Source organism: Candidatus Methylobacter favarea, from assembly GCF_902806695.1.
GTDB classification, from domain to species: Bacteria; Pseudomonadota; Gammaproteobacteria; order Methylococcales; family Methylomonadaceae; genus Methylobacter_B; species Methylobacter_B favarea.
The window spans coordinates 1-57,652 of record NZ_CADCXN010000048.1 but is presented as its reverse complement, the minus strand read 5'-3'; the positions used below and the strand labels follow the sequence as shown (position 1 = coordinate 57,652).

The 57,652-nt window shown below is 46.4% G+C and carries 49 protein-coding genes; 27 read left to right on the top strand and 22 right to left on the bottom strand.

The window, feature by feature from the left end; translation table 11 throughout:
* The first annotated feature begins 163 nt into the window (after nt 1–163).
* The 6 genes from HUX64_RS05875 to HUX64_RS05850 all read left to right on the top strand — a co-directional run bounded on the left by HUX64_RS05875 (nt 164) and on the right by HUX64_RS05850 (nt 6,453).
* On the top strand, nt 164–856 hold the full coding sequence (locus HUX64_RS05875; RefSeq protein WP_217426445.1) for a hypothetical protein: 693 nt from the start codon (nt 164–166) through the stop codon (nt 854–856).
* 14 nt (nt 857–870) lie between these two features.
* A complete protein-coding gene (locus HUX64_RS05870; protein ID WP_174625308.1) occupies nt 871–2,997 on the top strand; it encodes a 3'-5' exonuclease in 2,127 nt (708 codons plus the stop codon).
* Nucleotides 2,998–3,384: 387 nt separating this feature from the next.
* Nucleotides 3,385–3,528 (top strand): hypothetical protein, encoded by a 144-nt coding sequence (locus HUX64_RS05865; protein WP_174625307.1) that lies wholly within the window; start codon nt 3,385–3,387, stop codon nt 3,526–3,528.
* 9 nt (nt 3,529–3,537) lie between these two features.
* A complete protein-coding gene (locus HUX64_RS05860; protein ID WP_174625306.1) occupies nt 3,538–4,161 on the top strand; it encodes a cupredoxin domain-containing protein in 624 nt (207 codons plus the stop codon).
* Nucleotides 4,154–5,779 (top strand): b(o/a)3-type cytochrome-c oxidase subunit 1, encoded by a 1,626-nt coding sequence (locus HUX64_RS05855; RefSeq protein ID WP_174625305.1) that lies wholly within the window; start codon nt 4,154–4,156, stop codon nt 5,777–5,779. Before HUX64_RS05860 ends, HUX64_RS05855 begins: the two co-directional genes overlap by 8 nt.
* Nucleotides 5,779–6,453, top strand: a complete 675-nt coding sequence (locus HUX64_RS05850; protein ID WP_343034380.1) for a c-type cytochrome — start codon at nt 5,779–5,781, stop codon at nt 6,451–6,453. Before HUX64_RS05855 ends, HUX64_RS05850 begins: the two co-directional genes overlap by 1 nt.
* Before the next feature lie 33 nt (nt 6,454–6,486).
* Here HUX64_RS05850 and HUX64_RS19165 read toward each other — a convergent pair whose 3' ends face one another.
* Nucleotides 6,487–6,639: a hypothetical protein gene (locus tag HUX64_RS19165; RefSeq protein WP_217426444.1), complete on the bottom strand. Its 153-nt coding sequence runs from the start codon at nt 6,637–6,639 to the stop codon at nt 6,487–6,489.
* Nucleotides 6,640–6,790: 151 nt separating this feature from the next.
* Here HUX64_RS19165 and HUX64_RS05845 point away from each other — a divergent pair, with 151 nt between their 5' ends.
* The 5 genes from HUX64_RS05845 to HUX64_RS19155 all read left to right on the top strand — a co-directional run bounded on the left by HUX64_RS05845 (nt 6,791) and on the right by HUX64_RS19155 (nt 13,020).
* Nucleotides 6,791–9,214 carry a DUF6242 domain-containing protein gene (locus HUX64_RS05845; protein ID WP_174625304.1) on the top strand — a complete coding sequence of 808 codons (2,424 nt, stop codon included), beginning with the start codon at nt 6,791–6,793 and terminating at the stop codon, nt 9,212–9,214.
* Nucleotides 9,215–9,224: 10 nt separating this feature from the next.
* The gene (locus HUX64_RS05840; RefSeq protein ID WP_174625303.1) at nt 9,225–9,863 is read left to right on the top strand and encodes a PEP-CTERM sorting domain-containing protein; all 639 of its coding nucleotides are present in this window, start codon (nt 9,225–9,227) and stop codon (nt 9,861–9,863) included.
* Between the two features lie 343 nt (nt 9,864–10,206).
* Complete coding sequence (locus HUX64_RS05835) at nt 10,207–11,184, top strand: malate dehydrogenase (protein ID WP_174625302.1); 978 nt, start codon at nt 10,207–10,209, stop codon at nt 11,182–11,184.
* Between the two features lie 1,188 nt (nt 11,185–12,372).
* Entirely contained in the window at nt 12,373–12,612 is a 240-nt protein-coding gene (locus HUX64_RS19160) for a hypothetical protein (protein WP_217426443.1), read from the top strand.
* Nucleotides 12,613–12,684: 72 nt separating this feature from the next.
* Nucleotides 12,685–13,020: a hypothetical protein gene (locus tag HUX64_RS19155; protein WP_217426442.1), complete on the top strand. Its 336-nt coding sequence runs from the start codon at nt 12,685–12,687 to the stop codon at nt 13,018–13,020.
* Between the two features lie 1,037 nt (nt 13,021–14,057).
* Here HUX64_RS19155 and HUX64_RS05825 read toward each other — a convergent pair.
* Nucleotides 14,058–15,029 (bottom strand): 2-hydroxyacid dehydrogenase, encoded by a 972-nt coding sequence (locus HUX64_RS05825; RefSeq protein ID WP_174625301.1) that lies wholly within the window; start codon nt 15,027–15,029, stop codon nt 14,058–14,060.
* Between the two features lie 64 nt (nt 15,030–15,093).
* A complete protein-coding gene (locus tag HUX64_RS05820; protein WP_174625300.1) occupies nt 15,094–16,260 on the bottom strand; it encodes an aminotransferase class V-fold PLP-dependent enzyme in 1,167 nt (388 codons plus the stop codon).
* Between the two features lie 264 nt (nt 16,261–16,524).
* Between HUX64_RS05820 and HUX64_RS05815 the strand changes: the two genes are divergently transcribed.
* From HUX64_RS05815 to HUX64_RS05785, 7 genes are all read left to right on the top strand, one after another.
* Nucleotides 16,525–17,475: an HpcH/HpaI aldolase/citrate lyase family protein gene (locus HUX64_RS05815; protein WP_174625299.1), complete on the top strand. Its 951-nt coding sequence runs from the start codon at nt 16,525–16,527 to the stop codon at nt 17,473–17,475.
* 53 nt (nt 17,476–17,528) lie between these two features.
* Nucleotides 17,529–18,722 carry a malate--CoA ligase subunit beta gene (locus HUX64_RS05810; protein ID WP_174625298.1) on the top strand — a complete coding sequence of 398 codons (1,194 nt, stop codon included), beginning with the start codon at nt 17,529–17,531 and terminating at the stop codon, nt 18,720–18,722.
* Between the two features lie 2 nt (nt 18,723–18,724).
* Nucleotides 18,725–19,612: a succinate--CoA ligase subunit alpha gene (sucD, locus tag HUX64_RS05805; RefSeq protein WP_174625297.1), complete on the top strand. Its 888-nt coding sequence runs from the start codon at nt 18,725–18,727 to the stop codon at nt 19,610–19,612.
* Between the two features lie 312 nt (nt 19,613–19,924).
* Nucleotides 19,925–21,223 (top strand): M18 family aminopeptidase, encoded by a 1,299-nt coding sequence (locus HUX64_RS05800; RefSeq protein WP_174625296.1) that lies wholly within the window; start codon nt 19,925–19,927, stop codon nt 21,221–21,223.
* Between the two features lie 112 nt (nt 21,224–21,335).
* Complete coding sequence (locus tag HUX64_RS05795) at nt 21,336–21,929, top strand: YfiR family protein (RefSeq protein WP_174625295.1); 594 nt, start codon at nt 21,336–21,338, stop codon at nt 21,927–21,929.
* Nucleotides 21,922–24,330, top strand: coding sequence for a sensor histidine kinase, YfiR-like protein-associated (locus HUX64_RS05790; RefSeq protein ID WP_174625294.1), 2,409 nt, complete (start codon nt 21,922–21,924; stop codon nt 24,328–24,330). Before HUX64_RS05795 ends, HUX64_RS05790 begins: the two co-directional genes overlap by 8 nt.
* On the top strand, nt 24,327–26,462 hold the full coding sequence (locus HUX64_RS05785; RefSeq protein ID WP_174625293.1) for a TonB-dependent receptor plug domain-containing protein: 2,136 nt from the start codon (nt 24,327–24,329) through the stop codon (nt 26,460–26,462). Before HUX64_RS05790 ends, HUX64_RS05785 begins: the two co-directional genes overlap by 4 nt.
* A gap of 153 nt (nt 26,463–26,615) precedes the next feature.
* Here HUX64_RS05785 and HUX64_RS05780 read toward each other — a convergent pair whose 3' ends face one another.
* Nucleotides 26,616–27,383, bottom strand: coding sequence for a PEP-CTERM/exosortase system-associated acyltransferase (locus tag HUX64_RS05780; protein ID WP_174625292.1), 768 nt, complete (start codon nt 27,381–27,383; stop codon nt 26,616–26,618).
* Nucleotides 27,384–28,140: 757 nt separating this feature from the next.
* On the opposite strand from HUX64_RS05780, the gene HUX64_RS05775 reads away from it, so the two are divergent.
* On the top strand, nt 28,141–28,923 hold the full coding sequence (locus tag HUX64_RS05775) for a methyltransferase domain-containing protein (protein ID WP_174625291.1): 783 nt from the start codon (nt 28,141–28,143) through the stop codon (nt 28,921–28,923).
* Between the two features lie 261 nt (nt 28,924–29,184).
* On the opposite strand, the gene purD is transcribed toward HUX64_RS05775, so the two are convergent.
* From purD to cutA, 14 genes are all read right to left on the bottom strand, one after another.
* Nucleotides 29,185–30,486 (bottom strand): phosphoribosylamine--glycine ligase, encoded by a 1,302-nt coding sequence (purD, locus tag HUX64_RS05770; protein ID WP_174625290.1) that lies wholly within the window; start codon nt 30,484–30,486, stop codon nt 29,185–29,187.
* A gap of 123 nt (nt 30,487–30,609) precedes the next feature.
* Nucleotides 30,610–32,169 (bottom strand): bifunctional phosphoribosylaminoimidazolecarboxamide formyltransferase/IMP cyclohydrolase, encoded by a 1,560-nt coding sequence (gene purH, locus HUX64_RS05765; protein WP_174625289.1) that lies wholly within the window; start codon nt 32,167–32,169, stop codon nt 30,610–30,612.
* A gap of 29 nt (nt 32,170–32,198) precedes the next feature.
* Nucleotides 32,199–32,534, bottom strand: coding sequence for a helix-turn-helix domain-containing protein (locus HUX64_RS05760; RefSeq protein ID WP_174625288.1), 336 nt, complete (start codon nt 32,532–32,534; stop codon nt 32,199–32,201).
* 482 nt (nt 32,535–33,016) lie between these two features.
* Complete coding sequence (locus tag HUX64_RS05755; protein ID WP_174625287.1) at nt 33,017–33,550, bottom strand: hypothetical protein; 534 nt, start codon at nt 33,548–33,550, stop codon at nt 33,017–33,019.
* 13 nt (nt 33,551–33,563) lie between these two features.
* Nucleotides 33,564–33,755: a heavy metal translocating P-type ATPase metal-binding domain-containing protein gene (locus tag HUX64_RS20370; RefSeq protein ID WP_425484245.1), complete on the bottom strand. Its 192-nt coding sequence runs from the start codon at nt 33,753–33,755 to the stop codon at nt 33,564–33,566.
* 17 nt (nt 33,756–33,772) lie between these two features.
* Nucleotides 33,773–34,969: a class I SAM-dependent rRNA methyltransferase gene (locus HUX64_RS05750; RefSeq protein ID WP_174625286.1), complete on the bottom strand. Its 1,197-nt coding sequence runs from the start codon at nt 34,967–34,969 to the stop codon at nt 33,773–33,775.
* Between the two features lie 4 nt (nt 34,970–34,973).
* Nucleotides 34,974–35,549 carry a DUF3426 domain-containing protein gene (locus tag HUX64_RS05745; protein ID WP_174625285.1) on the bottom strand — a complete coding sequence of 192 codons (576 nt, stop codon included), beginning with the start codon at nt 35,547–35,549 and terminating at the stop codon, nt 34,974–34,976.
* Nucleotides 35,550–35,630: 81 nt separating this feature from the next.
* Complete coding sequence (gene prmA, locus HUX64_RS05740; RefSeq protein WP_174625284.1) at nt 35,631–36,509, bottom strand: 50S ribosomal protein L11 methyltransferase; 879 nt, start codon at nt 36,507–36,509, stop codon at nt 35,631–35,633.
* An 82-nt stretch (nt 36,510–36,591) separates the two neighbouring features.
* On the bottom strand, nt 36,592–37,935 hold the full coding sequence (gene accC / locus HUX64_RS05735) for an acetyl-CoA carboxylase biotin carboxylase subunit (protein ID WP_174625283.1): 1,344 nt from the start codon (nt 37,933–37,935) through the stop codon (nt 36,592–36,594).
* A 19-nt stretch (nt 37,936–37,954) separates the two neighbouring features.
* Nucleotides 37,955–38,383, bottom strand: coding sequence for an acetyl-CoA carboxylase biotin carboxyl carrier protein (accB, locus tag HUX64_RS05730; RefSeq protein ID WP_174625282.1), 429 nt, complete (start codon nt 38,381–38,383; stop codon nt 37,955–37,957).
* 3 nt (nt 38,384–38,386) lie between these two features.
* Complete coding sequence (aroQ, locus tag HUX64_RS05725; protein WP_174625281.1) at nt 38,387–38,833, bottom strand: type II 3-dehydroquinate dehydratase; 447 nt, start codon at nt 38,831–38,833, stop codon at nt 38,387–38,389.
* A gap of 187 nt (nt 38,834–39,020) precedes the next feature.
* Nucleotides 39,021–39,536: a TlpA family protein disulfide reductase gene (locus HUX64_RS05720; protein WP_174625280.1), complete on the bottom strand. Its 516-nt coding sequence runs from the start codon at nt 39,534–39,536 to the stop codon at nt 39,021–39,023.
* Entirely contained in the window at nt 39,533–41,767 is a 2,235-nt protein-coding gene (locus HUX64_RS05715; RefSeq protein ID WP_174625279.1) for a protein-disulfide reductase DsbD, read from the bottom strand. The genes HUX64_RS05720 and HUX64_RS05715 overlap by 4 nt, the downstream gene beginning before the upstream one ends.
* On the bottom strand, nt 41,749–42,075 hold the full coding sequence (gene cutA, locus HUX64_RS05710; RefSeq protein WP_174625278.1) for a divalent-cation tolerance protein CutA: 327 nt from the start codon (nt 42,073–42,075) through the stop codon (nt 41,749–41,751). Before cutA ends, HUX64_RS05715 begins: the two co-directional genes overlap by 19 nt.
* 101 nt (nt 42,076–42,176) lie before the next feature.
* Between cutA and HUX64_RS05705 the strand changes: the two genes are divergently transcribed.
* Nucleotides 42,177–42,614: an FxsA family protein gene (locus HUX64_RS05705; protein WP_174625277.1), complete on the top strand. Its 438-nt coding sequence runs from the start codon at nt 42,177–42,179 to the stop codon at nt 42,612–42,614.
* Nucleotides 42,615–42,672: 58 nt separating this feature from the next.
* Here the strand turns inward: HUX64_RS05705 and HUX64_RS05700 are convergent, their stop codons facing one another.
* A complete protein-coding gene (locus tag HUX64_RS05700; protein ID WP_174625276.1) occupies nt 42,673–42,909 on the bottom strand; it encodes a YgaP family membrane protein in 237 nt (78 codons plus the stop codon).
* A gap of 112 nt (nt 42,910–43,021) precedes the next feature.
* On the opposite strand from HUX64_RS05700, the gene uvrD reads away from it, so the two are divergent.
* Nucleotides 43,022–45,193, top strand: coding sequence for a DNA helicase II (gene uvrD / locus HUX64_RS05695; protein WP_174625275.1), 2,172 nt, complete (start codon nt 43,022–43,024; stop codon nt 45,191–45,193).
* Between the two features lie 72 nt (nt 45,194–45,265).
* Nucleotides 45,266–46,171: a LysR family transcriptional regulator gene (locus HUX64_RS05690; RefSeq protein WP_174625274.1), complete on the top strand. Its 906-nt coding sequence runs from the start codon at nt 45,266–45,268 to the stop codon at nt 46,169–46,171.
* Between the two features lie 54 nt (nt 46,172–46,225).
* Here the strand turns inward: HUX64_RS05690 and pyk are convergent, their stop codons facing one another.
* From pyk to HUX64_RS05675, 3 genes are all read right to left on the bottom strand, one after another.
* Complete coding sequence (gene pyk / locus HUX64_RS05685; protein WP_174625273.1) at nt 46,226–47,671, bottom strand: pyruvate kinase; 1,446 nt, start codon at nt 47,669–47,671, stop codon at nt 46,226–46,228.
* 16 nt (nt 47,672–47,687) lie between these two features.
* A complete protein-coding gene (gene gap / locus HUX64_RS05680) occupies nt 47,688–48,701 on the bottom strand; it encodes a type I glyceraldehyde-3-phosphate dehydrogenase (RefSeq protein WP_174625272.1) in 1,014 nt (337 codons plus the stop codon).
* Nucleotides 48,702–48,776: 75 nt separating this feature from the next.
* Nucleotides 48,777–49,169 (bottom strand): PilZ domain-containing protein, encoded by a 393-nt coding sequence (locus HUX64_RS05675; protein WP_174625271.1) that lies wholly within the window; start codon nt 49,167–49,169, stop codon nt 48,777–48,779.
* Between the two features lie 431 nt (nt 49,170–49,600).
* Between HUX64_RS05675 and HUX64_RS05670 the strand changes: the two genes are divergently transcribed.
* The 5 genes from HUX64_RS05670 to HUX64_RS05650 all read left to right on the top strand — a co-directional run bounded on the left by HUX64_RS05670 (nt 49,601) and on the right by HUX64_RS05650 (nt 56,763).
* Nucleotides 49,601–50,821: an ABC transporter ATP-binding protein gene (locus HUX64_RS05670; protein ID WP_174625270.1), complete on the top strand. Its 1,221-nt coding sequence runs from the start codon at nt 49,601–49,603 to the stop codon at nt 50,819–50,821.
* Nucleotides 50,818–51,843 (top strand): GNAT family protein, encoded by a 1,026-nt coding sequence (locus HUX64_RS05665; protein WP_174625269.1) that lies wholly within the window; start codon nt 50,818–50,820, stop codon nt 51,841–51,843. The genes HUX64_RS05670 and HUX64_RS05665 overlap by 4 nt, the downstream gene beginning before the upstream one ends.
* A 74-nt stretch (nt 51,844–51,917) precedes the next feature.
* The gene (locus HUX64_RS05660; protein WP_174625268.1) at nt 51,918–53,105 is read left to right on the top strand and encodes a glycosyltransferase family 4 protein; all 1,188 of its coding nucleotides are present in this window, start codon (nt 51,918–51,920) and stop codon (nt 53,103–53,105) included.
* On the top strand, nt 53,086–53,865 hold the full coding sequence (locus tag HUX64_RS05655) for a PIG-L deacetylase family protein (RefSeq protein ID WP_174625267.1): 780 nt from the start codon (nt 53,086–53,088) through the stop codon (nt 53,863–53,865). The genes HUX64_RS05660 and HUX64_RS05655 overlap by 20 nt, the downstream gene beginning before the upstream one ends.
* Before the next feature lie 72 nt (nt 53,866–53,937).
* The gene (locus tag HUX64_RS05650) at nt 53,938–56,763 is read left to right on the top strand and encodes a glycosyltransferase family 2 protein (RefSeq protein ID WP_217426440.1); all 2,826 of its coding nucleotides are present in this window, start codon (nt 53,938–53,940) and stop codon (nt 56,761–56,763) included.
* Nucleotides 56,764–57,652 lie beyond the last annotated feature (889 nt).

Genomic DNA, 57,652 nt, shown 5'->3' with positions numbered 1-57,652 from the left:
CGCCATGCCCCCTCACTCAAATTACTCGGGTAACGTTTTTTCCGTTTTTTGTGCTCATACTATTTATTTCATAATCAAAATTGATACCTTATGGGCGAAAAGATGAATTTCCAAACAGCTTCTAAATGCTGCCGATCAGTCGGTATGGGAAAGCTATGCGGCCATGACCTGTTTTATCTGGTTTATGAAAATGGGGGCAGATACAACTGTATCAGAATTAATGCTGCCGGCTTATGCTCAGCATAAACCGGCCTGTCTGGGCAAGGCTGCGATAACAAGGACAGACCTATCGGGCAGTTTATTCGGCAATGCTTATCAACGTTTTTATCTTTCCTTGAGTATCGATAAGTCGGCTCTTCAACAGGGCAGACTGAATCAGTCACGCGCCCTTATCGTGTTCAATGACGAGTCTGCGCTCGAAGAGTCCGATCTTAAACAATGGCAAGCCTTGTTAAGATTTATGAATCTTTTTCAGTTTCAGCCTTACAGTAGTTTTCTTACGGTTAAAGGTATGGCTGAACAGGTTTATGCCGATTTAACAGTGAGCCATCCTCCGCCGGTAATGGCGTCTTCTCAGTGGGACCTGTTATTAGCCGATGCGATCGGAGACGAATCTGCCATTATTACCAGGCTTAGCGGTTTAGCTTTACCGATACCGCAATGTGGTTTTGAACTTAACAATGAGCTGGGAGAAATTGTTGCAGAAGCTTTTTTGGCCTGGCCTGATCTTAAAATTGTGATTATTTTTGATGAGTTTGAAGATGATAGTGCAACATTTACCCAGGCAGGCTGGAACGTTTTTTTGAATAGCGGGCTGGAAAAGGATATTCAATCCCTGCTTAACGCCTTTGCATAGAATCAGGAGTTTTCATGCACCCCAAAGTTGCCATTTCTTCCGAATTTTTTAGCAGCGTTTTGAAGCTGCCGAAGGCGCAGCAGGAAAAAGCCGTCAAGTTTATCGAGTTGTTTCGGCAAGACCCGACATCGCCGGGAATTAATTATGAATCAATTCAGTCAGCCAGAGACAGGAATTTGCGTTCGGTCAGGATTGATCAAGCTTACAGGGCGATTGTTTTGGCGCCGGAACGAGGGGATGTTTATATTTTGCTGTGGGCGGATAAGCACGATGATGCCTATGAATGGGCCGGTAATAAAGTTTTAAGGATCAATCCTGAAAATGGCGTGCTTCAGATTCTGGAAGCGCAATATATTGATGAAGCGCAGCAGCTTCAGCAGCTAACTGGTCAGAAAACAAAACCGGGATTATTTGATGCCATCAAGGACCGCTATCTGGTGAGACTCGGAGTACCGGAAGAGCTTATGCCCTTAGTGCGGCATGTTGAAATTCCGGTTGACGTGGATGATTTAAAAGCCAAGCTGCCGGATGAGGCTTATGAGGCATTAGCCATGTTAGCCGATGGCGTCAGTCTCGAAGAGGCGTTGTCAGTTTATGATGTCAGCTTGCAGGATGAACCCGCTCAAATCGATACCCATGACTTTGCCGGCGCATTGGATAATCCGGATAGCAAAAGACGGTTTTTGCTGGCTTCCGATGATGAAGCCTTACAAACGATGCTGGATGCGCCCTTAGAAAAATGGCGAGTGTTTTTGCATCCTCTGCAGCGAAAACTAGTTTTCAGGGACTGGAATGGCCCGGTTCGTGTCTTGGGCGGGGCCGGTACCGGAAAAACCGTAGTCGCGATGCACCGCGCCAAGTGGTTGGCTGAACGAGCATTGACGGATCGTGAAACGAGGATTTTGTTTACCACCTATACCAAAAACCTGGCTATTGATATTGAACAAAATTTAAAACACATTTGTGCGCCGGAGGCGTTGCGTAAAATTGAAGTGATTAATCTGGATGCCTGGGTCAAACGTTTCATGGATAAGCAAGGCTACCCGACCAATTTTGCCTTTGACAAACGTCAAAAAAAGCAGCTTTGGGATAATGCCTTGGTGCTAAAGCCTGATGCGCTGGATTTGCCGGACTCCTTTTTTCATGAAGAATGGGAAAAAGTAATTCAGCCGCAGAATGTTAATTCGCTGGAGAATTATTTCAAGGCAAGACGTTTGGGGCGCGGAGTTCAATTAAATAGAACGTTGAAAAAAGCGGTTTGGCCGGTATTTGAAAATTATCGATCGGGGCTTGATGATGCCGGTCTAAAAGAAACGGAAGATGCCTATCGCGATGCGCTTGCCCTGATTCAAACCAAATCGATTCAATTACCCTATACCGGCATTATTGTCGATGAGGGGCAGGATTTTGGTTTGAACGCCTTCCGGTTAATTCGGCAGCTGGCCCCGGAACAGCAAAACGATCTGTTTATTGTCGGCGATGCGCACCAACGCATTTATGGCAGTAAGGTGGTGTTGGGTCAATGCGGCATTAAAATCATTGGCCGTAGCCGGAAGCTGCGCATTAATTATCGAACAACCGAGCAAATCAGACATTGGGCAGTCTCATTATTGAACGGAATTGCATTTGATGATCTGGATAATGGCGTCGATGAGCAAACGGGTTATCGCTCCTTGATGAGCGGTACAGAACCCATAATTCAATGTTTTGCTAATGCCCAAATGGAAGCCGAATTTATTGTGAATTCATTAAAAGAATTAACGGATCAGGGGTTGGCAAAAGCCTGTATTGCTGTCAGAAGGCATGCCGATATGGAACGTTACCGGCTAGCCCTAACCGAATCCGGCATTCCCTTTTATCAAATTGATCAGAATGCACTCGATAACACCGCCCAACCCGGCGTCAGGCTGGCGACCGTGCATCGTGTCAAGGGCCTTGAGTTTGACGCTATGTATGTTGCCGGCATCAACGAAGGCATTGTGCCTTTGGCTATTCTGGATTCAGATGATCCGACGATTATCAGAGAGCGTCAACAGCGGGAAAGATCCTTGCTTTATGTAGCTATTACACGTGCTAAAGGGTTCTGTTCAATTTCTGGATTTGGCAAGCTTTCTCAGTTTATATCGAGTAAGCCTGCGTAACATCAGTTAATACTTATCGATAATCTTGGCTCATCTGGCGACTGCTTTGGCCGTTGCTAAGCCCCCTGTTTACGATTTGGCTAAAAATCATTTATAGCCCTATTGCCGCGCAGGGTCCGGGTTCAAGGCATTTTGGCAATGCAGGGCCACTCGGAAGTGGGCCTGGTTAAAACCAGCTTAGCTTTTTATGTTCAACTGGTTATGTTCAACTGGATGGCGGTCCGCGAGATGTCTTTTGCATTGGAGGGAGAACGGTAATCGCGTTGCCAAGCTGAATAATCTATACTTTATCAAAAATCAATTTAAGACCGCACATTCCTATTACACAGCAAGAACTCGAAGATTTACAATTCATTATTTATTAATAGCATAGCTAGAGAGGGTTAAATGGATAAAATGAGTGAAGAAGACCGCAAGCGCATTATCGAAAGCCCCCCGGTCGGCACTTTTGCGCTGATGGCAATGGTAATTGGGGGCATGGTAGTCGCTTGGGCTTTTCTTTATTACGGCGTGTTTCTGCCGCGAGGCTAGGGATTCAGGATGCAAACAGAGTCAGTTAAACAAAAATGTGAACATTTCCTGCGAGATTTGAATACGCAGCTTCATGAATTTTATATACAATTTCGAGCTATTCATATCGATCCCCTGGAACGAAAATGGATCGCCGTTTCACTGCTAGTGGTGGGTCTTTTGGTCAGCATTATCGTTATTGATGCGTTTTTCCACGGCATTAATCCGCCCGGTAAAGTTGAAACCGTTGACTCCGACAGTCTGCATTTAAATAAGGAATTTGCTGAAGACAATCTGGGCGTACAAGTTGACGGCAAGGGCGCTATCATCATTAGAATGGTCGCCGGACGTTATTCCTTTTTCCCAAAGCACATCGATGTTCCGAGTGAGACGCCATTAACGTTCCGCTGGGTCAGTATGGACGTTTTACACGGCGTTCATATCCCGATGACCAACATGAGCACGATGATTGTGCCGGGTTATGTGGCTGAAATAACCACGACCTTTCCGAAACCGGGCGAATACCCGATGCTCTGCAATGAATATTGCGGGCTGGGTCATAATCATATGTGGAGCAATATTTCCGTCATCGCCAAAGAAGACTGGACTGCTCCGGTAAAGTCACTCGCTAAAGGAGGATCAAACAATGAATGATGCAGCGACAAGAAAACTGGCGTTAAGCCATCTATGGGTGGCATTTATCGCCTTTATCCTGGCTTGTTTCATGGGTGTATATCAGGTACTGGAGCGCAGCGGCTTTATCTCTGCTCTGGACTCCCCCAGTGTTTATTTTGCTTCGGTCAGCACCCACGGGGTATTGATGGCGTTTGTACTGACAATCTTTTTTATTATGGGCTTTGGTTATACCATTGCCGCTTCCAGCTTGAAGCAGCCGGTATGGAATATGCCTCTGGCATGGGGCGGATTCTGGCTTGCATTAACCGGCGTAATAATGGCCGCCATTCCTTTGCTGGCCGGTAAGGCATCGGTGCTTTATACGTTTTACCCGCCCATCGTCGCGCCTGCTGCATTTTATATCGGCGCTACCTTGCTGGTTGTCGGCTCCTGGGTCTGGTGCGTCATCATGCTGGTGATGTTTAGCCAGTGGAAACAAGCCAATCCGGGGCAAGCTGTGCCTTTAGCCATGTTTGCAACGGCAATGAATGTTTTGTTATGGCTTTGGACCAGCGCCGGCGTCGCCCTGGAGGTGCTCTTCCAATTGATTCCGTTGTCCCTGGGCTGGATTGATACGGTTGATGCGGGTCTGTCCAGAACCTTATTCGCCTGGACTTTGCACCCCATCGTTTATTTCTGGCTGATTCCTGCCTACACCGCTTTTTATGTCTTTGTACCCAAACAGGCGGGCAGCTTTGTGTTCAGTGATGAAATGGCCAGACTTGCATTTATCGTATTGGCAGTATTCTCGCTGCCGATAGGCTTTCATCATCTGTATATGGATCCGGAACAGGCTAAGGGCTGGAAATTATTACACGGCATCGGCACTTTCATGGTCGCACTTCCAACACTGGTGACAGGTTTTGCCGTCATTGCCTCGCTGGAAATTGCCGGTCGCCTGCGGGGCGGCAAAGGACTTTTCGGCTGGATAGGCAGCTTGCCCTGGACTAATTCCATGGTGCTGGCGGTCATTTTATCGTTACTGATGCTGATTTTTGGCGGCTTCGGCGGCATCGTCAATGCCAGTTATGCGATGAATGCGATGATCCATAATACTGCCTGGGTGCCAGGCCATTTTCACCTGATTTTTGCCGGCACCACCGTTATCATGTATTTTGCCATCGCCTATTATTTATGGCCCATTCTGGTTAAAAAACCGTTATTTTCCAGTTCAATGGCATTGGTTCAGCTTTGGACCTGGTTTATAGGCATGAGTATCTTGACGACGCCGTGGCATATACTGGGATTATTGGGCCAGCCCCGCCGAGTTTCCAGTGTGGTTTATAATAATTTGCTAACGCTGTCCTGGCAACCCTATGAGCTGATGATGATAGTGGGCGGATTGGTTTTATTGGGCTCGGCTTGTTTATTTATCTATAATCTGGCCAAGACGCAGTTGAATCCTTCTTCCGAAGCAATTGATCAACACATTGAATATGCCGAGCCGATTCATGCGGCAGAGTCTGTTCCTGAATGGCTGAATGACTTAAAACTCTGGAATAAAGTAATTGCCGTATTAATGTTTATCAGCTTCGGCTATCCAATACTGCAATTCTTTATTATGGATACGTATGGCTCAAGCCCATGGGGATTTTAATGATGAAACGGCTGCTACTGACTATTTTGTTTATTGCCCCGATTGTCGTTAATGCGGGCCCTTCCTCTCAAGCCGCCTGGACATCCAAAACCCTGAAATTTGTTAAAAACGGCAACCTTGACAAAGGCAGGGAGCTGGCGGGCTCCTGCACAAGCTGCCATGGCGATAAAGGGCAGGGCATGAAAGAAGAGACGATGGATGATGAAACACTGCCGGCAATTCCAGCACTTGCAGGACAGGTCGCCACCTATACCTACAAACAGTTGCGCGATTATTTCAACGGCGATCGTAGTCACGAATCGATGACTTCAATCGCCAAAGGCCTTTCTGAACAGGATGCCGCCGATCTGGCGGTCTGGTATGCTTCCTTGCCCTTGCCGGTAAACAAATCGCCTGGCCAGAAATTCGCCAGAGCGGAAAAAATGGTTGAACAGGGAGATGGCAAACGCATTCTGCCGCCCTGTTTTGTTTGTCATGGCGCTAAAGGGCAGGGCGAAAAACAGGATATTCCAGCCCTGGCAGGACAACAGGCCGATTATTTTACAAGAACCCTGCTGGCCTATAAAAACGGCCAGCGCCACAATGATATTTACAGCCGTATGCGTTTGATCGCTGGCCAATTGAGCGACGCAGAAATCAGGGAACTGGCTCAGTATTATCAGCAACTCAAATAAAGTTTTGCTGAGGCAAGTCATATTTAAGTCATATTAGGCGGGTACTTTCTTTTCATACCCGTCATAAAAATGGCTGATAAGCGGGGCAACCACCTGTCCCATACCACCCTTGCACAGACTCATTTGCCGTGGAAGCCAGACTATCTTGGCAACTTTTTTGTATTTAAACATAAATAAAGTTGCCAATTGACTTTACTCCTTCTCCTGATGAGGGGGTTGGAAGAGGAGAATTAAATCAATTATTTATATCACTCAAGCCTGCCCCTTCTCCTTCAAGGAAGAAGGGGCAGGCTTGAGTGTAGATGCCTATGCCCTGGAAGAGAATCATAATTGATGTTTGATCCAAGGTGTGTTAGGTTTATACCCAAGCATAGTCAGATATGCGGCCGGGGAAAGGCGCGGCAAGGTTGCTTCTTATCAGTCAAAACATCGCTACGGCGACTGCGAGGTGGGAATGAACAGAATCATGCCCGTGCTTGAGCATAGCACGACTAAATATAACGCCAAAGTCCTGATCTGCATCTGTTTGCTCTTGGCGGGCGGTTTTGCAGGCACAGCCAAGGCGGGCATCAACAAATGGACAGCTATTGGACCGGGAGGAGGTGGATCAATTAATACTCTGGCTATTGATCCCAGTGATCCTATGACACTCTATGCCGGCAGCGGAGACAACAGTTTTATCTTCATGAGCACCAGGGATGGCGGCGTATTCAAAAGTACCGACGGGGGCGCTAATTGGCACGCCGTCGGTACAGGGTTGCCTGGTTTCTTCGATGTCCGGGCCATCGTCATTGACCCCCTTAAACCATCGACTGTGTATGCTGCCGGCGGCGGTAGACTTTATAAAAGTACCGATAGCGGCGCCAGTTGGCAAGCGGTTAATACCGGCTTGTCTGGTCTCGCTATAACTACCCTTGTTATTGATCCTCTCAATCCGCTGACTCTATATGCTGGAGGTTATGGCGGCGTTTTCAAGACCACCAACGGCGGCGTTAGCTGGCAGGCGGTTAATGCCGGGCTTGGGAACAGGACCTCGCTCAATGGACTGAGTGATGTTTTTGTCTCTGTCCTCGTCATTGATCCCCTTAACCCGGCGACTCTTTATGCCGGCAACAATGGTTCTGTCGACGATAGCATAAGCGGCGTTTACAAGAGCACTAACGGCGGCGCCAGCTGGCAGGCGGCTAACATCGGCTTGCCGGACTCGGTCTCTGCCATCGCGATTGATCCTCTTAATCCGCTGACTCTATATGCTGGAGGTTATGGCGGCGTTTTCAACACCACCAACGGCGGCGCCAGCTGGCAGGCCGTGAATACGGGGCTACCATTTAATTCCTCTGTCTCTGCACTTGAGATTGACCCCTTCAACCCGTCCGTCATATTTGCCATCGTCCAGGACGAGCTTGGCGCTACAGTTGCGTTCAAGACCGCCAATGGCGGCGCCAGGTGGCAGGAGGTGAGTCGGGAGCTGCCTTCTTATTCCTCTATCTCTGCGCTTGAGATTGATCCTCTCAACCCTGCGACTTTATATGCCGGAGGCGAAGGCGTCTTCAAGACCGCCGATAGCGGCGCCAGCTGGCAGGCTATCAACATCGGATTGAATAACCTTACCGTCTCTAATGTCGCGATCGATCCGGTTAATTCCGATATCCTTTTTGCCGGAATTGACGCCTACTATAAGGACCCCCTCAACGTCACTCTTTTCAAGAGCACCGATAAAGGTGATACGTGGCAGGCGGTAACCGGTATAGGTCGCGCGCCTATCATTGAGTTTGATCCTTTAAACCCGACCATCCTTTATGCTGGCAGCTCTCATCTTGGCAGCTCTTCAGGCAGCGTTTTCAAGAGCACCGATAGCGGCGCCAGCTGGCAGGCCCTCAGCACCGAGCCGCCGCTAGTCTTTGGCGTTAATGCCATCGCCATTGATCCCACCAATTCCTCGACTCTTTATGCCAGCTCCGCTAGCCAGATCTACGGCCGATATGGAGTATTCAAAACCACCAACGGCGGCGCCAGCTGGCAGGCGGTCAATACCGGACTGACTAGCCTTGATGTCAATGAACTGGCGATTGATCCTGTCGACTCCGCGACTCTGTATGCCGGTACCGGCGGGGGCGTCTTCAAAAGCAGCAACGGCGGCGCCAGCTGGCAGGCGGTCAATAGCGGACTGGCTAGCCTCGGTGTCAATGAACTGGCGATTGATCCTGTCGACTCCGCGACTCTGTATGCCGGTACCGGCGGGGGCGTCTTCAAGAGCAGCAACGGCGGCGCCAGCTGGCATGCGATCAATACCGGGCTGCCTCCTGACTCTTTTATCTCTGCCATCTTGATTGATCCTCTCAACCCGGCGATGCTATACGTTGGAACCAACGGCGGCGACGTTCTTTCCCACGAGAGCGGCGACGTATACCAGAGCGCCAACGGAGGCGCCAGCTGGCAAGTGGTCAATAACGGGTTGCCTTCTAACCCTGGCGTAAATGTTCTCGCCATAGATCCCCTGGACGGGGCGACTCTGTATGCTGGCACTCATGGCCACAGCGTCTTCAAAATCACCTTCAAAACTCTAGGCGACATTGACCAGGACGGTGACATTGACCGCAGTGATCTGGCCCGGATTACGGCGGCTTTGAACCAGCCTGCCGACGGCCCCGACGATTTGCGCGACCTCAACGGCGATCTGAGCATCGACGCCCTCGATGCCCGCAAGCTGGTGCTGCTGTGCACGCAGCCGCAATGCGCAATGTCCTCACCCAACCGCTAGGAGTAATATCATGACTACTTTCCTGATTCGGCTCATTGGTATGGCGCTGCTGCTGGTTTCCCTGCCGTCCAAAGCGGTCACCCTCAGTTGGACGCCGCTTACGGCCTCGGCCGCAGTGGGCTCATCGTTGGATATGGCTTTAATAATTTCCGGGTTAGGTGATCATGTTTCCCCTTCGCTGGGCGTATTTGATATCGATGTTGATTACGAGCCCTCCATCCTGGGCCTGGGCGGGGTCGTTTTCGGTGATCCTGGATTGGGCGATCAACTGGCGCTGGACCAGAGCGCCGACCGTTCCTTTACGCCCCGAGACGGTTCAGTTAATCTCTACGAGCTTTCTTTCGATACTGTCGCTGATTTGAATACGCTACAGGCCGGCAGCTTCACCTTGGCGACCTTATCGTTCAACGCCCTTTCAGCCGGGGTGAGCCCCTTGAATATTTCGCTGAACGCCATCGGTGACGCCAACGCCGATGCCCTCCCTATCGAGCCTGTCATGGCAGGCCCTGTTACCGTCGAGGCTAATGCCGATGGCTCAGTCCCCGAGCCTGCAACCTGGCTGTTAGTCAGCTTGGGCGTGCTGGCCATGAACCGATTCAGTTGGCGACCGGCCAGAAATATTTCCTGCCTGTTTTCCGGCTCGCCGTGAAGGATTACTACAACGTAGATGCACACATACTTTTCGTGCCCATCATTAACGCAACGTCTGACGTAGTCGGGTGGAAGGACGCAAGTTTTTCATGCCTGCTCTGATGATTTTTAGTCAAAAATACAGCACTCCGTCAGACGCATTTAGCATTAGAAGACGCTTGCGCTTGCATGAAGTATCAGCTTTTCGTTATTATTCTGTAACAGTAAATATTTATGGGAATAAATATTTACTGTTTAGCGTTAGCGGAAATTTTAAATTGGGTTTATAGCAGAGATTTCTGACAGCTTTTGAAAGCTTTATTGATTAAGCTTCGGAAAATTATTAAGTTTAAGGAAAATTAATGAAAACACCCATTCATATAGCTGTTACCGGCGCGGCAGGCCAGATAAGTTATTCTTTACTTTTTCGTTTGGCGTCGGGTGCTCTGCTTGGCCCTGATCAGCCCATTATATTACACCTGTTGGAAATCAGCCCGGCAATGGCTGCTTTAGAAGGCGTGGTAATGGAATTAAGTGATTGCGCCAGCCCGTTGCTCTATCGCGTGGAGACGACTGATGATCCCAAGCTTGCCTTCAGGAATGTTGATTATGCTTTCCTGGTGGGAGCCAGGCCCCGAGGCCCGGGAATGGAGCGCAAGGATCTATTACAGGTCAATGCGGAGATTTTCTCGGTGCAAGGCAAGGCTCTGAATGAAGTTGCGAACAGGAACGTCAAAGTATTGGTGACTGGTAATCCGGCCAATACCAATGCCTTGATTGCTTTGAAGAATGCACCGGATTTAAGACCCGAAAGCTTTTCTTCAATGACGCGCCTGGATCATAACCGGGCGCTCAGTCAGCTGGCTGCAAAATGCGGCGTTTTTACGACGGATGTAAAAAATGTGACCATCTGGGGCAACCATTCAACTACGCAATATCCTGATATTCATCATGCCAAAGTAAAAGGGCAGGATGCTATGTCACTGGTTGGTCATGAGTGGTTTGTCAATGAATTTATTCCTAGCATTCAACAGCGCGGTGCGGCAGTGATTAAAGCCAGAGGTCAGTCCAGTGCCGCATCAGCCGCTAATGCAGCGGTTGATCAGATGAGAGACTGGATTACTAGCACCGAAGAAGGCAATTGGGTGAGTATGGGGATGCTTTCAGATGGTAGCTATGGAATTGAGCACGGATTGGTTTATTCTTACCCTGTAACAATCGTTAACGGTAAGGTTAATATTGTAAAAGGCCTGGATATCAATGAATTCAGCATGCAAAAGATGCGGACAACCGAGTCTGAGTTAAAAGAAGAAAGAGATGCTGTGAGGCATTTGTTTTGATTTTACCGGTGTTTTTATTTTATAAAAGGTTCCGCTATCGCTCTTTTTGATGCAGAATGAAATGTGATGAATTTTAATTGTATCCTATTTACTCAAGGGTCTAACCTTCATTAATTCGACTTTTATTGTTATAAAATAACTAATTCTATTTAAGGTAGCAGAACGGTGGCCATACTCGATTTATTTCAAATTAATCTGACATTCTGTCGCAACCTATGGCACATAGCTTTCGCGCAGAGCCAGTTACAATTGAATACTGTTCTTAAACCAACCGTTTCCTAATACCCAACCTTTGTTGAAAGCATCCTTAATTTCATTATCCGGGTTTCAAAAACCGTTTTATTGAACAGGACACGATAGCGTGCTTGACACTCGCTATCGTTATTGCCCAAACGTCGCAATTGAAAATGAAGCGCAAACAAACTATTGGCTTATCCGATTGCATTAAAACAATAGCTCGATCGTATATAAACGCTTGGGTCGACAACTATGCCTGTGCGCACAGGATTTAATTGGATATTGCGCCTGCAAGTAAGCAAGTATAATTCTCTGCCGATCAGTGTTGCCTTGTTTCGCTCTTCCTAGAGCGAAGTAGTGCAGCGGTAACAGTAACTAAAGTATTGCACATAACACTGTCTCCAACATTTGCAAAGTTTTGCCCAGGCTGATTTTGGAAAAAGGCCTTATTAGCAAATGCACTTAATGGGTCATCAGCAGATAAGCCTGTACTTGACAGTCTTGTTTTTTGTAGGTGGCCTGAAGTTTTTTTAGGTAAAAAGATAGCCTGCATCGCTGCAAAAAATCACAACACGATTGTTACCGCAAACGATAATGTTTTGTAATTGGCAAAAGGATTTTTAACATAGGAGACAAGCCGGGGCTTAATCTAAAACAAAACATAAGCGATATTAACTTATTTTAATAATAATCAATTTAATCCCGCCGCATTAATTTACATCAGGAGGAAATGCCAATCCTCTGCGACTTTTATATTACATCCCCCGTAGAGTTAAGGCCGCACATATAGTAGATCCCGGCAAGCCAAGACGCTAATCTCGGGCCGTTTATTCCATTAATAGATATAAGAATCTGATTATATTATTTTATTTAAAATAAAAGACATCTTATGCTATTCCCAACGCAACTATAAATGGTGGGGCATAATCGGCATCGGGCTGTATAACACATATGATAAACAAACCACAAAAGGAAAAAATATCGCTTCGACAATTAGTCAATTATTTTAATCATCGGTTCGGACATGAACATCATACCCATTTGTGGCCTTTCCTGTTGGAAAAGGGCCGCGTGAGCGGTATTTTCGGACCTATTCGCATAGCAAGCGCTTATTCAGCTATTTGGGTTGCCAATAACAATGAATTACTGGTAGGCCATGCCGCAAGAATGCTCGCCAGCCCTTGTGAATAGGATATAGATAGCAAGCTAGATGTAGATTTTCAATTCGTCATTAATTTGGACCGATTGTGCCGTACGATACACATGCTGAACTATCTGCCGTATTCCGTGCACGGCGGCGTTCTGTTTTTGAATGTCGACCCCAGACATATTCTTAAAATTGCTCAAAATCACGGCGTATATTTTGAAGAAATCATTTTCAAATGCGGCTTGACACCCCATAACGTGGTGAAATCTACAGACTTTAATCATGATTATGCGATGCACTACGAGCAATTGCTGGCCGGTCTCAATAACTATCGCAGCAGGGGTTATCAGATTGCCCTTAATATTGGCAATTTGCATGTCGTCAAAGATTTCATGCCCTTGATCGACAGGCCTATCGCCAGACTATTTGCGCATCACAGCACCAGCCGCTGAAATAATCGAAAGCTCCAGCTCTGCCTTGCAATCAGCAATAAAGCCCTTGATTAATTTACAAAAACAGCTTGGGGGCCTGAGCATAATCGAACATGTGGAACAGAAAGAACAAGCATTTATGGTGGAAACGGCAGGATTTAATTTGGTGCAAGGTTGCTATTACGACAAATTGGCGACTGACCATTTAAGGTGCCTGTAAAAGGCTGCAATTAAATGATACACGGGTTCGATTTATAATTCATCCGATCCGATTTTCGGGCTTGCGGCCGTTAAAAATGAGCAGAAAGACAGCTTAACTAAATTGCAATACTACCCGGTGGGTCAATTGTAATGATGAAAAAATTTCTTGGCGACGACACTGTAATTAAGAACTTAACCACAACAATCACTCTATGAGATCTTTTGTGAAATCTGTTCTCTGACACCTTACAATCGCTAAGCCCTTAGAGTTTGGGATCCAAATACCAAAGCTATATTACAGCCATATTCCTGGTATTTAATCAATATTCCATGCTGGTTTTAGACCTCGGTCTTCAGGCCGAAAGGAGCGCCCCGCAACAAGCGAAGCGACGTTGCTTTCTCAGGCGCGGATTGGGAAGGGGATGCAGACCCCTTGCCAGTCATTGGATTCATCCTGCAGGGAGGTTTCCTTATTGCTTGCAATTATAAAATAGCTTATTTTTACAATTAAATTTCGGCAAAAAACATAAATAAATTCAGCCTCTGAAGCATTAAATGAAAATATTCGCGCTTTATTTGCCGATTCATCATCAGAAAATATTCTGTGATTATAGCTGGGATCTAATAGATATTTACTTAGGCAGGGTTTGCTACCGAGATTGAATCATGTCAGAAATTGTACAAGTATTGCACGAAAGACTCTGTCGGTTGGACATAAAAAATATAGCTATAAACGTTTAGAACTAATCTTGGATGTTCTGTTCGGGATGTTCTCGCCTTTGCCGTCATTAGTGAGTTTGAGGGAGACTGGAACAATTTATTCTTGTTCAGAGTGAAATATGAACCCTATCCGTTCTTCAAACCACTCTATCCTTAGGCTCAAGGCCTGCAAAAAATGCCGCAATATTTTCCATGACCCGATTACCCATGGCGACGCGGGTCTCTTCGGTTGCGCTACCGAGATGTGGCAGCAGGGCAACGTTATCGAGATTCAGAAAGCCAGGATCGATATTAGGTTCACCTTCAAATACATCCAGACCGGCACCGGCAATCCAGCCTTCTTTTAGCGCCTTGATAAGGGCTTTGCTGTCAACCACATCACCACGGGCTGTGTTGATTAAATGGGCGCTGGGACGCATCAATTGCAGACGCTTTTCGTTGATCAGATGCCGGGTAGCATCGCCGCCGGGGCAGTGCAAGGAAACGAAGTTGGCTTCTGTCAGCAATTCCTCAATAGTTTCACATCGGCTTGCCTGTAAATCATCAATGATCTGCTGGGCCGGCGGGTAAGGATCACAGAAAAGAATTTTCATGCCGAAACCATAATGCGCTTTTCTGGCCATAGCTTGAGCAATGCGGCCAAAACCAATCAAGCCCAGGGTTTTACCCGTTACTTTCTGTCCGAGCATATGGGTCGGGCGCCAGCCTGTCCATTGCTGATCGCGGACGAGGCGATTGCCTTCAGCGGCGCGGCGCGCCGACATTAACAGCAGCAACATGGCGATATCGGCAGTGCAATCGGTTAATACTTCGGGCGTATTGGTGACGACCAGGCCGTGTTTTTTGGCGATATTGATATCAATATTATTATAACCGACGCCAAAATTACCGATGATTTTAGCGCGTTTGCCCTCAATGCCGAGCACCTCGGCAGTAAGCGGGTCAGTTACTGTGGGCAACAAGGCATCAGCAGTTCTCAAAGCTTCCTTGAGCTCGTCTGCGGTCATCTGGATGTCATTTTCGTTCAGCTGTACATCGTAGAGTGCTTTTAATTGTTCCTCGACTTCAGCGGGCCATTTTCGGGTTACAACGACTTTAGGTTTGCTCATTGAAATTTCTCCGCACGTGATAGAAGATATATTTCCCAGCTTTGATTCCTCGCCCCTTTTTACCTTATTTTGCTGTTGAACGATAGTATTCCATGGCTGCTGCAACGCCGCTGCCAGGTTTAATGTTAAAACCGTTATCCAATAACGCCATTTCAACACCAGCTAGAGCACCCAGCATGGACACATCATTCATATCGCCCAAGTGTCCGATACGAAATACCTTTCCGGCAACCTCCGATAATCCTGCTCCTAAGGAAATGTCATATCTGCTGAAAGCAGTGCTGATGACCTCGCGGGCATCCTTGTTTTCAGGGACGACGACTGCAGAAACCGTGTCCGATTCAAAGCCGGGTTGTGCGCATAATTTTAATCCCCAGGCAAAAACGGCTTTACGGGTGCCTTCCGCCAGGCGATGATGACGTGCGAATACATGCTCCAGCCCTTCTTCCAATAACATTTCCAATGACTTGCGCAAACCGTATAAAATAGGCAGGGAAGGCGTATAGGGCGTATAGCCGTTTTGGTTGGCTGTCATCTGGTCTTTTAAGTCCAGAAAACAGCGTGGATAGGTTGAATTTTCAGTGGCCTTTAAGGCTTTTTGACTGAAGGCCAGAAAGGTGCCGCCAGCCGGCAGCATAAAGCCTTTTTGGGAGCCGCTGATAGCGCCGTCCACACCCCATTCATCCATGCGGAAATCGATGCTTGCGATAGAACTCACGCCGTCTACAAATAATAATGCCGGATGGTTTGCTTCATCCATTGCTCTTCGGACGCCGCCGATATCGCTGGTAACGCCGGTAGCGGTTTCATTATGCGTCGCCAGAACGGCCTTGATTTCGTGTTTAGGGTCTTCTTTTAAACGGGCTTCCAGTTTATCTAAGGGAATGCCTTTGCCCCAGGTTTCCTCGTGGATTTCAACAATAAAGCCCAAACGTTTTGCCATTTCGGCCCACAAATGACTGAATTGACCGAAACGGTAGATTAACACTTTATCGCCGGGATTTAGCGCATTGGTCAAGGCAATTTCCCAGCCGGCAGTGCCGGTTGCAGGAAAAATAAAGGCTTGTCCGGCTTCGGTCTTAAATATTTTTTTCAGATCCTGTAAAAGAGGCGTTAACAGTTCAGGAAACACGGGAGAACGATGATCTTCCATGTTGACATGCATGGCATTGAGAATTTCACTGGGCACATTGGTAGGGCCAGGAATATATAGGTGGTTACGACCAGCCATTGTATTGCCTCTTTAAATTTAAATAATGGGAAAGGTAATTAGAATTGTACATTAAAAGCGAAAGACCCAAAATTATTCAATAATGACATAACCGCTGCTAATTGGCAAGAATAGATTGGTATAGAGCCGAAAAAAGCGCATTAAAAATTGACTTTAGTGCCCCTGAAAGTAAAATATAAATTTATTGTATGTTGCAGTTAAGCTGCGCATAATTACCACTCCAGGCATTGGATTCGGTGCTCCTTATTAAAGCAGGCATGTAGAATGAGTCACACCTTATATACACCCTCAGTACAGCGCGTTCAACGTTGTGAACTGGCTGTTCCGGGGTCAAGCCCTGAAATGTTTGAAAAAGCGATAAAAAGCGGTGCGGACTTTATATTTCTTGATCTTGAGGATGCGGTTGCGCCCGACGATAAATTGCAGGCCAGAAAAAATATCATTGAAGCGATTAATGATCTGGACTGGAAAAGCCATGGCATAACCATTTCTGTGCGAATCAACGGTCTGGATACTCAATATATGGTTCGCGACATAGTTGATCTGATTGAGCAGTGCGGGGAAAAACTTGAGACTATTCTGATTCCTAAAGTGGGCGTTTATGCGGATGTTTATATGGTTGAAGCAATGCTTAATCAATTGGAAATGCAGCAGGGTTTAAAAAATAAAATAGGTATAGAAGCCTTGATCGAAACTGCATTGGGCATGGCTAATGTTGAAGATATTGCGCGTCAGGGGACAGCCGGCCGTCTTGAGGCGTTGCATTTTGGGGTTGCCGATTATGCGGCCAGCAACCGCGCGCGAACCACGAATATTGGCGGCTTAAACCCTGATTACCCCGGCGACCAGTGGCATGCAGCCCTCAGCCGCATGACCGTGGCCTGCCGCGCTTTTGGCTTGCGTCCCATTGATGGTCCGTTTGGAGATATTAAAGACCCGGATGGTTATAAAATGGCAGCCAGAAGGTCGGCAGCTTTAGGTTGTGAAGGTAAATGGGCGATTCATCCCTCTCAAGTGGCATTAGCCAATGAAGTTTTCACACCCCCCCTTGCAGAAGTTGACAAGGCTAAACGTATTCTGGCGGCATTAAAAGAAGCGGCGTCGCAAGGCAAAGGCGCTGCTGCGCTGGACGGTCGTTTAATTGATGCGGCTTCAGAAAAAATGGCTAATAATGTGGTACGAGCGGCCGAAGCGATTGCTGCAAAAAAGAGCTAACGATAAGCTGCTTTAGGCAGTTTTTTTAAGATTTAAAATGATAGAGGATGGCGGTGGATATTCATGAGTATCAAGCAAAGGAAATTTTAAGCAGCTATGGAGTCAAGATTGCTGAAGGCGGTTTAGCCTACAGTCCATCGGATGCCGTCCAGCGAGCCAGGGATATTGGCGGACATGTTTGGGCAGTCAAAGCACAGATTCATTCCGGTGCACGCGGTAAGGCAGGCGGTATTAAAATCTGTAAAACTCACGATGAGGTGGAAGCGGCCGCCGAGTTCTTACTGGGCAAAAGACTGGTTACCCATCAAACCGGGCCGGCAGGCAAAGTTTGTGCAAGATTATATGTCGAGTCAGGAATGGACATCGCCAGAGAATTATATTTCTGCTTCCTGGTAGACCGTGGTTCAGAACGTATCGTTATGGTTGGTTCTGCTCAAGGCGGCATGGAAATCGAGGAGTTGGCGGCCAACCATTCCGAAGCTATTATTAAAATCTACATTAAACCCTCTGTAGGGCTGCAAGATTATCAGGCACGGGAAATGGCATTCGCGCTGGATTTAAAAGCTGAAATGTTGAGTCATGCCGTTAAAACCATTAAAGGCTGTTATCGAGCCTTGCGCGACCTTGATGCCAATATGCTGGAAATTAATCCTCTAGTCATTACCGGAAGCGGGGAGTTGGTAGCTCTGGATGCAAAAATGGGCTTTGATGACAATGCCTTGTTCCGTCAACAGAAAATCTCAGAACTGCGCGATAAAACCCAGGAAGATCCTCGGGAAATGGCGGCCGCTGACCGTGGGCTAAGCTATGTGGGTCTGAACGGGGATATCGGCTGCATGATTAATGGCGCCGGATTGGCCATGGCAACGATGGACATGATTAAACTGGCCGGCGGCGAGCCGGCCAACTTTCTTGATGTTGGCGGCGGCGCTTCCGCTGAGCGTACAGAGAAAGCATTTCGTCTGGTATTGGCTGACAAAAACGTTAAAGCCATGCTGGTTAATATTTTTGCCGGCATCAACCGCTGTGACTGGATTGCCGAAGGAGTAGTCGAGGCCGTTAAAAAAATTGATATGCAAATACCTTTAATTGTAAGACTGTCGGGTACGAATGTTGAAGAAGGCCGAAGAATTATCACTGAAAGCGGGCTGCCTATTATTACCGCAGAAACGTTAGCAGAAGCGGCAGAAAAAGCTGTACAGGCGCGTAATAAAGTAGTGGCAAAAGATATGGCTAGGGAAATATAGAAATGGCTATTTTAATTGACGAGCATACTCGCATTGTCGTTCAAGGGTTCACGGGTAAAATCGGTACTTTTCACGCCCAGGACATGATTAAATATGGTTCCAATGTGGTAGGCGGAATCACGCCGGGCAAAGGCGGCCAAAAGCATTTGGGTCTGCCGGTCTTTAACACCGTAAAAGAAGCCGTACAGCAGGCGGGCGCCGAGGCCAGTATTATTTTTGTTCCACCTGCATTCGCTGCCGATTCTATTATGGAAGCGGCTGATGCAGGGATCAAATATTGTGTGGCGGTTACCGATGGTATTCCTACCCAGGATATGATGACCGTTAAAAACTTTCTGTGCCGTTTTCCTAAAGAACAACGAATGCTTCTAACCGGGCCTAACTGTGCCGGTACAATCAGCCCGGGCCGCGCGATGCTGGGTATTATGCCTGGCCATATTTATATTCCGGGTAATGTTGGTGTTGTGAGTCGCTCTGGTACTCTGGGCTACGAAGCCGCTGACCAGATGCGGCGGCTCGGCATCGGCATTTCCAGCTCCGTGGGCATCGGCGGCGATCCTATTAACGGCAGTTCCCATCGCGATATTCTGGAAAAATTTGAGCAAGATCCCGAAACCCGGGTGGTGGCGATGATTGGTGAGATTGGCGGGCCACAAGAGGTTGACGCCGGTATTTTTGCCAAAGAAAATATGAGTAAACCCCTGGTTGCTTACATCGCCGGCTTAACTGCCCCGGAAGGCCGCCGCATGGGCCACGCAGGTGCAATTATTTCGTCCGCCGGTGAAAGCGCTGCAGAAAAAGTGGCAATGCTGAAAGATTTGGGAGTCACTATCTCACCAACTCCGGCGGCAATGGGCACAACGGTTGCGGCAGTATTGGCGAGTATGTAAGCTTCATCTGATTCCCCATTTCTCAGTGGGGACATTTTCCTAAGAGCGCTGGTTTGCATTAGCAGCGGTCTATAAATTCTCAAGCCTGGCAATATTACCGTCAGCAGTGAACCTGATACTTTAGCAAAAGCCGTTGAAATGCTATGCCGATCATCCATACAGCCAATAATTCAATTACCTTCTCCATTGCAATAAGGCCGGCCAGGCCGTCCCCTGCCTATTGCCGGAGCCATAGGCAGAATATAATGTATTATAGGAAACAGCCGCCTTACGCCTTCTTAACTCGGCCTCACTAGATCTGCAAGCTAAGTCATGAATACCTCGCAACAGGTTCAAAGCCTGCTGGATTTTATTGATGCCAGCCCCAGTCCCTGGCATGCCGTTAACAGCATTGAAATCAGGTTGGCGGCGTTTCAGTTTATAAAGCTGGAAGAAACAGACCTGTGGGTATTATGCCCGGGCGGGCGCTATTACGTCAGCCGCGATGATTCTTCCATTATAGCTTTTGTAATCGGGCAAAAACCTTTGGTTGAAACCGGCTTTAAAATCATTGGCGCCCATACGGATTCGCCGGGATTAAGAGTAAAGCCGAATGCGGCAAATGCTGTGGATGGCTATTTAAGAGTGAGCGTTGAAATGTATGGAGGGCCCATTCTCGCGACGTTTGCCGACCGGGATTTGAGTCTTGCCGGGCGGATTAGCTATAAAAATGATACAGGAAGCATAACCAGTTCGTTAATCAAATTTGACAATGTCCTGTTGCGCTTACCTAATCTGGCTATTCATATGAATAGAAACGTCAATGAGGAAGGCTTAAAACTGCATAAGCAGAATGAGTTGCCATTGATCTTGTCGCTCACCCGGGAACAATTGCCGCAGCCTTATTTTGTCTCATTGCTGCAACAGCAATCAGGTATTGAGGCGGAGCGAATCTTAGCCTGGGATCTGAATATTTATGACACGCAGAAAGGCGCATTCTGGGGTGCTGAAAATGAATTTTATGCAGATAGCCAGCTGGATAATCTGGCATCCTGTCATGCCGCTATAGAGGCATTGCTGGATGAACCGGCTTTAAAATCCGATAATACGCTGGTATGCGTTTTATTTGACCATGAAGAAGTTGGCAGTGAAAGTAATAAAGGCGCCAATGGCAATTTTCTGCCGGATATTCTTCAGCGAATTGCTCTGGCTCATGAAACCGGCCGGGAAGATTTTTCCCGGGCCCTGGCTCAAAGTTTCATGATCAGTGCCGATATGGCGCATGCTTATCAACCCGGTTTTCCCTATGCCTACGATCCGGACCATAAAGTCATCGTTAATCAAGGTCCTGTGATTAAGGTGAATGCCAGTCTTCGATACAGCTCGGAAAGCATTTCCGAAGCCATGTTCGCTGACTGGTGCAAGCAGGCCCGGGTGCCCTATCAAAAGTATTCTCATCGCAGCGATCTGCCTTGCGGCAGCACAATCGGCCCCATCATTTCAGCAAAGCTCGGTATCCGGGCCGTGGATGTCGGCAACCCCCTATGGGCCATGCACAGTATCCGGGAAAGCGCCGGCGCATTGGATCATGACTATATGATAAGAGTAATGAAAAGGTTTTTTGCCGGGTAACAATTTTCTCCTTGTAGGCTAGACTTGGGATAGGATTAAGCGGTAATCCCAGGAATTATCAGTAGAAAATTGCGGCTTCCAATCTTTTTGCACAACTACACGCCACGGAGAAATGAAGATTATCCACTTACCTTGGGCTTTATTTGGCTTAACCTTTTTACTATTCTCGCAGCTACTGCTAGCTGAAGATTCAGATTCAAATGTAGAATATAAAATTAAGGCAGGTTATTTATATAACTTCACTAAATTTGTCACTTGGCCTGAAGATAATTCTCAAACCTTTAATCTTTGTATTCTCGGGACAGATCCTTTTGGCAGTTTAATTGATCCCATCGAAAAACGATCGGCATTTGGTCGGCCTATTAAGCTCTTCAGATTTGAGGATTTAAATGCCTTCCGACAGTCTGCTCTGTCCGGGCATGAAGCCCCCAGCAATAATCAGCAATGCCATATTCTTTTTATTGACGCTTCGCTTGATAATAATTTTTCTATTAAAAATGTTTTTGCCGGCCGTGATGGAGATAGAACATTAACCGTCGGCCAAAATGAAGGCTTTGCAAGACGAGGAGGAATGATTGGCTTTGTTCAAAGGCAAGGCAAAATAAAATTGCAAATCAATATGAATGCGCTTAAGTACAGTCATTTGACAATCAGTGCAAAATTATTGGAAGTTGCTGAGCTTGTTGAAGGACAAGGCAATGATTAGATTTGTTCGTACTCTGTCAATAAATCAGAAGCTGTTGCTGATTTTAGTATTTTCCGGTTTTATCTCGCTATTATTTGCCGGTGTGTTTTTGATAATGCTGGAAATTTCCGAGTTTCAGCGCAACACCCGCGATGACTTGTCAACTCTGGCAGAAATCGTGGGAAATCGCAGTACGGCGGCGTTAATGTTTGATGACAGGAATCTAGCCAATGAAAACCTTGCTGTGCTCCTTAATTTACCCGAAGTACAAACTGCCTGTCTTTATGATTCCAAAGGCGCGGTTTTTGCCAGGTTATTAAAAAATACTACAGCAGAATCTGCATGTCCTTTAGCAATAAAGGATGAAAATACACACTTTGAAGGTATTCAGCTAATCGTCGTCAAACCAATTGTGGTGGATGGCGATGAACTGGGTACAGTGTATATCCATGCCAATTTGACCACCACCTATTGGCGCAAAATGCAATTTATCGGCATTATATTTTTAGTGCTGGTGGGTGTCTCGGTACTTACTTTCTTTTTATCAACACCTTTGTTGAAACTTGTTTCCTCGCCGATAAAAAAACTTCTAATCACTGTTAAAGCTATCAGTGATACTAAGGATTATTCATTGCGTGCCGTTAAAGTTAATAACGATGATCTGGGCGTTCTGGTTGACGCCTTTAATGGCTTGATTGGCATAGTAGGAACTCAAAACCAGGCTCTGACCCATGCAAAAGATCGCTATCTGGCTTTATATGACGATAATCCGACCATGGTATTCAATCTTGCCGATGACGGCCGTATTTTTTCGGTTAACTGCACCGGGGCCAAACAGCTTGATTTAGCTGTTGAAGAATTACAAAACTGTTCGCTTTTTGATTTTATTTACTCAGAGGATTCGCTCATGTTGCAGGATTTGGTGGAACGCTGCCTGAACAAACCTGCGCGCGTGCATAAACAGGAATTCAGAATGGCCTGTCAGAAGGGCCGGCTTATTTGGGTAAGAGCCACCGCCCGGCTCAGTGAAAATGAAAACCAGCAGAAGAGTTTATTGCTGGTCTGTGAAGATATAACAGAAGCCCGCCTGCTCAATGAAAAAATCGCCTATCAAGCCAGTCATGACGCGTTGACAGGTTTGGCCAATCGCAGCCAGTTCGATAGCTATATCAAGCAGGCTGTAGCATTAGCGCATACAGATAGCTCTGAACATGCCCTGTGTTATCTGGATCTTGATCAGTTCAAGGTAATTAACGATACCTGCGGACATCTTGCCGGAGATGAACTGCTCAGGCAATTAGGCGACTTATTAAGAAAACATGTACGGCAAAATGATTTTGTAGCTCGTCTGGGAGGCGATGAGTTTGGCGTGTTAATGTATAACTGTTCGTTAAGTCAGGCTATTCTTGCCTGTGAAAAATTACGCGATATAGTCAGGGATTTTCATTTTGCCTGGGAAGACAGAAGCTTTACGGTCGGCGTAAGCATAGGCATTTCAGCTGTAAATGATGCCAGCGGCAATGCTGTCAATTTGCTTAAAGAAGCTGATGCGGCTTGTTACGCGGCAAAAGATAAAGGCCGAAACCGGGTGCATGTCTTTCGCCCTGACGATGAAGAGTTGGCTATGCGCCAGGGGGAAATGCAATGGGTGGAAAAAATAAAGCAGGGTCTGGATAACAATCGTTTTCGCCTGTATGGTCAGCCGATAGTGCCGCTGTGTGGGGGAAACAAAGAGGAAGGATTGCATTTTGAAACTCTGGTTCGCTATTGTGACGGCCGAAATCATATTATTCCTCCCGGAGCCTTTTTACCGGCGGCGGAAAGATATAATCTGGCTTCTGCGATGGATAGATGGGTAATTAGCAATCTGCTCCAGTGGATTGCCGAAAAACCCGGATTTCTGAACAACCTGTCGCTGTGTTCGGTCAATTTATCCGGCCTGTCGATGTCTAATGAATCCATGCTGGCTTTTATTTCAGAACAACTCATCAGATGGGAAGTGCCCACGCATAAGATCTGTTTTGAAATTACCGAAACCGCGGCTATTGCAAATTTATCCTATGCGACTAAATTTATTAATAAATTGAGGGAGCAGGGCTGTTCTTTTTCACTGGATGACTTTGGCAGCGGCTTGTCTTCTTTTGCCTATTTAAAAAACCTGCCGGTAGATTTTCTTAAAATTGATGGTTTATTTGTTAAAGATATTCTGGATGACAAAGTTGATTTGGCTATGGTTAAGTCAATTAACGAAGTTGGACACGTTATGAATAAAAAGACGATAGCGGAGTTTGTTGAAAATGAACAAATCTTCAACCTGCTGAATGTGCTAGGGGTCGATTACGCGCAAGGTTACGGTATTGGAAAACCGGTACCGCTGGATGAACTTAAATTGATTAAGCCCTTTTCAGGGGCTGCGGCATGAGTATTTCCTCCAAAATAATTATCCGTTGTTTAGCGGTTTTATTCTGCTCAAGTTTGGCCATAACTAAAGCAAATGCTGAAGAAGAAGTAGAGGATTTCTTTTCCAAGTCGCCTGCTGAACTAGCTGCGATACCGGTCACCATTGCTACTGGAACGCCAAAGCCGATTTTTCAGTCTGCTGCTGTGACCAGTGTTATTACCGCTGAACAAATTAAGTCAATGGGCGCGACAGAACTGCATGAGGTTCTGGAAACAGTGCCGGGCGTTCATGCCAGTCTTCAGCAGAATACCTATGATTATAGTTACAGTATTCGCGGCATCCGTAATACGCAAAACTCTCAAGTTTTAATGTTGTTAAACGGCACACGTATAACCACGCCTTTTCAGGGAACATTAATGACCGGTACCGAACTGCCTATCGATGCTATTCAGCGCGTGGAGGTTATCCGCGGGCCAGGCTCGGCATTGCATGGCGCCGATGCTTTTGCCGGCGTTATCAATATCATCACAAAAAATGCCAAAGACATCAACGGAGCCGCACTGGGTGCGCGTGCAGGGGACCACAGCACTCAGAGTGGATGGGGACAGTATGGTGCTCAGTGGGCGGGCTGGGATGTTGCGGCCAGTCTGCAATATCAGCATACTGCGGGCGAGGGCGGGCGCATTGTTAACGCCGATGCTCAAAGCGGTTTTGATAGGTTATTTGGAACGCATGCCTCTCATGCTCCGGGTGCATTAAATACGCGCTATGAAATTTTCAATGGCCATCTTAATCTGCAGCGCAAGCATTGGAATATTGGTTTCTGGGCATTTAATACTATTAACTCAGGCACTCGTGGAGGCGCGGCAGGTGCATTGGATCCCAAAGGGAGCGGCAACGGTGAACAATATCTGGGCGATGTGCAATTTTCTACCGAAGACTGGCGTGAGAATTGGGAGCTGACAGCTCATCTGAGCTACCTTCAGACTGATGCTCAGGGTAAATTTCAGCTTTTCCCGGACAATGCGTTGTTGCCTATAGGTTCTGATGGCAATATAAATGTCTCCTCTTCCAGTTCATTAGTTGCATTTCCTGATGGAATGATTCTTAATTTAGGTCGGACAGAGAAGATACCCTCACTGGAATTGAGTTCAATCTACAAGGGACTGGACCATCACCTACTGCGATTTGGCGCCGGTTTTCGCTATGAAGAAATTACTCCAACGGACAGTAGAAACTTCGGCTATGGTGCGCCTCTTCCCCCTGTGGTAGATGGCAGATTAACGAATGGAACGGGTACATCTTTTGCATATTTGCCAAATGTTCACCGGACAATCTGGTCTTTGATAGCGCAGGATGAATGGCAGCTAGCTGATAATTGGCGGTTGACCGCAGGCATACGTTATGATCAATATTCTGATTTTGGCGGCACCGCCAATCCGCGTGTTGCTCTTGTCTGGGATATTAATAAACAAATCACCAGCAAGATTTTGTATGGAAGGGCATTTAGGGCACCTAATTTTGCAGAACAGTTTACCCAGAATAATCCGGTAGTGCTGGGCAATAAAGATTTAAATCCCGAAATTATCAATACTTATGAATGGGCCTTGGACTACCGGCCGTTTTCATCCCTGAGAACCGCTGTCAATGTGTATTATTATCAAATTCACAATCTTATATCGGCAGTTCCTGAACCCGGCAGACTAATAAATATCTATCAAAACAGCGGCGATCAAAACGGCTATGGAACTGAATTCGAATGGAACTGGCAATGGAGTGAGCAATGGAATGTGAAAGGCAATTATGCATGGCAACATGCAATTAATGAAGTAACCAATCAACAAGTGGCAGTTGTACCCGAACATCATGTTTATGTTGCTTTTCAGTGGCAATTTATGCCGAACTGGCACTTTCAGCCCCAGCTTAACTGGATAGGCGGCAGAAACCCTTTACCCGGCGATAACCAAAAGTTGAACGATTATGAAACAATCGATTTTACACTGCGCGGTAAAAAACTGTTCGGCCATCTCAATCTTGCCGCCTCTTTACGCAATGCGTTCGATACAAAATATTATGAACCGGCGGCTCCTTTGCCTCAAAATCTGCCTATGCCTGGAAGGAGCTTTTATCTTGAAGCATCGGTTAACTTTTGATGCTATCCAATGTTTTTGACTTGTGAAGCTTATATCAAGGGCTCCGCCCTAATACAGGTAGACAAAAAGGAGCGGTATTTAACTGTCTGTTCATTGCTCCATGCTCTCTCTCTGTTTCGAGGCTAAATCTCGTAGTATGAGGCTCCATCCGGGCTATTGAGTCTTGCGGGTTTGGCTTGCTTCATGAGGCCGGGCTTGTCCAACACCTCCTGTATTAGTCAGAAAATTCCAAACCCCCATGTTTTTTTTAGCTATGCAATCAAGCATATTGGTTATTTTTATCACCGCTGGCCGCCGGTTGCCGTGATAATTTGTCAACGGGCCTATTTTTATTAAATTGATACCCAAGTGTGATTTAAGACGGAAAATAGCCGGCTCTATAGCGCCAAATAAATAATGAATATCGTTTTCATAGCTTGCTTTAATGAAACAAGCAATTAAAGCGAGACTAAGATGGGGAAAAACCCGGCGTTCGTCCGGGGTGAAATAATCTTGCCAATTAGAAGTAATAGCCGCTAACGTATGGGCTTCATTTTTTCTTTTTTTAAATGCTTTCGATATACCAAAGCGGGATACTTCCCCCAAGTGCTTTCGATCAATAGGCTGCATTTCGGCAACATTATCTATCTGGCAATATAGTTCAACAGGAAATAATTTATCCGCGTTATTCGGGTCAGGTAGGATAAGTCGAGTGGTCGCGGCATATTCGCCGGACTTGCGGTGACGAATCAGATAATGAACCGAATGCTGGTCAAAGTCATCATATTCAAGGTTATCAGGATAGAGTTCAGGATTAAATATTTCATTTTCAATGCAAAACACCTGATAACGCAGTTTATAGACTTCATTTTTAAGTTCATCGGAAATCGCGGGTACCATTTCAAAATATTGATCAAAATGATCAATGATTGTATTGGTCAAGAAACTGCCTCTTATTTAATGGTTATTGATAGCGGAAATAATTGTTAACTACGAATTCTGTTGAATGGCTTCGGGATGTTGAAAAGGATGTTTGCACTTTATGCATTCTGAAACTCTTCAATTTATAACAACCCGAGTAAACTCGCATCAAACTGATTTAAAATCCTCAACACAACTGATTGTTTCAGTTCTGGGAAACTTAAAATAGTATAGTTTCTATCGGCAAAAAAAGCTATGGAAGGACTACAGGTTCATTTGCTCTTTTAATTAGCGAAGAAAGCTATTACGCTGAGCCAATGAATAAATACAGTTTCACTTGCTGAGATATAGTCAATAAGCTTCTCGTTAAAGCTTGCTACCCAGGGTGGACAGATTCTATAAGTAAGCAATTGGAAGTTACTTTTTGGCAGCTTTATTATCCGGGCATTCCCGTTAAGTCATTAACAAGATGCCAGAGTGTCTTTAGCCCGCTGGATGAGCAATTGCAGATCAATAAGCAGCTAAAGGCGATTCATCTGATTTGATCCGCTTGCCATACATAGAACATGCCATTGGAAAATGTTCAGGTTCGACATACTGATAGATTCAGTCTACACTTAATATTTGGAGTTTTTACATAATATTGCCGGTTTTTTTATATCTTTTGTTTATGGAGTAAAAGAGCTTGAGGTGCAGCAAAACTATTCGCTACTTTGCGAATTATAAATTTCAATTGTTTAAACAAATTCAACATGACCCCAACTGGCAAGGATAAATAATGGCTCAATCCAAAGGCTATGTAGACCCGGAAGTCCTCCGCGTCATGGCAAACCAGCTTCATCCCATCAAGCAGCGCTCGTACGGGCTTATGCATATTCAGCCCGGCCATAAGGTGCTGGATTTGGGTTGTGGTCCCGGCACGGATACGATTCCTTTAGCGCCATTGGTGGGCGTAAACGGCCAAGTCATTGGCGCAGATCATGATGAGGCCATGATTGCCGAAGCCGAGCACCATGCTGAGCAGGCAGGGGTAAATACATGGGTTAGACATCAGCGAGTTGATGCTATGTCACTGCCCTTTGAAACAGATTATTTTGATGCCTGCCGTAGTGAGCGCTTGTTTGAGCATTTATCCAATCCCGCTCAAGCTTTATCGGAAATGACCAGAGTAACAAAATCAGGCGGCTGGCTGGTAGTAATGGATACGGATTGGGGAAGCCTTTCAATAGATAGTGATGAAACTGATATTGAGCGCCGACTTGCTCGTTATGTTGCTGAAGGTTATTTGCAAAATGGATACTCGGGACGAAAATTATACCGCTTGTTCAAACAGCAAAATCTGGCTGATATTTCATTTGAGGTGTTTCCTGCCGCTACTCCGAATTATATCTTGGCGCGCTTGGGAATGCAGGCTGAAAGAGTTGAACAGGAAGCCCTTAGGTCGGGCGTTATTAACAAAGAAGAACTCTATCGCTGGCAGATGGCCCTTAAACAAGCCGATTCAGAAGGCGTCTATTTTGGCAGTGTAAATCTTCTAATGGTTGCCGGTCGCAAGAATTAAATTTGCTGTTGTTGAAGTTGTGGTTAAAGAATTCCTCATTACGTATAACTCTCAGCCAAAGAAGCTACCCCTCAAGTAGCCGTCATACCGGCATGCAGTCACGTCACGCTATCCTGCCTGACGTGATTGCATGCCCGGGTAACATTCCTTGATGAATTCCTCAGATAATACTGTTATTTCGATTATGGCTGAAGCTTGCCAGCAATCAGGAAAGAATTTATCTGTAGAGGCTGATTTATTGCCTTTATAACGTTGCCGCGACTAAACCGTATGTGCGTTCATCGAAGTTGTCTTAATGGCTTTAAAGCCAATATCAGTCCGGTAATAGATATTATGCCAGTGGATGCTGTTGGCAAGCTCATAGGCTTTGGTCTGGGCCTCCCTGATATCAGAGCCTAAAGCACAGGCGCATAATACCCTGCCGCCGGAGGTTACAATTTCCGCGCCGGCTGGAGTGGTGCCGGAATGAAACACTTTGCTGTCTTCGCCGTCCTCAGCGGGTAATCCGGAAATAACAGCGCCGGTTTGATAGGCATCGGGATAGCCGCCTGCTGCCAAAACTACTCCTAACGCTGCGCGCTCGTCCCATTCACAGCCGGTTTGGTCGAGCTTTCCGGCTAAGGCAGCTTCACAAAGTTCTACCAGATCGCTTTTTAAGCGCAGCATAATCGGCTGGGTTTCGGGATCGCCAAAGCGGCAGTTATATTCCAGTACCTTGATCGCGCCATCGGGCGCAATCATCAAACCGGCATAAAGAAAGCCGGTATAGGCATAGCCATCTTCCGTCATGCCTTTCAAGGTAGGTCCTATAATTTTTTCCATTATACGCTGATGAATTTCGGGAGTTACCACAGGTGCTGGAGAATAAGCCCCCATGCCGCCGGTATTGGGACCTTTATCGCCATTATCACGAGCTTTATGATCTTGAGAGGTGGCCATGGGCAAGGCGTATTTGCTGTCGGCAATAACGATGAAGCTGGCTTCTTCGCCTTGCAGAAATTCTTCGACCACAACTCTGTGGCCGGCTTCTCCAAAGGCATTCCCGGATAACATATCTTCAACGGCAGCTATTGCTTCCTGCTCAGTCTGGGCTACGATAACGCCTTTGCCCGCAGCCAAGCCGTCCGCTTTTACAACGATAGGTGCGCCTTGCTGCTGAATGTAAGCGATAGCCCGACGCTTGTCGGTAAAACTTTGGTATTTGGCTGTTGGAATGTTGTGGCGGGTCATGAAGTCTTTACAAAACGTCTTGGAACCTTCCAGTTGAGCGGCTTTTGCAGAAGGGCCGAAGCATTTGAGTCCGGCTTGCTGAAAGCTGTCAACTATGCCCATTACCAATGGCACTTCCGGACCTATAATAGTCAGGTCAATATTTTCTTTTTGGGCAAAATCCAGTAACGCGGAAATATTTTCAGCAGCAATAGCTATGTTTTCAACAGAAGGCTCAAGCGCTGTACCGGCGTTGCCCGGCGCAACAAAAACTTTTTTGACTTTAGGCGACTGCTTAACTTTCCAGGCCAGGGCGTGTTCACGACCGCCGCTGCCGACAATGAGGATTTTCATGGGGAGTCTCGTTTTTTGCATGGGGCGGCTTTAATCGGCCTTTGATGTACTTGGCGACTAATGTTACTCGGCATTTTACTTGGTGGTTTTATGCTTTAGCTAGAGCATAGAGTCTGACGACTGCTAATGTCTGAAATGACGCCTGCCAGTAAACACCATGGCGATGTCGTTTTCATCGGCTGCGGCAATCACTTCGCCATCGCGCATGGAACCTCCCGGTTGAATAATTGCGCTGATACCTGCTTCCGCTGCTGAATCTATGCCATCCCTGAACGGGAAAAACGCATCTGAAGCCATTACCGAACCGGGTATGGCAAGTCCTTCACCATCGGCTTTGATGCCGGCGATCCGTGCCGAATACACACGGCTCATTTGCCCTGCGCCTACCCCTATGGTCCGGTCGTTTTTGCAATAAACGATAGCATTGGATTTAACGAACATGCAGACCTTCCAGGCAAACAATAAGTCCGCTATTTCTTGCTGTGTTGGCGCCCGCTTGCTGACAACTTTCAAGTCATCGGCAGTAATGTTGTCGACATCCTTATCCTGAACCAGTAGGCCGCCTGCAACCTTTTTGAAATCAAGTGAAGGGTATTTAACGCCATTCCATAAGCCGCATTCCAGCACGCGAATATTTTGCTTTTGGGCGAGGATGGGCTGAGCTTCCGGACTTATAGCCGGGGCGATAATGACTTCAACAAATTGCCGCTTGATGATTTCGGCGGCTGTTTGCCTATCCAGTTCCCGGTTAAAAGCGATGATGCCGCCGAATGCCGAGGTGGGGTCGGTTGCATAAGCTTTATCATAGGCTGAAAGTATGTCGTCGGCCTGAGCTACGCCGCATGGATTGGCATGTTTAACGATAACGCAGGCTGGCTTATCATCAAAATATTTGACGCATTCCAGCGCGGCATCGGTATCGGCAATATTATTATAAGATAGCTCCTTGCCCTGAAGCTGTCTTGCGGCTGCGATAGTACCCGATGCAGGTGCTTTTTCGCGGTAAAAAGCCGCCTTTTGATGGGGATTTTCACCATAACGCATGGTTTGGCTGTGATAAAACTGCAGATTCAGCGTTTCCGGGAACTGGCAGCCGCTTATATTGCCCAGATAAGTTGCAATTGCCGTATCGTAACTCGCCGTATGTACAAAGCCTTTCAGAGCCAGATTAAAGCGGGTTTGTTGGGAAAGGCTGCTATTACTGCTTTCCAACTCGGCATTAATGACTGCGTAGTCGGCAGGATTGACAATGACGGCTACGTCAGCATGATTTTTTGCGGCGGCCCGAATCATGGCGGGACCGCCGATATCTATATTTTCAATGGCGGAAGCAAAGTCGCAGTCCGGCTTGGCTACGGTTTGTTCAAACGGGTACAAGTTGACGACTAGCAAGTCAATAGAGCTAATGCCGTTGGCAATCATTACGGCGTCATCTATGCCTCTACGGCCTAAAAGGCCGCCGTGAACTCTAGGATGGAGAGTTTTGACGCGGCCCCCCATTATTTCCGGAAAGCCTGTGTAATCTGATACTTCTGTAACAGCAATATTATGTTCTGCAAGTGTTTTTGCAGTGCCGCCGGTAGAAAGAATTTCAATATTCAATTGCCTCAGTTGCCGGCAAAAATCGACTATACCGGATTTATCCGAGACGCTGATAAGGGCGCGAGTGATTTTTTTTTTCATATTCATATAGGGCTGAAAATTGTAGGCGCTTAAAATATACGGTATTGATCCATTTTTTTGCGCAAGGTACTTCGGCTCATGCCTAGCGCTTTAGCCGCTTTGGTCTGGTTAAAGCCGGAATGTTCCAGAGCCGCCTCCAGTAAGGATTTTTCAACTTCGCCCATGACCATAGCATACAAACCTACCGGATCGTGACCGTTTAATTGCGAAAAATATAGCTCTACTGTGTGTTTAACATAAACAGGTAAAGGAATAGAAATTTCCGTTCTGCGATCCTCGATCCTGCGGTCTACATTTATTTCTCTGCGCTCGATAGCAATGATCTCGGCATTAATGACCTTAGCGCTTTTTTCAGGTGTATCCATATTAGTCAGCACTATTGTGTATTGAAAGATTAAATGCCGAATTAATCAGCGCTATTTATCGGGATGCCGTAGCGGGCTGGTTAATTTTATTTTAAGTATCCTGAGTGTTGAAGTCAGGATATTTAAAATATCGACTGCTATGTTTTCGCGCCATTGTAACACCGCCCGTATTCCCTAAAAACTGTACAATTTATCAAACTGGCAAATGATGTTATTGGGCTTTGCGGTAACAACCAGTTTTTTAAATATTTTTTATGCTTAAAAATGATCACAGTGCATTGCTGAACATTAATCCGGCCGCAGCTCATTTGCCTTGGATCTGTGCTTTAAATCCGTAGAAGGAATATCCCGGCTCGTCTATAGTTCTCTCAAGAGGCGCGACTCGGGCTCCGGCCATGAGGCCTTTTTATAAAGCAAGCGTCGAAGCTGCAGGTGCCGGATTTTTTGACTTCAGGCTTGCACTCGTAATTTTCACCCGTCATTTACGGTAATTTATCTGCCGAATCATTCCAGATTGGATTATCCCGATCTTGTTTTTCCAGCTTGCTAAGATCTTCCGGGTACAAATGCCAGAAGGACTTGTCAATCATGGCATTACGATAACTTTCCTTTTTTTCATGGGTGAACGGACACCACCAGTTTTCCACGATTTTGACCATATAAGCATGCCATTCAAAAAGCGCGACACTGACCGGACAGTACCAGGTGCAGTTTAATATCCAGAACAGTTTTGATTGGGCCATGCTGGCTTTAAATGAGCCTTCCATGGTGATCTGGCTTTTCAGATTATAACGATGACTGGCCCGGTCAGGTATAAAATCGGATAAGGTTTTAATGTTTTTACCGCCAACCAGTCGTAAATGATAATAGGTAAGATAGGCGCTTATAAATACAAACGGAAAGGTTGCCAGAGGCAGGTAAATCAGAATCATCCCTACACCTCTTTGCCAGACGGGGATTTGTCTATGGTTTTTGCCGATTTCAACGCGGCCGGCACAAGAATCGCAAGCTTTCATTATTTTTATATCCTCATTTTGTAGTAGTTGGTGGATTATGGGGGGTTATGTAGTGTTTATTAAGCAGCTGATAAATGCTTAGGCAACCGGCGCAGCAAAAATGCTGCCGGGTTTCCGGAGTGGTCAGGGTGAAGCCTTTGATTTCCACAGGTTGTCCGCAAAGAGCACAAGGTGCATAAAATTCTTTACATTCTATAATGGCCATAAAGATGCCCAATGACTTTATAAACTTGGTGATACCGAACAAAAAAAGGTTTTCAGGTATTCCGTTTCAGGTACTGCCGGATCAATCGGATGATCAGGCCCTTGTCCCCCATAGGAAAAAAATATCAGATGCCGGTCTATGTGCCGGGCCGAAGAACGTAAAATTTCGTGCAGATTTTCACGGCCAAGATGATGTGAACAAGAGGCAGAGACTAATATGCCATTTTTAGCCAAAACCTGCAACGCCAGTTGATTCAGACGACAATAGGCTTCATAACCCTGTTTAAAATCTTTCTTGCGTTTGATTAATGCCGGAGGATCCAGAATAATAATATCATAAAGCCGGTTTTCCTGACGCGCCTGTTTGAGAAATTCAAAAACATCGCTGCGAACAAAATGCATTTTATCCTGAAGCCTGTTCAGGCGCGCATTTTCCAGAGCGAGCGCCAGAGCACTTTCCGAGGCGTCAACGCAAATGACTTCGGCCGCGCCTGTTAATGCGGCGGGAATTCCCCAGGCGCCGGTGTAGGAGAATAAATCGAGCACCTGCTGATTTTTTGCCATAGCGGCCACACAAGCGCGGCTATTGCGATGATCATAAAACCAGCCGGTTTTTTGCCCGTTGACAATGTCGATTTTGAATTTCGACCTGTTTTCTTCAATAATCAATGGCTCGGGAATCTGTCCATAAGCTGTTTCGGATTCAAGGCTCAAGCCTTCCAGTTGCCGTTGACTGTTATCATTTTTCAGAATAATGGCTTTGGGATCAATTAATTCAATCAGCGCTGAAATCAATGCTTCTTTGCGTCTTTCAATTCCTGCGGTTGTTATTTGCACGGATAATACCGGACCAAAGCGGTCGATAACCAAGCCGGGCAAGCCGTCGCTTTCGCCAAAAACCAGGCGGTAATAAGGTTTGTCGAAAAGTTTTTCACGTAGCGCCAGCGCGGTAATCAGGCGTTCTTTAAAGAACTTGACGCCGCATTTCAAATTGGCTTTTCTGGATAGCAGCCGGGCGCAAATTAAAGTCTGCGGATTAATGTAAGCGGTGCCGACGACGGCGCCGTCTGCGCTTTTTACATGAACCAGCTCGCCTGCCGAAAACAGCTCAAGCGGCGAGCGTTGGCTATCAACTTCATTACTGAAAATCCATAGATGTCCCTTGCGCAGGCGCTTGTCTTCGTTTTTTTTCAGATAAACTTCAGGATGAGGCATTTTCTCAGATAAGTTCAAAAGTATAACCGCCGACTTTGGTTTTCGGCGCTGAGATGTTCAGGTTGATTTCTGCTGTTTCATCTGGGGTAAAGGATTTTGAAGCGGAAGCTTTCGGCAGATAGTCCAGTGGCCGGAAAATTCTATGGGCAAAAGGCTGGCCGGTATAGCTGAATAGCGTCAGTCTGAGATCCGGATAAGTTTGCGAAAAAGCCGCCTGATTGTTGATAACGGCCCTGAATGCGATTGCCGGCCCGGGTAAAGGGATAAATGAGCCCTGTAATACGGCAAATTCAGCCGGGTTTTTGTAAGCCGGCAAATCGCCGTTTATTGGTTTGCATATTTTTACCAGCCAGCGACGGAAAGCAGGATTCTGGCTGAAAGAGAAACCTTCAAAATGTATTATCTGCGCAATAAACTGCACCAAACCACTAGCCAGTCCGGCCTTCCCATATACTCCGCCGGATGCTTTCTTTTGAGTCCAAAGCAGGAATTTTGTCGAGCTAATTGTTGCTGGACCGGCTGCAGTATCGCTGATAAATTCCAAGGCGTCAGACAGGGCTGAGCAATTCCGGTAGTGCATTATGCCTCTGTTAAAGCGCAGTGGCGCCACGGTCAACGAGCAGGTTTTTTTGCAATCAGGGCAATGGGTAAACATGGCTTTTTAATACTTGATGCCTTCGAGTCTAATCCATTCTTCCTGTTGCACCGGCGGTTCAAAGGCTATGTTTTGCTTATAGGCGTTCATGACTGCTTCGGCCTGGTCAAACAATATGCCTGACAAGACCAGCCGGCCTCCTGAAACCAGTAAATTTGAAATCTGCCTGGACAAGTCAATTAAAGGTTTAGCGAGAATATTCGCTAAAACAACGTCGGCCTGAAAAGGTGAAAAATGGTCGGGCAAAAAACACTGAATTTTATCCTGGACATGATTTTTTAGAGCGTTATCAGTAGTGGCGGTTAAGGCCTGCGGATCGATATCAACTGCGTGAACTTTTTTAGCGCCCAACAATATGGCGGCGACTGCCAGAATGCCGGAGCCGCAGCCGTAATCAATGACGGTTTTACCGGTTAACTCGTGACTGGCCAGCCATTGCAGGCATAAGGCCGTCGTTGGATGCGTGCCTGTGCCAAATGCAAGACCCGGATCCAGCGTCAGACAAATCGTACCGGGCTCCGAGCGCTGCTGGTCTGTTGGGCAGACCCAGAGCTTATCGGCAAATTTCATGGGCTGGTAATAGTCCATCCAGGCGCGCTCCCATTCCTGATCGGCCAATTCTTCCTGGCGCCAGTCGTGCAGGAGGTTATTATCAAACTGCATATATACCAGGGTTTTGATGAGGGCCGGTTCTGCGTTCACTTCGTAAAGCGCAATAACTTGGGTATTGCGCCATATTTTGGTTGCACCGATAGCAGGTTCATACACAGGTTGATCTTCAGCATCCATATAGGTGACGGAAACCGCCCCAAGCTCGCTGAAATAATCAGCAAGTCCGGGGGCGGTGTTTTCGTCGGTGATAAGCGAGATCTGATGCCAGGCCATAAAAAAGCGGTGCGTAAAGTGGAGGTAAAAGAAAATACAAGGTGAAAGGCTGCCGTGCGAATGAATTCGCCCGCTACATTGATTAAAAAAGACCCAGCTTTTTCTCCAGATAATGAATATTTTGCCCGCCTGCTACGAAAGCGCCATCATTGATAATATCGTGCTGGAGCAGGATATTGGTTTTAATACCGTCTATGATGATTTCACTCAATGCCGTATTCATGCGGGCAATGGCGCTTTTACGATCTTCTCCGTGAGCAATCAGCTTGCCAATCATGGAATCGTAATACGACGGCACTCTATAGCCGTTGTAGATGTGAGTCTCACAGCGGATACCGGGACCGCCCGGCATATGAAACTGGTCAATTGTTCCAGGGCAGGGCATGAATGTTCGAGGATCTTCCGCATTAAGCCGGCATTCTATGGCGTGGCCCTGAATCTTGATCTGATCCTGCGTCACCGATAGCGGCTTGCCGGCGGCGATACGCAGTTGCTCCTTGACAATGTCGAAGCCGGTAACCATTTCGGTAACAGGATGCTCAACCTGAATGCGGGTATTCATTTCTATAAAATAAAACTCGCCTTTTTCATACAGGAATTCAAAAGTGCCTGCACCCAGATAGCCTATATCGATACAGGCTTTGGCGCAACGCTCGCCTATTTTTTTGCGCTGCTCTTCAGTAATCCCCGGAGCTGGCGCTTCTTCAACCACTTTTTGATGACGGCGCTGCATGGAGCAGTCGCGTTCGCCTAAATGAATGGCATGTCCATGCGCATCAGCCATCACCTGAAACTCAATGTGACGAGGGTCTTCCAGAAATTTTTCCATGTAAACGGTATCATTGCCGAAAGCCCCGCCTGCTTCAGCTTTAGTCATTGCTATGGCATTTAATAGCGCTGCTTCTGTATGCACAGTGCGCATGCCTCTGCCGCCGCCGCCGCCTGCGGCCTTGATAATAACCGGGTAGCCCATTTCCTGAGCCAGCTTCAAATTCTTTCTGGAATCATCCGTTAACGGATCGTTATTTCCGGGAACGCACGGTATTCCTGCCGCCAGCATGGCGTTTTTAGCAGAAATTTTATCACCCATCATGCGTATGGTTTCTGCATTCGGACCAATAAAAACAAAGCCGCTCTGGTTTACTTTTTCCGCAAAATCGGCATTTTCAGATAAAAAGCCATAGCCGGGATGAATAGCTTCTGCATCCGTTACTTCAGCGGCGCTGATAATGGCCGGAATATTCAAGTAGCTGTCGGCTGAAGCGGCAGGACCAATGCAGACGGATTCATCAGCCAGGCGCACATGTTTTAATTCTCTATCGGCTTCTGAATGAACCGCAACAACCTTAACGCCTAATTCCCTGCAGGCGCGCAGAATACGCAAGGCGATTTCACCGCGGTTGGCGATAACTATTTTATCGAACATATAGACTTCCGTTTGCGTGTTATTCAATGATGAATAAGGATTGACCGTATTCAACGGGCTCGGCGTTTTCAACCAGAATTGCAGTGATAGTGCCGCTTTTATCGGCCTCGATTTGATTAAGAATTTTCATTGCTTCAATGATACATAAGGTGTCGCCGACTTGAACGGATTGTCCTATATCGGTGAATACTTTTGCGCCTGGCGAAGCGGAACGGTAAAAGGTACCTACCATGGGTGATTTTACAATATGGCCGATAATTTTTTCTTCCTCAGGCACTACTGCTGGGGCCTGGTTCCCTGTAACTGCTGCTGGAGCATAAACGGCAGGCGCAGGAGCGGCAGAATACCGGATAATATGTATCGCTTCTTCGCCTTCCTTGATTTCCAGTTCGGCAATGCCGGATTCCTCGATAATTTCAATAAGTTTTTTTATTTTTCGGATATCCATAGTTTATTGTCTCTCGGCTAATATCTGATGAGCGGCCTGTAGGGCCAATTCGTATCCTGTTGCGCCCAGTCCGCAGATAAGGCCCCGGGCAATATCCGAGAAATAGGAATGGTTTCTAAAAGGCTCACGGGCGTGGATATTTGATAAATGAACCTCTATAAATGGAATTTGTGTAGCCAGCAATGCATCTCGAATCGAGATGCTGGTATGGGTAAAAGCGGCGGGATTAATAATAATGAAATCTACATGATTTTCGTAAGCCTGATGAATCATCTCTACAATTTCATGTTCCGCATTGCTTTGTTTAAAGCTAAGCTGATGCTTTAGTTCCGCGGCTGTCTTTTCAAGAGCATTCTGTATATCAGCCAGCGTCTTGTTTCCGTAATGGCCGGGTTCGCGTAGCCCCAGTAAGTTTAGGTTGGGACCATTTAGTACTGTAATATTTGCCATTAATATAGTTGCAGTAAAATTAGGAAAAAATTAATCAATAATTTTGCCTAATTTGTCTGATTTTGTCCAGATATTATGATTTTAGCGGAAGATAACAGCATTACCTCTGCATTTGGCAGCCATTCCGGACATTTTAGCAATTTTTAAACGATTTTATTTTAAACTCAGCTGATACCGGCTGAAAAAATTATCTCATCAATGGGAGAATAATTTTTAATATTTCATCCCTTGAAAATTCACCCGGCTGCCGGTGAATTATTTGTCTTTGTTGGTCAACCACGAGGGTAAAAGGTACCGCGTCAATAATATTGCCCAGTTGATGGGCAAGCGCTATGCCTTTATCTTCGCCCATTAAAACCGGATAATTAATTTTAGTTGAGCTGAGATAGCGGCTCACTGCTTCCTGTTCATCAATCGCAACTCCGATAAACTGCACTCCCTTAGTGGCGTATTGTTCCTGTAAGGCGATAAATTCCGGAATTTCCTTGCGGCAGGGCGGACACCAGGTGGCCCAGAAATTTATTATCAGAATTTTCCCCTGCCATTCATAAATGCTGTGTTGAACGCCGGATAAATCCGCCAGACTGAATTCAGGTAAAGGTGATTGGCGGGTTTTTTCTAGATGGGCTAAAAAGCGCGCGGCGCTAATACCTGCGCCTAATGCGATAGCGGCGACAAGGCCAATCAGCGCGGCGCGTTTCATAATCTGGCCTGTTGCACTGTTTTAATGAAGGCGCCGGCATCCTGATAGCCTATGACTCTTAACGACCTGTGTTCCTGATTATCAGCACCAAAAAACAACACCCCGGGCGGACCGATTAGGCCGAATTTTGCCAACAGGGCTTTATCATTCTCTGAATTTTCAGTAACATCGGCCTGTAACAATACAAAATCTTGCAGGGCTTGTTTGACTTCAGGATTTGTGAAAGTATAGTTTTCCATTTCTTTACAGGAGATGCACCAGTCGGCATAAAAATCCAGCATGACACGCTGATGATTAGCCGTTGCCTGTTGAATCCTGGCTTCCAGTTCAGCTAGGGAGGTGATTTTTTCAAAGCTAATTCCCTGTTCTGCAGCAGCTTGTGTATTGGTCAAGGTCAATCCTTGCAGAGGCTTGAGGGGATTGCTGTTGCCCATGCTGAAGCCGATCAATAACAACAAGCCGTAGCCTAACATCATTACGCCGACGCCTTTCCACAACTTGCGCCAGCCGGAGCTGTTTTCGCGCAATGGATCGATGGCGCTGAGATAAATGGCTGGAAAGATAAGCAGCATGGCCCAAAGCATCATGATAATGTCCGGCGGCAAAATACGGCTTAGCATCCAGACCGCTACCGCCAGCATGATAACGCCGAACACGGCTTTGGTGGCATTAAGCCAATCGCCGGCTTTGGGTAAAAGTTTTCCGGCAGAGGCGCCTAATAGTAATAGAGGGACGCCCATGCCCAGCCCCATCATGAACAAGGCGCTGCCGCCCAGAACAGCATCCCCGCTCTGGCCAATATAGATCAGCGCACCAGCCAAGGGAGCCGCGACGCAAGGGCCGACAATCAGTGAAGATAATGAGCCCATTATAGCCGCACCCCAGAGCGAGCCGTCGCGGTGCCTTTCGCTGGAGTTATGCAGCTTGGCCTGCAGGGATTTGGGCAGCTCCAGATGATAAAAGCCGAACATCGAGAAGGACAGCAGGACAAAAATAGCGCTGAACAGAGCAATAATCCATGGCTGCTGAAAAGTGCTCTGCAGGTTATTGCCAAATAGCGCCGCCAGAATGCCAAATACTGTGTAAGTAGCAGCAGAAGCAATAACATAGCTGAGGGACAGAAAAAAAGCTCTGGCCGTTCCGATACGATTGCCGTGCCCTACTATAATGCCCGATAAAATCGGAATCATCGGAAAAATGCAGGGTGTAAATGCCAGCAGCAGGCCAAAGCCGAAAAAGCTGAGTAATGTCATCAACGCGCTACCCTGTTGCAGGGATTGAACAATCTGATCCTGCTCGGAAAGCGCCGGGGCGGGTTGCGGGGCAGCAAGTGCAGTCAGCTCTTGTTGTACTACAGGAAGCACCAGGTCGAATTTCTTGCTCATGGGCGGATAGCAAACACCACGGTCGGCGCAGCCTTGATATTTCGCCTGCAGAGTAATGGTTTGCGCTGAGGTGGTCGAGCGTATAACGGGCAGGTCAAAGCTGAGTTCATTATGAAAAGTTTCAACCTGGCCAAAAGCTTCATCATGTTTGGGAACGCCGCGCGGTATGGAGTAGGTGCCCAGCCGGACGCCGGCCGCATTTACTAATTCAATGCGGATTTTTTCCCGGTAAAGATAATAGCCCTCAGCAATTTGCCAGTTGACATGCAACGTATTGGCATCTTTTAATGATGGCAGAAACTGAAACGCCTGGTCAGGCGGTAATAATTCGTCTTCAAAGAGATTCAGCTTTAGTGCCGAAATTCCTTTTACCAGTGGGTTAACCGGTTCGGCTTTGACAGTTGATGCCGCAGCCGGCAGAGTAATATCCAACGTTGCTTTTTGCGGAGTATAGCAAACGCCTCTATCGGCGCAGCCCTGATATTGCACCCGGAGTTGCATGGAAGCTGCCTCGTTGGCGGCTAAAAGCTTTATAGGCACTTGCAGATGCTTTCGGTAATGAACTACGTCTCCCAGAATTTCATTATGGCTGATTTCGCCTTCGGGAAAAACAGGCTCAGCTAATTTAACCAGATCGGTTTTGGATTCAAAACGCATGTTATTGAGATAAAGCATATAACCTTCGGCAATATCCCAGGAAACTTCAATCTGGTCGGCGGCCAGTGCTTTTGCAGAAATTTTAAAAGCCTGTTGAGGAGGCAAAAGATTGTCGCTAGCCAGCGCAAAAGCCGGAAGGCTAATAAAAAACGCCAGCAAGCAGAAAAAAGTTATTTTGAAGAATGGCATGAATCAATCCAGTGCAAATACTCGGGTAAACCGCGTTCAATAGGGACCGCGATTATTTCCGGAAGTTCGTAAGGGTGATGGCTGCGTATGCTGGCTTCAACAGCCTGATAATTATCTTTATTGAACTTAATCAGCAGCAGGTGCTCCTGGGTTGATTCAATCTGTCCTTTCCAGGTATAAATGGAGGTAATGCCCGGCAAAATATTTACGCAGGCGGCCAATTTATCAACGACAAGCAGGCGGCCAATTTTTTCTGCAGACTCTTTATCAGGACAAGTACAGAAGATTATTTGGTGGAAAGACAGCATTTTTGCACTCCGCTAAAACTCAAGGGTGTATATTATCCCGGAAATTAAAGCTTATGCCCTTACTATTTTACCGATAAATGGTTACGTTTGAGTGTTTCCAGATGAAAATTTTCCAGATCATATTTCTGTTCGTGCTGATTATTCCGTTTGCGGAAATTTATTTACTGTTACAGGTAGGTGGAATAATTGGCGCCTTGCCGACTGTTTTTCTCGTGGTTTTTACTGCTGTTCTGGGCGCCTGGTTATTGAAAATACAAGGATTTGCGACTTTACAGCGATTTCAGGCGAGCATAGCGCAAGGCATTGTACCTGCTTACGAAATAATTGAAGGCTCGATTATTCTGGTGGGCGGAGCATTATTGTTAACGCCCGGTTTTATTACTGATATGTTAGGTTTTGCCTGTTTAATACCTCAGGTGCGACGAAAAATAGCCGGCTATGTAATTGAAAATCATCTTATTCAGGCAGGAGGTCATTTTAATCAGGCCAAATCACCTGAAAAAGATGTGCTGGAAGGTGAATTTCGTAAAGAAGAGTAGTCTTGAATACAAGGCTAAGGGAACCTGTTTTTAGCCTTGTATTATGAGATATTCCTAATTAAGGGTGGCCAATATTACTGCCGGCATCAGAGGTATTTTTGTTTAAAGCTGAATATACCGGGCACCAACCCCAATAACCTGTGGCCGTAAGGTACAGGCCAATGACCAATAAAGCAATTTTGGCAGTGAAAATCGAAATAACAAGGAGTGCCGCACCCCCATAAAGACGATATTTTTTTTCTTTGCCGCCAAGATTGTGTTCAAATTTAATCATACGCTTATAGTCAAAATTCATCTCGAAAACCTTCTGTGTTTAGTTATTATTATCTTAAGCAAAGCAATGGTTCAGATTGCTGTTACAGAGCCTAGGCAATATACACAGCTCCAAAAAATGTGCAATAGATAACATGGACATTACTAAAATTATAGATCCTTTAAACGATTCCCAGCGCCTGGCTGTTACGGCGCCTTCTCAGGCTATGCTGGTTTTGGCCGGCGCCGGCAGTGGCAAGACCCGGGTGCTAGTGCATCGTATTGCCTGGCAGATTCAAGTGGAAGGTGTGTCGGCCCACAGTATTCTGGCGGTAACATTTACCAATAAAGCAGCGAAGGAAATGCGCGGCAGAATTGAAGATTTGCTGGGCATTCCTGCTCATACATTGTGGATAGGGACTTTTCACGGCTTAGCGCACCGCCTGTTAAGACGGCATGCGAAACAGGTCAAACTGCCGGAAACTTTTCAGGTAATGGATTCAGGCGATCAGTTAAGGGTTATCAAGAGACTTTTAACCACGCTTAATCTTGATGATGCGAAATGGCCCCCACGGCAGCTGCAATGGTATATTAACGCGCAGAAAGATGAGGGCATTAGAGCCAGGTACATGGCTGCTACAGACGATATGTATCAGCGGCAGATGCTCGCCATTTATCGGGCCTATGAGGCGTTCTGTGATCGCTCAGGTTTAGTGGATTTTGCCGAATTACTGTTGCGCGCCCATGAATTGTTCCGGGAAAATCCCGACGTGCTGGAGTTTTACCGGCAGCGTTTCAGGCAGGTGCATGTTGATGAGTTTCAGGATACCAATACTATTCAATACGCCTGGTTGCGCCTTTTGACTGACGGCAAGGATAATTTGTTTGTGGTGGGCGATGATGATCAATCGATTTATGGCTGGCGCGGCGCGAAAATCGAAAATATCTACAGCTTTCAAAGACATTATCCGAATCATCAGATTATAAAGCTGGAGCAGAATTACCGTTCGACCGGCAATATTCTCAAAGCGGCCAATCAGGTCATCAGCATGAATGATGGCCGCATGGGCAAGGAATTATGGACAGATTCCGGCGATGGCGACCTGATTTCCTTGTATGCGGCGTTTAATGAGCAGGACGAAGCCTATTTTGTCGTCGAGCGCATCAGAGCCTGGGTGAATGAAGGCGGTGCGCGCAGTGACGCCGCTATTTTATACCGCTCCAACGCCCAGTCCCGGCAGTTTGAAGAAAAACTGATGGCGACGGGCACGCCTTACCGGGTTTATGGCGGTTTGCGATTTTTCGAACGGGCGGAAATTAAAAATGCCCTGGCCTATCTGCGGTTAATGTCCAATCGGAATGACGACGCCTCGTTTGAGCGCGTGATCAACACGCCGACAAGGGGCATAGGCGCTAAAACGCTAGAAGATATCAGGAAGATAGCCCGCGAACAGAGTATTTCCTTATGGGCAGCCGCTATTGTGCTGATTAATCAGGGCGATCTGCCAGGGCGCGCCAGTAATGCCTTGACAGGTTTTTTAAATCTGATCAAACGGCTGACCGAACAATCCGAAGACATGGAACTGTATGAAAAGGTAAAACTGGTTGTAGAAAAAAGCGGCCTGGTTGAGCTTTATAAAAAGGAAAAGATGGAAAAGGGCGAAGAAAAAATAGAGAACCTGGAAGAGCTGGTCAATGCCGCGCGGCTTTTTGATTTTACCCAGGATCAGGAAAGTGAGGAAAATCTCAGCGAACTGGATATGTTCCTGGCCCATGCGGCGCTGGAAGCCGGAGAGATGCAAGGCGATGATATTGATGATTGCGTACAACTGATGACTTTGCATTCGGCTAAAGGTCTGGAGTTCAAGCTGGTTTTTCTGGTGGGTATGGAAGAAGGTTTATTCCCGTCTCAACAGTCCGTTGACGATGCCGGACGCCTGGAGGAGGAACGCAGGCTTTGTTATGTCGGCATGACCCGAGCCATGCTGCAATTGCATCTGACCTATGCAGAATCCAGGCGTTTATATGGACGGGAAAGTTATCCCAGACCGTCACGGTTTCTGCGCGAGATTCCCGGGCAATATATTCAGGAAGTCAGGATGCGCGCCACTGTCAGTCATCCAATCACCGCAGTAAAAACAAAAACTTCATCTTTACAGGTGACAAGCACCTATAAACTGGGGCAAAGAGTTGGTCACTCCAAGTTTGGTGAAGGCGTCGTGCTGCAAATGGAAGGTGAGGGCGCGCATGAACGCGTACAAATTAACTTTAAACAGGCAGGCGTCAAGTGGCTGATGCTGGCTTATGCCCAACTGAAGACGTTATAAATAAAGATGGTTGATTTTTAAAAGATTTTCAGGCCAGGAATCTGCCTGTTTTAAGGTTTGTCAGGAGTTTTTGTGAATGTAACAATCAGGCAGTTACAAATTTTCGAAATGGTGGCGCGGCATTTGAGTTTTACCCGGGCTGCAGCCGAGCTGTTTTTGACGCAGCCTGCAGTATCGATGCAAATCAAGCAGTTTGAAGAAATTGCCGGTCTGCCTTTGTTTGAAAGGCTGGGGCGTAAAATATATTTAACCGAGGCCGGTGAAGAAATGTACCGCCTGAGCCGGGAGATTACTTCCAGACTGTATGAAGCTGAAGTTATTTTTGATGAAATCAAGTGGCCTCAGGGCGGACGTTTGCTGGTTTCTGTGGCCAGTACGGTTCAATATTTCGCCATCCGTTTGCTGGCCGGTTTTTGTAAGGAATATCCAAAAGTCAATATTAACCTGAAAGTAACCAACCATAAGGGATTGATTCAGCTGCTGGAAAATAATGAAACGGATATCGTGTTAATGGGCAGGCCGCCGGAAGGCCTGGATCTGATAGCAGAGCCGCTGATGGAGAATCCGTTGGTGGTCATCGCATCCCCCTGCCATCATTTAAAAGACCAAAAAAATATTCCACTGGATGAATTAAAAAATGAAGTATTTTTAATGCGCGAGCAAGGTTCCGGAACCCGGACTTCAGCCGAGCGTTTTTTTGCTAAAAATGGAATCCGAATTTCGACCAATATGGAGTTGAACAATAACGGCGCTATCAAGCTGGGTGTAGAAGAAGGACTGGGATTGGGAATCGTTTCTCACCATACGATCGATAGCGAAGTTAAAACGGGCCGCTTAATAATACTGGACGCACAGTTTTTTCCCGTGGTGAGAACATGGTATATGGTGCGCAGGGAAGGCAAGCGCTTGTCAGCCGTAGGAACCGCGTTTGAGAACTTTGTTCGTAAGGAAAAGCTTCGGTTTGTAAGATTGCCCTAGAAAATTTTCAGCTTTACCGGCATTCAGGCCTAAGCCTGAATGCCGAGTTGAAACTTAAGGTGTTAAACCCTGGCCGACGGTAATGACTTTCAAAGCGTTGGTGCCGCCTTTTACGCCGGTTAAATCACCTTTGGTGAAGATAAATTTGTCGCCTTCCTTGGCCATATTCCATTTCCTGAGCTCTTGCACGATCTCCCGGTTTACTTCAGCGTGATCCTGGGCTTCATGAGTGAAGTAAACCGGGAAAACACCGCGGTATAAAGTCACTTTACCCAAAGTTTTTTCTTCACTGCTAAAGGCAAAAATCGGGATGCCGGAACTGATTCTTGACATCCATAAGGGCGTGGCTCCTGACTCTGTCAGCGCCACAATAGCTTTAATTTTGGTATGGTTGGCCATATACATCGCAGACATTGCAATGGCTTCATCATCGCGCTCAAATTGAATATCCATACGGTGACCGGACTCGCGGACTTTGGGTTGCTTTTCCACTTCAATGCAGATGCGGTGCATGGCTTCAACAGCTTTTATCGGGTATTTTCCAGAAGCTGTTTCCGCTGACAGCATGACGGCGTCAGTGCCGTCATAAACGGCATTGGCAACATCGAACACTTCCGCGCGGGTGGGAATCGGGTTTTCAATCATGGATTCCATCATCTGGGTAGCGGTAATGGCGACGCGATTCAGTGAGCGGGTGCGATTAATCAGTGTTTTCTGTACGGCAGGCAAATTGGCATCGCCGATTTCAACACCGAGATCCCCTCGCGCTACCATGACCGCGTCAGAGGCCAGGATGATTTCGTCCATAACCTCCGGCACTATCGCTTCTGCGCGCTCGACTTTCGAAACAATGCCTGCATGACAACCTTCAGCCAGAAGCAGGCGGCGTGCTTCATGTAAATCTTCAGCACAACGGGGAAAGGAGATGGCGACAAAATCGCAATCCATGATTGCGATAGTTTTAATGTCTTGTTTATCTTTATCAGTCAAAGCCGCTGCAGAAAGGCCGCCGCCCATCAGGTTGATTCCCTTATTATTGGATAGCTCGCCGCCAACAATAACCGTACAATTAACGCGCATGTTTTTTACACTTACCACATCAAGAACAATGCGGCCGTCATCGAGTAGCAGTCTGTTGCCTGGTTTGACTTCATTGGCCAAAGGTTCGTAAGTAATGCCAACTTGCGTATTGTCGCCCGCGGTTGCGTCAAGGTTAATATCGAGGGCAAAATCCTGCCCTTCCTGTAAAAATACTTTGGTATCCCTGAATCTCGCTATGCGTATTTTCGGGCCCTGCAGGTCAGCAAGAATTCCGACGCGCCGTCCGGTTTTGACGCTGAGTTCGCGTACAAGATTGGTTCTGTTGATATGTTCTTGAGCAGAACCATGAGAAAAGTTCATGCGAACCACGTCAATACCGGCCTTAAACAAGCCTTCGAGCACCCCGGGTTTATCCGTGGCGGGACCCAGGGTGGCTAAAATTTTGGTTCTTCTTAACATGATAAGTTTAAATCCGTTATTTTGCGTTTACTAAAGCAATTGTTGTATCCAGCATGCGGTTTGAGAAGCCCCATTCGTTGTCATACCAGGACAGGACTTTGACGAAACTGCCATCCAATACCTTAGTCAATGAAGACTCATAAATAGACGATGCCGGGTTATGATTAAAATCAACCGAAACGAGAGGTTTATCATTGATTTCCAGAATGCCCTTTAATGAGCCTTTGGATGCTGTTGTCAGGACTTCGTCAATTTCTTTCTTGCTGGTAGCTCTGGATGCCTGAAAGGTTAAATCGACAACCGAGACATTAATAGTAGGTACGCGCATGGCGAAACCATCCAGCTTGCCGGCCAATTCAGGCAATACCAGGCCTACTGCGGCTGCAGCGCCGGTTTTGGTGGGAATCATGGATTGCGTAGCGGAGCGGGCGCGGCGCAAATCGCTGTGGTAGACGTCGGTCAGAACCTGATCGTTGGTATAAGAATGAATGGTGGTCATTAAACCGCTTTTCAGGCCAATCGCATCATGCAAAGGTTTTACCAGCGGTGCCAGACAGTTGGTTGTGCACGATGCATTGGAAATAACCGTATCTGACGCTTTCAACGTAGTATGGTTGACGCCGTAGACGATGGTTCCATCTACATCGTTGCCGCCAGGTGCGGAAATGATGACTTTTTTTGCGCCTGCGGACAGGTGGGCAGAGGCTTTTGCCTTGCTGGTAAACAGGCCGGTACATTCGTGAACAACGTCAATGCCCAAATCGCCCCAAGGTAGTTTGGATGGATCTCTTTCAGAAAACACTTTGATTTTATCCCCATTAATAACGATATAATCGCCATCAACATTGACCAGATAAGGAAATTTCCCATGTACTGAGTCATATTGGGTCAAATGAGCATTGGTATCAGGGTTGCCCAGATCATTGATTGCAACAATTTGAATTTCACTAGTGCGGCCTGCTTCATACAATGCACGTACAATATTACGCCCAATGCGGCCATAACCATTAATTGCAACTTTAATTGGCATAGAGTTTTCTCCAGAGTGATGAGATAAAAAGAGACACAAACACGCACACTTAAGTGTGAATCAAGTCTAACTATATCAAAATATAGGGCTATTAGTCCATTGATCTGAAAAATGGCCTGCTGATTTTGGTCTGGAATTTTTTACACATTCCAGAATAAAATCATCCAGTGCATCCAGGGAGGGAGTTTTTATATAATGCACTCCATATTCGCCGGGATTATGCTGATGTTTGATAATCCCGCTAATTGTGATGCCTATGCCGCACTCAGGCAGACGTAAATTTATTTTGATTTTGCCCTCTAAATCTGCGGAAATAGGCGACTCGAGTTTTATTTTTATGCCGGTAAAACTGATGTCAATCACCTCTCCCTGGATGCGAAGCAAATCGTTAAAGGGCTGTTCCAGGTTAACAGAGGCTTTTAAACCTTGCGGTTTGTATCGAGGATAGCTGCGTTTTTCTATGGTCATATAACGGAATGTCTTGATCTGTTTTTGAAGTATAGGCAGACCGCGTTATATTGCAACTGTGCCGTGAGGACCAGTCGAGAAAGCGTTATTGATTCCGGGCAGATAAAATTTCCCTGGGGTTTATCCCGAAACATTCTCTCACCTTAATAACAGTGTGCTATTTACATACACTTTCTCCAAGCTATTAACATATCTCCTGTAAAAAAATTAATACCCTATTTTACTTTCCTTCCTAGCTAAGGCCAAATAGAAGTATTTATTGGTATGAAATGTGCTCAAATTATAGTTATGACTAAAAAACATAAATTTTCAATAATGAACGAATACCCACCCGTAGGTCAGCAAGAATTTTCAATAAGAAGGCCTCATCGATTTGTTTTGGGATTATTAAGGTTTATTTTAATTTGATAAACCTATCAGAGTTTCCGTCAATGTCTCTTGAGCCGGCTATTGCCGTCAAGAATTTGAGTAAACATTACCAGCTCTATGCCAAGCCGCATGACCGCCTGAAACAGTTGCTGTGTCTGGGAAGGCGCCAATATTACCGCGAATTTTCGGCATTGCACGAGCTTAGCTTTGAGGTAATGCCGGGAGAAGTTGTGGGAATTATCGGCTGCAATGGTTCAGGCAAGTCTACTTTGCTGCAATTGATATGCGGCACCTTAACGCCGACTACAGGGGAAGTTGCGGTCAGAGGAAGAGTGGCGGCCTTGCTGGAGCTGGGCGCCGGTTTCAATCCTGAATTTACCGGCCGCGAGAACGTATTCCTGAGCGCCGCCATCATGGGCTTGCCGCAACAAGAGATCAAAGGGCGGTTCGATGAAATTGCCGAATTCTCCGGCATCCGGGAATTTATTGACCAGCCGGTGAAAACCTATTCCAGCGGCATGTATGTCCGCCTCGCTTTTGCAGTCGCAACCAGCGTAGATCCGGATATTCTTGTTATTGACGAGGCGCTGTCAGTTGGAGACGGCGCTTTTTCTCGTCAATCATTTAACCGAATTATGCAGATGCGTGATAACGGTAAAACCATTTTATTTTGTTCACATTCCTTGTTTCAGGTAGAGTCTTTATGTGCACGTGCCATCTGGCTTAATAAGGGCAGAATTATGGCGGAGGGTGACTCAGCGGCTATTGTAGCAGCTTATCAGGAATTTCTGGATAAGAGTGGGCAGCCTCCGGCTAAGGCCCTTGGCAAACATGAAGTAACGCCAATAAGCTTGCCGCCTCACGGGTATGCGCATATTGAATCTGTTAAGGCAGAGGTAGACGGCCATGCCTGCAAAGGGGTTATCGCCATAAGCGGCCGCTCATGCCTTATATTGTATATAAGCTTTGCTTCCGATCCTGACTTACCCTGTCCGTGTGTGGCTTTCACCTTGCATGCTAAGGATGGACGCACATTAACCAGCGCGGCTACATGGGAAGATCAACTGGTTTTGCAACGAACTCCGCATGGATCAGCTCAGGTGCGCCTTGTTTTTGACCGGCTGCCCTTGCTCAAGGGTGAATATCTACTTAGCGTGCATCTGCTCTGCGAACGCGGACTCCATATTTATGATTCAGTCAATGCCGTTGCTAATCTTCAGGTGCGGCAAGAAGGACACTTGCAGGGCTATTTTATGATGCCGCATACCTGGGAACGGCTATGACGCGCGCTTGCGGAGAGCCAATTGCTATGGAGTCCGCGTTGAAGGCAGTTCAGCCGTCGGACGAAAATAAAAGATGGCGATGCCGCTGGGTGTCGGAACAGGATCAGGATGCGTTATTGTCGTTATTCAGCTCAGCTTTCGGCGCGCCCATGCAGCCGAGCCTATGGGCATGGAAATATGCCGGATTGGCTAAGCAAGGCGTTTTAGCGCACTGCGCGGGTAAAGTGATTGCTTATTACGGCGGTATCCCCCGTACATTCTGGCTGCAAGATGAAAAACTGGCTGCCGTTCAAATTAGCGATGTAATGGCTGTTCCTGAAGCCTGCGGCAGTCTGACCCGGCGCGGGCCGTTCGCACATACGGCCGAAATCTTTCTGCAGTCGCAAATAGGCCCTGATAAGCCTTACCGGTTTGCCTTCGGCTTCCCTACTAGTAGAGCTGCGCGGCTGGGCGAGAAGTTAGGCCTGTATGCGCGGGGAGATGCTTTTTTTGAAGCAGCCTGGTCTATGGATACTGCAAGGCGCTTGCCTTTTTGGCTTAAAGTACAGCCGCTGCGATCCATTGTTCCGGCTATCATTGATGGGCTCTGGGAAGATATGAAATCCTCATTGCCTGATATTATGCTGCCTCAGAAAGACGCTGAATTTTTCAGGTGGCGTTACCTTGAGCATCCATTAAATAACTATAACCTTTATCTTGTTTCATGGCGGTGGATTAATAAACCTGCAGGCATATTTGTGCTGCGCGATCATGGAATCTCGCTGGGTCTGGAGTTAATGGATTTTCTGGGACGGCCTGATGCCTTTAACCTGATGCTGCAATCGGCTATGTACATTACCCGGCAATTGAACCGGCACCGAGTGTTTAGCTGGATGACTCCTCATATTATTTCGATGCTGCCCCCCCCATCCGCCAAAGCTGAGATAACCGGCATTTATATCGATCCGCCTGCGCTAAAAGAAATGGACGGACAACTCTACAAGCGCTTATGGTTTTTAAGCGGCGATACGGATTTTAGATGATTAAAAACTTTCTTCGCTGTTTGATTGCTGCTCCTGTGCCGCGTCGATAGTGCTTTGCTGAAAGGGTGGAGTATATGGCGGCTATTAAAATCTCAGATATAAAAATTCTTATGGTGACGCGGGAAAACCAGGCAGATAAACGTTATGGCCTGGGACGCAGCCTTACGCCTTTAATCGATGAATTTCACCGAAGAAACATTGTAATGGATTACCTCTGTCAAAACGACTTGGGAATTAGCGCCAAGGCGTGGCAGCAAAAGCTCCATCAGTGGCTGTCCGGGTCGCTCGCAAAGTTGCTTATTGACGCGGATTGTTCGGTCCTGGCCCAGGTGGTGCTGGAGCGTTTAAACATGGGCCGGCTTGCCGTCAAGATAGCGGCGAAGCGCGGATACACCCATGTGCATTGCCATGATCCCATTATTGCAGCGGGGGTTAGCCTTTGTTTGCGTTTTTATCCCAGGCTCAAGATTCGCTGGGGCGTGACTGAGCATGGCTTTGGCTGTTATGCCGACGCTATCCGAGCGGATGGCGTCCGGCTGGGCCCGCGAACGCTGAAATGGCTGCGGCGCTGGGAAGAGCGCACCTTGAATGCGGCAGCCTGGGTCGTGGCTCCCACGCGCAGCGCCATAGTTGAAATTGGTATTGGCCTTAATATTGCTTGTATCCCTGAGAACTGGCATCACATTAGTCATGCGCGGCCGCAGATAAACCGTTATAGCAGACAGGAATCCCGAAGACGGCTGGGCTGGCAGAATGATGTTTTTTACCTGTTGGGGATTGGACGTATTGCGCCCGTCAAGCAGTTTCCCCTGCTGATCGAAGCCTGTTCCCATTTGAAAAAACTGGCTGTCCAGCTGGTCATTCTGGGAGAAGGGGACTGCCAATCCTTATCAGCACTGGGGAAACGGTTTGGTCTCGAACGGGACGTTTTATTCGCCGCTACCGATGACATCGGTTTGTATTTGAGCGCTGCGGATTTATATGTGAGCGCATCCGCCTCCGAGTCATTCGGACTCGCCAATCTTGAAGCCATCGCGGCCGGGTTGCCCGCATTGTGCACGGCGGTAGGTGGGGTGCCGGAAGTAATGGGCGGCGGCGCGCTGCTGGTTTCGCCTGAGCTTGACGCATTGGCTGACGGCATGCGCCGCCTGCTGGATAACAGGGAATTGAGAGAATCCGTTGCGCGGCAGGGCCGGCTAAGAGCCGAAACATGGCCGGATATTGCGGAAATCGCGGATAACTATGAAAAGATTTATCGATAGATGGCGGCAGCGCCGGATAGCTGAACTGGCGTTGTGCCCGCTGCCCAAGATATTGATTCCGCTGGAAAACGGCAAAGTGCTGGTGTTCGCGCCTCATCAGGATGATGAAACCATAGGGTGCGGGGGGACATTGGCGCTGCTTAGAAAAAAAGGCTGTGAAATCAGGGCGGTTTTTGTGACCGATGGCGGCGGAGCCGGCGGTTTGCCCGAGGGCGCGGCGGCAATCCGCAAAAAGGAGGCGATTGCCGCCTTGGCGTCGCTCGGCATAGGGGATTATGTATTCCTTGATGAACCCGACGGCAGCTTCGGTAATACGCCTGAATTTGAACAGAAAATCATGGCGATACTGGAGAAATTTAATCCGGACTGGCTGTTTTTACCGTCCATGCTTGATTATCACCGCGATCATGTAGCTATCAGTCAGGCGGTATTCTGTTGCTGGCGTCAATGGCAAGGGGCGGCCCGGGCTTTTTTCTACGAGATATGGAGTCCTCTGCCCGCCACCTGCGTAGTCGATATCAGCAGCGTGGCGGAACTTAAGCGCGCGGCGCTTTCCTTTTATAAGCTGCCGCTTGCGCAATGCGATTATCTGGCCGCAAGCATGGGTCTGGCTGCCTATCGGGGGCTTTATCTGTCCCGAAAAGGATGCGCCAAATTCGCGGAAGCCTTTGTCGAGGCTGAAAAAAATAAGAGCTGGAGAGGCATGGCGGAACGCATGTTTTCCTTGAGAATTTATGTTGAAAAATTGCTGAAACAATAAGTTTTCGCACAGCATTTTATTCAATCCCTACTTACATAATCCACCGGTATGCAATTAAACAACGATTTTTCAATGGATGAGGCCGAAAATTCGCCACTGATCACTATTATTGTCCGCACAAAAAACCGCTCTGTGTTATTACAGGAAGCTTTGCAATCTATTTGCGAACAAACTTACCCAAAACTTGAAATCATTGTTGTGAATGATGGAGGGGATGATATTAGCGAAATAATTTGTCCATTTAATCAGGCTGATATTAATATTATTCCTCTGCAATTTTCTAAAAACCTTGGCAGGGCAAAAGCTGCCAATGCCGGGCTTGACAAGGCTGCCGGTAAATATATCGCTTTTTTGGATGATGATGATTGGCTGGAACCCGAGCATATCCGGCAATTGCTGGAATTACTTGAAAATCCGTTGTATGCCTATTGCATTGCAGCCTATTCTTCTGTCAGATGCATTGATCAAGAGACCGGTGAGTTAATTAAACTATTTAATCAGCCCTATAATCCAGCCACCCTGAAACTGGAAAACTATGTGCCCATTCATGCCGTGCTTTTTCATCGACGTGTCATTGACAGCCCGGTTGGCTGCCGTTTTGATGAAGCCTTTGAATTATTTGAGGATTGGGATTTTTGGCTGCAGTTGCAAGCATACGGAAGTTTTATCTGGAATGAGAAAGTTACGGCAAATTATAGGGTAATAAGCGGCTTGTCCGGCGAAGGCGTATTTTCAGATGAATCGCGGTCACTTAAAGCCTTACATGCGCTTGTAGAAAAATGGCGGCACAAATGGTCAACCCCTGAGATTATTGAAATTATTGCCCATGCAAGGCTGGTTAACCGGCTATTGGAAAAGACCGAATCTCTTCGATTTGGTTTAGCTCAGGATAAACAACAATTAGCGCTCCAATTATCAGCAGCTAATCAGGAAATAGAAAATATTAAGTCGGTTTTGGAAAAGACCGAATCTCTTCGATTTGGTTTAGCTCAGGATAAACAACAATTGGCGCTCCAATTATCAGCAGCTAATCAGGAACTGGAAAATATTAAGGAGGATAAAGAGTTGTTATTAAACTCTTTGTCATGGCGGATGACCAAACCTCTAAGAGCTTTGCGGGGTATGCTGACGGAAAATGCCAAAAAAATATTTATATTGCAGCAATTTGTTTGGCTAATACTTATCAAGGCTTATCAAAATAAATATTTACAGCCGTTAATCAAGCTTATACCTTTTAATATAAAACATAATTTAAAAGCATTGTTTATTCCGCGTATTCCGGAAAGGAGTTTATTAAAAAACTCCAATAAGCTAAAAGTCAGCATTATTATTCCCATCTATAATCACGCTCTTCATCTAAAAGAATGTATTGATAGCGCTTTAGGGCAAAGCTACGATAATTTGGAAGTAGTGCTTTGTGATGATTCATCCACCGATCCTGAAGTAAGAAAAATTATCCATCAATATGTCGGCAGGCCAAAACTCAATATACTGTATTCAGATAAAAATGAGGGAATATCTGCGGCTCAAAACCGGTTATTAATTGCCTCCACAGGCGATCTGATCGCTTTTCTGGATTGCGATGACTATCTGGCTGATAACGCAATCGAAATTGCTTTGAATGCCTGGAAAAAAAACACGGTTTATTTACATACCGGCCGTATTAATATTGATGAAACAGGTAAAGAAGTTAACAGAATTTCATTTGAACATTTGCCAAGGCAAGATTATTTTTTAGAGAATCTTGACCGGATGTTTGCAACGCATCTTAAAATAATTCACCGGGACGCCTTCGCCAAGGTCGGGTTATTTGATCCGCGTTTTGACAGCGCTCAGGATTATGACATGCTCATGCGCATTGCATTTCGCTTCCCAACGCAAGCGTTTATTCATATCCCTGATAAGTTGTATTTCCATCGCCTGCATAAAAAACAAACTACCCTATCAAGGAATCAAAAGCAGCTTGCCGATACGCAACTGATTCAAAAAGAAGCGAGAGTTCGCCAAGGCATAAGAAATAAGAAGTTTGCGCATTTCATTTCAATCATTATGTTGTCATACGGTAAGAAAGAGCAGACTTTAGAAGCATTGATAAGCTTGAAAAAAACCGTCAATATTCCTCATGAAATTATTTTGTTCGATAATGGCTCCGCTCCTAAGACGGTGGATTTTATTAAATTACACATTGAAGGTCACTTTGATAATTTAAAGGTTATTTATAACGATACTAATTTAGGCCCCGCTGTCGGGCGCAGAGAAGCATTGCAATATGCTTCGGGAGATTGGTTTATTATCTTTGACAATGATGAGATTGCCGAACCGGGCTGGCTGGAAGAATTACTGGTTAGAGCTTCCTCCGATGAAAATATCGGTGCGGTCTGCTGCAAGGTCATTTTTCCCGATGAGAGTTTGCAGTTTAGCGGCGGAGAAATTAACTATCTTGATGATGAATTGGTGCGCCTTGATCTCTATGATAAAGGAAAAAATGCCTATGATTTGGAAACCGCCCAGTTTAGAGAATGTGATTGGTGTCCTATTGGAGCGACCTTATTTACTGTAAATCCTGCGGAGTTTTTGCATGATGGCTATCCCAATGTATTTGAAGATGCGTGCGTTTCCATGGCATTAAAAAAAGCAGGGAAGCGTCTTGTTAATAGTCCCGGCTCATGGGTTTGGCACGAGCATTTGGTTTATCGTAAAAACATAGATATGAAAGAGCGGTATGTTAACGATCGATATAATCCGGTAAAAATGCTGATAAGCCTTAAAAGTTTTTACAAAGAGAATGGTTTGATTATAAAAGATGAGTATGTCTGGAGAGAGAACAAACTGAATAGCTTGTCTCGAGAGGAAATTATTGGCTTGTTATCTCAAGATGAGGCAGTCAAAACGCTATAAAATTTTATATTATTAACGGCTGGCATATTCCTATCCAACCTGAACTTTCATATTGATGTACTCGAAACATCCGATTCTGATTGAAGCTGAACACTTAAGGATTAAGCGTCATATCTCCTGATGCCTTCTACATAAAATAGATGGCCATGTAACGGCCGGCGCATTAGTCAAACCGCCTTTTCCGCTTTCCTATCTCCTCAATAAATGAGAGAAGCCCAAGCTATTTTAGTTGGGTAAACCTCCACTATTTCTTACTGTCGATTACTATCTGTAACAGCCCGAGAATATAAATCACAGGAACCGAATAGTTCCGTAATTCATACTGGAACGATAAAAAGATCGGTAATTGACTCAACCATCAAGCAAGACTCGAATAGCCATTAATTAAACTGTGTTATTTCACACACTCTGTGGCCGGGCCGCATTTTGCAAGGCGTCCTGATCCGACCAGCTTCCGTTTTTTTGCTTCAGGCCTAACATTTTACAGTAAAAGCAAATACTGGAGCCGTTTAAGAAGCTTATTTATTGAGTTTAAAATCTATTTCCTGCAAAAAAAGCAATAAAAGCACCGATTAATTAAACTGTGTTATTGAACGCATTCTTAATGCGGCATATCACGCATTTTTATTTTCAATTATGGAGTTCGGCGTTTCTGATGAACAGTTTGAGAAGCGGACCAAAAATAACGGAATACTTCATGCAATACTTTCGCTTCGGATTATTTTTTGCACTGATAATTAGGCTGCACTTTAATTAAAATAATTGGCATTGCTAAATAAATATAGACAATGTATAAGTTTTGGAACATTCAGATGCCTTGGGAGGGCGTGATGGATTGTCCAAAATGCGGCAAGCAAGCGAACTGCAAAGACGGCCGAGCGAATGGCCG

What these genes read in the sequence shown, in the direction of transcription:
- HUX64_RS05875 (WP_217426445.1), top strand. Translation starts at nt 164, where the DNA reads ATGACCTGTTTTATCTGGTTTATGAAAATGGGGGCAGATACAACTGTA.
- HUX64_RS05870 (WP_174625308.1), top strand. Translation starts at nt 871, where the DNA reads ATGCACCCCAAAGTTGCCATTTCTTCCGAATTTTTTAGCAGCGTTTTG.
- HUX64_RS05865 (WP_174625307.1), top strand. Translation starts at nt 3,385, where the DNA reads ATGGATAAAATGAGTGAAGAAGACCGCAAGCGCATTATCGAAAGCCCC.
- HUX64_RS05860 (WP_174625306.1), top strand. Translation starts at nt 3,538, where the DNA reads ATGCAAACAGAGTCAGTTAAACAAAAATGTGAACATTTCCTGCGAGAT.
- HUX64_RS05855 (WP_174625305.1), top strand. Translation starts at nt 4,154, where the DNA reads ATGAATGATGCAGCGACAAGAAAACTGGCGTTAAGCCATCTATGGGTG.
- HUX64_RS05850 (WP_343034380.1), top strand. Translation starts at nt 5,779, where the DNA reads ATGATGAAACGGCTGCTACTGACTATTTTGTTTATTGCCCCGATTGTC.
- HUX64_RS05840 (WP_174625303.1), top strand. Translation starts at nt 9,225, where the DNA reads ATGACTACTTTCCTGATTCGGCTCATTGGTATGGCGCTGCTGCTGGTT.
- HUX64_RS05835 (WP_174625302.1), top strand. Translation starts at nt 10,207, where the DNA reads ATGAAAACACCCATTCATATAGCTGTTACCGGCGCGGCAGGCCAGATA.
- HUX64_RS19160 (WP_217426443.1), top strand. Translation starts at nt 12,373, where the DNA reads ATGATAAACAAACCACAAAAGGAAAAAATATCGCTTCGACAATTAGTC.
- HUX64_RS19155 (WP_217426442.1), top strand. Translation starts at nt 12,685, where the DNA reads ATGCTGAACTATCTGCCGTATTCCGTGCACGGCGGCGTTCTGTTTTTG.
- HUX64_RS05825 (WP_174625301.1), bottom strand. Translation starts at nt 15,029, where the DNA reads ATGAGCAAACCTAAAGTCGTTGTAACCCGAAAATGGCCCGCTGAAGTC.
- HUX64_RS05820 (WP_174625300.1), bottom strand. Translation starts at nt 16,260, where the DNA reads ATGGCTGGTCGTAACCACCTATATATTCCTGGCCCTACCAATGTGCCC.
- HUX64_RS05815 (WP_174625299.1), top strand. Translation starts at nt 16,525, where the DNA reads ATGAGTCACACCTTATATACACCCTCAGTACAGCGCGTTCAACGTTGT.
- sucD (WP_174625297.1), top strand. Translation starts at nt 18,725, where the DNA reads ATGGCTATTTTAATTGACGAGCATACTCGCATTGTCGTTCAAGGGTTC.
- HUX64_RS05800 (WP_174625296.1), top strand. Translation starts at nt 19,925, where the DNA reads ATGAATACCTCGCAACAGGTTCAAAGCCTGCTGGATTTTATTGATGCC.
- HUX64_RS05795 (WP_174625295.1), top strand. Translation starts at nt 21,336, where the DNA reads ATGAAGATTATCCACTTACCTTGGGCTTTATTTGGCTTAACCTTTTTA.
- HUX64_RS05790 (WP_174625294.1), top strand. Translation starts at nt 21,922, where the DNA reads ATGATTAGATTTGTTCGTACTCTGTCAATAAATCAGAAGCTGTTGCTG.
- HUX64_RS05785 (WP_174625293.1), top strand. Translation starts at nt 24,327, where the DNA reads ATGAGTATTTCCTCCAAAATAATTATCCGTTGTTTAGCGGTTTTATTC.
- HUX64_RS05775 (WP_174625291.1), top strand. Translation starts at nt 28,141, where the DNA reads ATGGCTCAATCCAAAGGCTATGTAGACCCGGAAGTCCTCCGCGTCATG.
- purD (WP_174625290.1), bottom strand. Translation starts at nt 30,486, where the DNA reads ATGAAAATCCTCATTGTCGGCAGCGGCGGTCGTGAACACGCCCTGGCC.
- purH (WP_174625289.1), bottom strand. Translation starts at nt 32,169, where the DNA reads ATGAAAAAAAAAATCACTCGCGCCCTTATCAGCGTCTCGGATAAATCC.
- HUX64_RS05760 (WP_174625288.1), bottom strand. Translation starts at nt 32,534, where the DNA reads ATGGATACACCTGAAAAAAGCGCTAAGGTCATTAATGCCGAGATCATT.
- HUX64_RS05755 (WP_174625287.1), bottom strand. Translation starts at nt 33,550, where the DNA reads ATGAAAGCTTGCGATTCTTGTGCCGGCCGCGTTGAAATCGGCAAAAAC.
- HUX64_RS20370 (WP_425484245.1), bottom strand. Translation starts at nt 33,755, where the DNA reads ATGGCCATTATAGAATGTAAAGAATTTTATGCACCTTGTGCTCTTTGC.
- HUX64_RS05750 (WP_174625286.1), bottom strand. Translation starts at nt 34,969, where the DNA reads ATGCCTCATCCTGAAGTTTATCTGAAAAAAAACGAAGACAAGCGCCTG.
- HUX64_RS05745 (WP_174625285.1), bottom strand. Translation starts at nt 35,549, where the DNA reads ATGCACTACCGGAATTGCTCAGCCCTGTCTGACGCCTTGGAATTTATC.
- prmA (WP_174625284.1), bottom strand. Translation starts at nt 36,509, where the DNA reads ATGGCCTGGCATCAGATCTCGCTTATCACCGACGAAAACACCGCCCCC.
- accC (WP_174625283.1), bottom strand. Translation starts at nt 37,935, where the DNA reads ATGTTCGATAAAATAGTTATCGCCAACCGCGGTGAAATCGCCTTGCGT.
- accB (WP_174625282.1), bottom strand. Translation starts at nt 38,383, where the DNA reads ATGGATATCCGAAAAATAAAAAAACTTATTGAAATTATCGAGGAATCC.
- aroQ (WP_174625281.1), bottom strand. Translation starts at nt 38,833, where the DNA reads ATGGCAAATATTACAGTACTAAATGGTCCCAACCTAAACTTACTGGGG.
- HUX64_RS05720 (WP_174625280.1), bottom strand. Translation starts at nt 39,536, where the DNA reads ATGAAACGCGCCGCGCTGATTGGCCTTGTCGCCGCTATCGCATTAGGC.
- HUX64_RS05715 (WP_174625279.1), bottom strand. Translation starts at nt 41,767, where the DNA reads ATGCCATTCTTCAAAATAACTTTTTTCTGCTTGCTGGCGTTTTTTATT.
- cutA (WP_174625278.1), bottom strand. Translation starts at nt 42,075, where the DNA reads ATGCTGTCTTTCCACCAAATAATCTTCTGTACTTGTCCTGATAAAGAG.
- HUX64_RS05705 (WP_174625277.1), top strand. Translation starts at nt 42,177, where the DNA reads ATGAAAATTTTCCAGATCATATTTCTGTTCGTGCTGATTATTCCGTTT.
- HUX64_RS05700 (WP_174625276.1), bottom strand. Translation starts at nt 42,909, where the DNA reads ATGAATTTTGACTATAAGCGTATGATTAAATTTGAACACAATCTTGGC.
- uvrD (WP_174625275.1), top strand. Translation starts at nt 43,022, where the DNA reads ATGGACATTACTAAAATTATAGATCCTTTAAACGATTCCCAGCGCCTG.
- pyk (WP_174625273.1), bottom strand. Translation starts at nt 47,671, where the DNA reads ATGTTAAGAAGAACCAAAATTTTAGCCACCCTGGGTCCCGCCACGGAT.
- gap (WP_174625272.1), bottom strand. Translation starts at nt 48,701, where the DNA reads ATGCCAATTAAAGTTGCAATTAATGGTTATGGCCGCATTGGGCGTAAT.
- HUX64_RS05675 (WP_174625271.1), bottom strand. Translation starts at nt 49,169, where the DNA reads ATGACCATAGAAAAACGCAGCTATCCTCGATACAAACCGCAAGGTTTA.
- HUX64_RS05670 (WP_174625270.1), top strand. Translation starts at nt 49,601, where the DNA reads ATGTCTCTTGAGCCGGCTATTGCCGTCAAGAATTTGAGTAAACATTAC.
- HUX64_RS05665 (WP_174625269.1), top strand. Translation starts at nt 50,818, where the DNA reads ATGACGCGCGCTTGCGGAGAGCCAATTGCTATGGAGTCCGCGTTGAAG.
- HUX64_RS05660 (WP_174625268.1), top strand. Translation starts at nt 51,918, where the DNA reads ATGGCGGCTATTAAAATCTCAGATATAAAAATTCTTATGGTGACGCGG.
- HUX64_RS05655 (WP_174625267.1), top strand. Translation starts at nt 53,086, where the DNA reads ATGAAAAGATTTATCGATAGATGGCGGCAGCGCCGGATAGCTGAACTG.
- HUX64_RS05650 (WP_217426440.1), top strand. Translation starts at nt 53,938, where the DNA reads ATGGATGAGGCCGAAAATTCGCCACTGATCACTATTATTGTCCGCACA.